52 protein-coding genes and 1 riboswitch (2 of these 53 running past the window's edge) are annotated in these 56,366 nt (G+C 61.7%); of the genes, 28 read left to right on the top strand and 24 right to left on the bottom strand.

The features are described from left to right. A protein-coding gene (locus ABGM93_RS10960; RefSeq protein ID WP_321499363.1) for a TRAP transporter small permease crosses the window boundary here: on the bottom strand, positions 1-69 show its beginning. The gene continues 576 nt to the left of window position 1, outside the view; 69 of the gene's 645 nt are visible here — the first part of the coding sequence; it begins with the start codon at positions 67-69; the stop codon falls past the left edge of the window. 394 nt (positions 70-463) lie between these two features. Further along, on the bottom strand, positions 464-1,480 hold the full coding sequence (locus ABGM93_RS10955; protein ID WP_321499361.1) for a C4-dicarboxylate TRAP transporter substrate-binding protein: 1,017 nt from the start codon (positions 1,478-1,480) through the stop codon (positions 464-466). Positions 1,481-1,988: 508 nt separating this feature from the next. Here ABGM93_RS10955 and ABGM93_RS10950 point away from each other — a divergent pair. Together ABGM93_RS10950 and ABGM93_RS10945 are read left to right on the top strand one after the other, a co-directional pair. Next, the gene (locus ABGM93_RS10950; protein ID WP_321499359.1) at positions 1,989-3,143 is read left to right on the top strand and encodes an acyl-CoA dehydrogenase family protein; all 1,155 of its coding nucleotides are present in this window, start codon (positions 1,989-1,991) and stop codon (positions 3,141-3,143) included. A 108-nt stretch (positions 3,144-3,251) separates the two neighbouring features. After that, positions 3,252-5,291: a cytochrome c3 family protein gene (locus tag ABGM93_RS10945; protein WP_321499357.1), complete on the top strand. Its 2,040-nt coding sequence runs from the start codon at positions 3,252-3,254 to the stop codon at positions 5,289-5,291. Positions 5,292-5,297: 6 nt separating this feature from the next. Here the strand turns inward: ABGM93_RS10945 and ABGM93_RS10940 are convergent, their stop codons facing one another. Beyond that, positions 5,298-6,134 (bottom strand): hypothetical protein, encoded by an 837-nt coding sequence (locus ABGM93_RS10940; protein WP_321499355.1) that lies wholly within the window; start codon positions 6,132-6,134, stop codon positions 5,298-5,300. Between the two features lie 172 nt (positions 6,135-6,306). Here ABGM93_RS10940 and ABGM93_RS10935 point away from each other — a divergent pair, with 172 nt between their 5' ends. After that, a complete protein-coding gene (locus ABGM93_RS10935) occupies positions 6,307-7,035 on the top strand; it encodes a 16S rRNA (uracil(1498)-N(3))-methyltransferase (RefSeq protein ID WP_321499353.1) in 729 nt (242 codons plus the stop codon). Positions 7,036-7,270: 235 nt separating this feature from the next. Beyond that, positions 7,271-8,644, top strand: coding sequence for a glutamate--cysteine ligase (locus ABGM93_RS10930; protein WP_321499351.1), 1,374 nt, complete (start codon positions 7,271-7,273; stop codon positions 8,642-8,644). A gap of 39 nt (positions 8,645-8,683) precedes the next feature. Here the strand turns inward: ABGM93_RS10930 and ABGM93_RS10925 are convergent, their stop codons facing one another. Further along, positions 8,684-11,485 (bottom strand): EAL domain-containing protein, encoded by a 2,802-nt coding sequence (locus ABGM93_RS10925; protein ID WP_321499349.1) that lies wholly within the window; start codon positions 11,483-11,485, stop codon positions 8,684-8,686. Positions 11,486-11,853: 368 nt separating this feature from the next. On the opposite strand from ABGM93_RS10925, the gene ABGM93_RS10920 reads away from it, so the two are divergent. Then, on the top strand, positions 11,854-12,762 hold the full coding sequence (locus ABGM93_RS10920) for a DUF937 domain-containing protein (protein WP_321499347.1): 909 nt from the start codon (positions 11,854-11,856) through the stop codon (positions 12,760-12,762). A 121-nt stretch (positions 12,763-12,883) separates the two neighbouring features. On the opposite strand, the gene ABGM93_RS10915 is transcribed toward ABGM93_RS10920, so the two are convergent. After that, positions 12,884-13,273, bottom strand: coding sequence for a DUF1127 domain-containing protein (locus tag ABGM93_RS10915; protein WP_321499345.1), 390 nt, complete (start codon positions 13,271-13,273; stop codon positions 12,884-12,886). A gap of 171 nt (positions 13,274-13,444) precedes the next feature. On the opposite strand from ABGM93_RS10915, the gene ABGM93_RS10910 reads away from it, so the two are divergent. Further along, the gene (locus ABGM93_RS10910; RefSeq protein ID WP_321499343.1) at positions 13,445-14,329 is read left to right on the top strand and encodes a LysR substrate-binding domain-containing protein; all 885 of its coding nucleotides are present in this window, start codon (positions 13,445-13,447) and stop codon (positions 14,327-14,329) included. A 224-nt stretch (positions 14,330-14,553) separates the two neighbouring features. Here ABGM93_RS10910 and ABGM93_RS10905 read toward each other — a convergent pair whose 3' ends face one another. After that, positions 14,554-14,919 (bottom strand): DUF1127 domain-containing protein, encoded by a 366-nt coding sequence (locus ABGM93_RS10905; RefSeq protein WP_321499341.1) that lies wholly within the window; start codon positions 14,917-14,919, stop codon positions 14,554-14,556. Between the two features lie 48 nt (positions 14,920-14,967). Then, the gene (locus ABGM93_RS10900; RefSeq protein WP_321499339.1) at positions 14,968-15,144 is read right to left on the bottom strand and encodes a hypothetical protein; all 177 of its coding nucleotides are present in this window, start codon (positions 15,142-15,144) and stop codon (positions 14,968-14,970) included. Between ABGM93_RS10900 and ABGM93_RS10895 the strand changes: the two genes are divergently transcribed. Beyond that, entirely contained in the window at positions 15,143-16,024 is an 882-nt protein-coding gene (locus ABGM93_RS10895) for a LysR family transcriptional regulator (protein ID WP_321499337.1), read from the top strand. The genes ABGM93_RS10900 and ABGM93_RS10895 overlap by 2 nt on opposite strands. A 5-nt stretch (positions 16,025-16,029) precedes the next feature. Here the strand turns inward: ABGM93_RS10895 and ABGM93_RS10890 are convergent, their stop codons facing one another. From ABGM93_RS10890 to ABGM93_RS10860, 7 genes are all read right to left on the bottom strand, one after another. Next, positions 16,030-16,671, bottom strand: coding sequence for a hypothetical protein (locus ABGM93_RS10890; RefSeq protein ID WP_321499336.1), 642 nt, complete (start codon positions 16,669-16,671; stop codon positions 16,030-16,032). Between the two features lie 40 nt (positions 16,672-16,711). Further along, entirely contained in the window at positions 16,712-17,092 is a 381-nt protein-coding gene (locus ABGM93_RS10885; RefSeq protein WP_321499334.1) for a response regulator, read from the bottom strand. A gap of 584 nt (positions 17,093-17,676) precedes the next feature. After that, complete coding sequence (locus ABGM93_RS10880) at positions 17,677-18,354, bottom strand: lactate utilization protein (protein WP_321499332.1); 678 nt, start codon at positions 18,352-18,354, stop codon at positions 17,677-17,679. Then, positions 18,351-19,790: a LutB/LldF family L-lactate oxidation iron-sulfur protein gene (locus ABGM93_RS10875; protein WP_321499329.1), complete on the bottom strand. Its 1,440-nt coding sequence runs from the start codon at positions 19,788-19,790 to the stop codon at positions 18,351-18,353. The genes ABGM93_RS10880 and ABGM93_RS10875 overlap by 4 nt, the downstream gene beginning before the upstream one ends. 25 nt (positions 19,791-19,815) lie before the next feature. Beyond that, a complete protein-coding gene (locus ABGM93_RS10870) occupies positions 19,816-20,346 on the bottom strand; it encodes an O-acetyl-ADP-ribose deacetylase (protein WP_321499327.1) in 531 nt (176 codons plus the stop codon). Further along, on the bottom strand, positions 20,343-21,134 hold the full coding sequence (locus ABGM93_RS10865) for a (Fe-S)-binding protein (protein WP_321499325.1): 792 nt from the start codon (positions 21,132-21,134) through the stop codon (positions 20,343-20,345). The genes ABGM93_RS10870 and ABGM93_RS10865 overlap by 4 nt, the downstream gene beginning before the upstream one ends. Positions 21,135-21,298: 164 nt before the next feature. Further along, positions 21,299-22,273 carry a zinc-binding dehydrogenase gene (locus ABGM93_RS10860; protein WP_319772790.1) on the bottom strand — a complete coding sequence of 325 codons (975 nt, stop codon included), beginning with the start codon at positions 22,271-22,273 and terminating at the stop codon, positions 21,299-21,301. Between the two features lie 490 nt (positions 22,274-22,763). Between ABGM93_RS10860 and dctP (ABGM93_RS10855) the strand changes: the two genes are divergently transcribed. From dctP (ABGM93_RS10855) to ABGM93_RS10845, 3 genes are all read left to right on the top strand, one after another. Beyond that, entirely contained in the window at positions 22,764-23,984 is a 1,221-nt protein-coding gene (gene dctP, locus ABGM93_RS10855) for a TRAP transporter substrate-binding protein DctP (protein WP_321499322.1), read from the top strand. A 273-nt stretch (positions 23,985-24,257) separates the two neighbouring features. Beyond that, the gene (locus ABGM93_RS10850; protein WP_321499320.1) at positions 24,258-25,484 is read left to right on the top strand and encodes a TRAP transporter small permease subunit; all 1,227 of its coding nucleotides are present in this window, start codon (positions 24,258-24,260) and stop codon (positions 25,482-25,484) included. Between the two features lie 3 nt (positions 25,485-25,487). Beyond that, on the top strand, positions 25,488-26,846 hold the full coding sequence (locus ABGM93_RS10845) for a TRAP transporter large permease subunit (protein WP_319772793.1): 1,359 nt from the start codon (positions 25,488-25,490) through the stop codon (positions 26,844-26,846). Between the two features lie 86 nt (positions 26,847-26,932). Here ABGM93_RS10845 and ABGM93_RS10840 read toward each other — a convergent pair whose 3' ends face one another. Then, positions 26,933-28,243, bottom strand: coding sequence for a DUF3422 domain-containing protein (locus tag ABGM93_RS10840; RefSeq protein WP_321499317.1), 1,311 nt, complete (start codon positions 28,241-28,243; stop codon positions 26,933-26,935). Between the two features lie 378 nt (positions 28,244-28,621). On the opposite strand from ABGM93_RS10840, the gene ABGM93_RS10835 reads away from it, so the two are divergent. The 5 genes from ABGM93_RS10835 (at position 28,622) to ABGM93_RS10815 (ending at position 35,196) form a co-directional block, all read left to right on the top strand. After that, entirely contained in the window at positions 28,622-29,323 is a 702-nt protein-coding gene (locus tag ABGM93_RS10835; protein WP_321499315.1) for a gluconate 2-dehydrogenase subunit 3 family protein, read from the top strand. A 3-nt stretch (positions 29,324-29,326) separates the two neighbouring features. Next, positions 29,327-31,096, top strand: coding sequence for a GMC family oxidoreductase (locus ABGM93_RS10830; protein ID WP_321335517.1), 1,770 nt, complete (start codon positions 29,327-29,329; stop codon positions 31,094-31,096). A gap of 13 nt (positions 31,097-31,109) precedes the next feature. Continuing rightward, a complete protein-coding gene (locus tag ABGM93_RS10825; RefSeq protein WP_321499313.1) occupies positions 31,110-32,480 on the top strand; it encodes a cytochrome c in 1,371 nt (456 codons plus the stop codon). 282 nt (positions 32,481-32,762) lie between these two features. Then, a complete protein-coding gene (locus tag ABGM93_RS10820; protein ID WP_321499311.1) occupies positions 32,763-33,236 on the top strand; it encodes a MarR family transcriptional regulator in 474 nt (157 codons plus the stop codon). After that, positions 33,226-35,196, top strand: a complete 1,971-nt coding sequence (locus ABGM93_RS10815; RefSeq protein ID WP_321499309.1) for an FUSC family protein — start codon at positions 33,226-33,228, stop codon at positions 35,194-35,196. Before ABGM93_RS10820 ends, ABGM93_RS10815 begins: the two co-directional genes overlap by 11 nt. A gap of 109 nt (positions 35,197-35,305) precedes the next feature. Here the strand turns inward: ABGM93_RS10815 and ABGM93_RS10810 are convergent, their stop codons facing one another. Both ABGM93_RS10810 and ABGM93_RS10805 read right to left on the bottom strand, forming a co-directional pair. Next, positions 35,306-35,704 carry a cytochrome c family protein gene (locus ABGM93_RS10810; protein WP_321499306.1) on the bottom strand — a complete coding sequence of 133 codons (399 nt, stop codon included), beginning with the start codon at positions 35,702-35,704 and terminating at the stop codon, positions 35,306-35,308. Between the two features lie 253 nt (positions 35,705-35,957). Next, positions 35,958-36,902, bottom strand: a complete 945-nt coding sequence (locus ABGM93_RS10805) for a LysR family transcriptional regulator (RefSeq protein ID WP_321499304.1) — start codon at positions 36,900-36,902, stop codon at positions 35,958-35,960. Positions 36,903-37,252: 350 nt separating this feature from the next. Between ABGM93_RS10805 and ABGM93_RS10800 the strand changes: the two genes are divergently transcribed. From ABGM93_RS10800 to glcF, 4 genes are all read left to right on the top strand, one after another. Continuing rightward, a complete protein-coding gene (locus ABGM93_RS10800; RefSeq protein ID WP_319772802.1) occupies positions 37,253-38,749 on the top strand; it encodes an FAD-linked oxidase C-terminal domain-containing protein in 1,497 nt (498 codons plus the stop codon). A 16-nt stretch (positions 38,750-38,765) separates the two neighbouring features. Further along, on the top strand, positions 38,766-40,001 hold the full coding sequence (glcE, locus tag ABGM93_RS10795; protein ID WP_321499301.1) for a glycolate oxidase subunit GlcE: 1,236 nt from the start codon (positions 38,766-38,768) through the stop codon (positions 39,999-40,001). A gap of 67 nt (positions 40,002-40,068) precedes the next feature. Then, positions 40,069-40,434: a hypothetical protein gene (locus ABGM93_RS10790; protein ID WP_319772804.1), complete on the top strand. Its 366-nt coding sequence runs from the start codon at positions 40,069-40,071 to the stop codon at positions 40,432-40,434. Positions 40,435-40,509: 75 nt separating this feature from the next. Next, entirely contained in the window at positions 40,510-41,871 is a 1,362-nt protein-coding gene (gene glcF / locus ABGM93_RS10785; protein ID WP_321499298.1) for a glycolate oxidase subunit GlcF, read from the top strand. 854 nt (positions 41,872-42,725) lie between these two features. Here the strand turns inward: glcF and ABGM93_RS10780 are convergent. The 3 genes from ABGM93_RS10780 to ABGM93_RS10770 form a co-directional block, all read right to left on the bottom strand. Beyond that, positions 42,726-43,262: a hypothetical protein gene (locus ABGM93_RS10780; protein ID WP_321499297.1), complete on the bottom strand. Its 537-nt coding sequence runs from the start codon at positions 43,260-43,262 to the stop codon at positions 42,726-42,728. Between the two features lie 217 nt (positions 43,263-43,479). Further along, positions 43,480-43,953 (bottom strand): Cys-tRNA(Pro) deacylase, encoded by a 474-nt coding sequence (gene ybaK / locus ABGM93_RS10775; RefSeq protein ID WP_321499295.1) that lies wholly within the window; start codon positions 43,951-43,953, stop codon positions 43,480-43,482. Then, on the bottom strand, positions 43,950-44,408 hold the full coding sequence (locus tag ABGM93_RS10770) for a DUF4186 domain-containing protein (RefSeq protein WP_321499293.1): 459 nt from the start codon (positions 44,406-44,408) through the stop codon (positions 43,950-43,952). Before ABGM93_RS10770 ends, ybaK begins: the two co-directional genes overlap by 4 nt. A gap of 171 nt (positions 44,409-44,579) precedes the next feature. Continuing rightward, positions 44,580-44,687, top strand: a riboswitch (TPP riboswitch). Positions 44,688-44,732: 45 nt separating this feature from the next. Between ABGM93_RS10770 and thiM the strand changes: the two genes are divergently transcribed. Both thiM and thiE read left to right on the top strand, forming a co-directional pair. Then, positions 44,733-45,587: a hydroxyethylthiazole kinase gene (thiM, locus tag ABGM93_RS10765; protein WP_321499291.1), complete on the top strand. Its 855-nt coding sequence runs from the start codon at positions 44,733-44,735 to the stop codon at positions 45,585-45,587. A 17-nt stretch (positions 45,588-45,604) separates the two neighbouring features. Beyond that, the gene (thiE, locus tag ABGM93_RS10760) at positions 45,605-46,246 is read left to right on the top strand and encodes a thiamine phosphate synthase (RefSeq protein WP_321499289.1); all 642 of its coding nucleotides are present in this window, start codon (positions 45,605-45,607) and stop codon (positions 46,244-46,246) included. An 82-nt stretch (positions 46,247-46,328) separates the two neighbouring features. Here the strand turns inward: thiE and ABGM93_RS10755 are convergent, their stop codons facing one another. The 3 genes from ABGM93_RS10755 to ABGM93_RS10745 form a co-directional block, all read right to left on the bottom strand. Beyond that, positions 46,329-47,129, bottom strand: a complete 801-nt coding sequence (locus ABGM93_RS10755) for a L,D-transpeptidase (RefSeq protein ID WP_321499287.1) — start codon at positions 47,127-47,129, stop codon at positions 46,329-46,331. Positions 47,130-47,434: 305 nt separating this feature from the next. After that, complete coding sequence (locus ABGM93_RS10750) at positions 47,435-48,178, bottom strand: phosphatase PAP2 family protein (RefSeq protein ID WP_321499285.1); 744 nt, start codon at positions 48,176-48,178, stop codon at positions 47,435-47,437. Positions 48,179-48,307: 129 nt separating this feature from the next. After that, entirely contained in the window at positions 48,308-49,060 is a 753-nt protein-coding gene (locus ABGM93_RS10745) for a DUF2927 domain-containing protein (protein WP_321499283.1), read from the bottom strand. A 300-nt stretch (positions 49,061-49,360) separates the two neighbouring features. Here ABGM93_RS10745 and ABGM93_RS10740 point away from each other — a divergent pair, with 300 nt between their 5' ends. From ABGM93_RS10740 to ABGM93_RS10715, 6 genes are all read left to right on the top strand, one after another. Beyond that, complete coding sequence (locus ABGM93_RS10740) at positions 49,361-50,083, top strand: protein phosphatase CheZ (protein WP_321499281.1); 723 nt, start codon at positions 49,361-49,363, stop codon at positions 50,081-50,083. A gap of 271 nt (positions 50,084-50,354) precedes the next feature. Further along, complete coding sequence (locus ABGM93_RS10735) at positions 50,355-51,038, top strand: DNA-3-methyladenine glycosylase I (protein ID WP_321499279.1); 684 nt, start codon at positions 50,355-50,357, stop codon at positions 51,036-51,038. Between the two features lie 148 nt (positions 51,039-51,186). Then, positions 51,187-52,197 (top strand): TRAP transporter substrate-binding protein DctP, encoded by a 1,011-nt coding sequence (gene dctP, locus ABGM93_RS10730; RefSeq protein ID WP_321499277.1) that lies wholly within the window; start codon positions 51,187-51,189, stop codon positions 52,195-52,197. Between the two features lie 215 nt (positions 52,198-52,412). Continuing rightward, the gene (locus ABGM93_RS10725; RefSeq protein ID WP_321499275.1) at positions 52,413-52,922 is read left to right on the top strand and encodes a TRAP transporter small permease; all 510 of its coding nucleotides are present in this window, start codon (positions 52,413-52,415) and stop codon (positions 52,920-52,922) included. A gap of 56 nt (positions 52,923-52,978) precedes the next feature. Beyond that, a complete protein-coding gene (locus ABGM93_RS10720; RefSeq protein WP_321499273.1) occupies positions 52,979-54,253 on the top strand; it encodes a TRAP transporter large permease in 1,275 nt (424 codons plus the stop codon). 67 nt (positions 54,254-54,320) lie between these two features. Beyond that, positions 54,321-55,193, top strand: a complete 873-nt coding sequence (locus ABGM93_RS10715) for an isocitrate lyase/PEP mutase family protein (RefSeq protein ID WP_321499271.1) — start codon at positions 54,321-54,323, stop codon at positions 55,191-55,193. A gap of 75 nt (positions 55,194-55,268) precedes the next feature. Here the strand turns inward: ABGM93_RS10715 and ABGM93_RS10710 are convergent, their stop codons facing one another. Next, positions 55,269-55,700, bottom strand: a complete 432-nt coding sequence (locus ABGM93_RS10710) for a hypothetical protein (protein WP_321505841.1) — start codon at positions 55,698-55,700, stop codon at positions 55,269-55,271. Positions 55,701-56,005: 305 nt separating this feature from the next. On the opposite strand from ABGM93_RS10710, the gene ABGM93_RS10705 reads away from it, so the two are divergent. Continuing rightward, positions 56,006-56,366, top strand: the beginning of a protein-coding gene (locus tag ABGM93_RS10705) for an HAD-IC family P-type ATPase (RefSeq protein WP_321499270.1). 2,327 nt of this gene lie beyond the right edge of the window; only the first 361 of its 2,688 coding nucleotides appear in the window; its start codon is at positions 56,006-56,008; the stop codon falls past the right edge of the window.

The following is a 56,366-nucleotide window of genomic DNA, read 5'->3' as shown; positions in this document are numbered from 1 at the left end:
GATTTTCCCGAGCGAGCCGGAAAGCACGCTGTAGACGGGAGCCTCTTGCGACGCATTCGCGTCTCTCATCGGCTTGTCTGGTGATGTCATGCTGGATGTGTGCCCGAAGAGTTGCCTGTTTTCCTGTCCGGTTTGTCAGCCGGGAGCAGCAGGCTCCCGGTGCACCGGACTTTACGGATCTGGAGGGATGCGTTGGCCGCATCTCTCAGTGTTTTGCAGTCTGCTTGTGCTGTTTTCGAACCCGTTCTCACACCATCGTCCGCGCGTCCCTGGACGCGTCACACAAATGGGCGGAGGGAAGGGGGCTACGGCGCAGCGGACGCCGGATCGCGCTAGCCTTTCGCCCGTCACTGCAGGGCAAAAAGGCAACTCGAAAGCATGCCTGACGGGAAAAGGACCCGTCCTGTAGCGGAATGCGCGGGGCCAACAATTGAGATGCTGGCTCCGCTCATTTCAACGCGACTTAGCCGGCGATCTCGCCCTGCACCATGTCGAGCAGTTCCTGGCCGGGAATGCCCTGGGCGTTGACCTTCTCGACCCAGGCTTCCCAGATCGGCTCGGCCTTCTTGCGCAGTGCTTCCAGTTCGCTTGCGGGCAGTTCGACCTGTTCGATCTCCTGCTCCTTCAGCGTCGGCCACCAGCGATCATAGACCTTGGCGTAGGTGGCCAGGTAGTGATCCACGGCCGGCTGGACAGCGTCATCGAGGATCTTCTTCAGGTCGTCGGGCAGCGCGGCATAGGCGTCGGTGTTCATGATCACCGGGCACTGAACGGTGCCGGGGTTCATGTTGTTGATCCACCAGTCCCCAACTTCCACGGTCTTGAAGGAAAGATGGGCATGAGGCGCAAAAGAGGCGGCGCGCACGGTGCCGGACTCAATGGCCTGATAGGTTTCCGAAGCGGTGACAGAAGTCGGGACCGCGCCGATGGCACGCATCAGCTCGCCGATACCGCCCAGCGCACGCACACGCATGCCGTCGAAATCCTTGAGTGAGGTCGGTGCGTCGCCCTTGCCGAGGAAGTTATACTGCGGCATGGGCGAGGGCATCAGGGCCTGCGCGTTCCAGCGCGCCAGATCCTTCTTGACCGCCGGGTGCTCGTAGAGCTTGAACGAGAGCTTGGCCTCGGTCTCCAGATCCTTCACGCCGAGGAACGGCAGTTCCAGAACGGTCAGGCTTGGGTTCTTGTCTGCGTGGTAGGATGCGCAGATCTGCGCCATTTCGAAGGCGCCGATCGCGATGCCATCGAGATTCTCGCGCGCCTTGGAAAGAGAGGCGCCATAGCCGAGCTTGATTTCGAAACGGCCATTGGATTCCTTGGCCACCCGTTCGGCCAGGTACTCCACATGTTCGGTGAAGGCCCGGCGGTTGCCCCACAACGAGACATTCCACGTGACGTCTGCGGCAAGGGCCTCTCCGGCGATGCCGAAGGTCATGGCTCCCAGAGTGGCGGCAAGCGCCAGCTTGTGGGCTTTGATCATCAGGTGTCCTCCCAGATCACAGCTGCGACCGGCCTCCCAATTGCTTTGCCGTCGTTCCCGGTCGCCCGAACGTCAGCTCAAGATGAAAGAGCATTTCTATCATGCTGCAAGGCTATTGCGACAAAAACAAAATGAATTCCATCCCTAAATTCCCAAAAAGCCGGTTGTGACGATCCGAATGCCGCGGAATGTCGGGCCAAATTGTTATTTGAACAGAGTTTTTCATGATAATTAACTTGATAATTATCATGAAAAATATGTTCACGACGCGGTCCTGCCCCACCGGCACGGGGCCTCCATGAGGGGGAGTTCGCGCGGCATTGCCTTGGGCGCCGTAGAGCGCGCGCGGTGCGTCCCGCAATCTCTGCCGGGCATGCGTCAGAGCGAGGAAAGGACCTCAGATGGCTTCTCTGCCTGAACGGAATGTGGTCTTGTGCGCGAAAGGAGACGGGACCGATACCGGATAAGCGTCGGCTCCGCGGAGGAATGCCTGAGGAGGATGTCGCCCATGGATTTTGCGCTCACCGACGAGCAGCAGATGATTGCCGAAACCGCAACCCGGTTGGCGCAGGATCGCCTTGCCCCGCTGGCAGAACGGCTTGATCGGGGCGAGGGGCGCGACGCGTTCCTCGCCAATCTGAAGGTCCTGGCCGAAAACGGCTTCATGGGATTGAGCATTTCCGCGCAATATGGCGGAACGGAAGCGGGGTCCGTCGCTTTCGCGCTGACGGTGGAGGCGCTCGCGCGCGCCTGCGCGTCCACGGCGGTCACCACCTCGGTCACCAACATGGTGGGCGAGGTGATCGAAGCGGTGGGAAGCGAAGCGCAGAAGGAAACCTACCTGCCGCGCCTGACCGGTGGGGGCTATGCGGCAGGCGGTTTTTGCCTGACGGAAACCGGGGCCGGATCAGATCCTGCCTCCATGCGGACCCGCGCGCGCAAGGACGGCGATGACTGGATCATCGACGGCTCCAAGCTCTACATTACCTCCGGCGACTATGCGGGCGTTTTCGTCGTCTGGGCGGTGACGGATCCGGATGCAAGGCCCGGCAAGGGCATCTCCTGTTTCCTTGTCGAGGCGGGCACCCCCGGGCTTGTCATCGGCAAGGCGGAAAAGAAAATGGGTCAGACGGGCTCGGCCACCAACGAGGTGCTTTTCGAGAATTGCCGGGTGCCGGGTTCGGCCTTGATGGGCAAGGAGAACGATGGCTTCCGCGTGGCAGTGGGCGAGCTTGCGGGCGGGCGCATCGGCATTGCCTCGCTGGCGCTGGGTGTTGCGCGCGCCGCGATGGATGAGGCCAAGGCCTATGTTAAGGAGCGCCGTCAGTTCGGCAAGGCGATCGCCGACATGCAGGGCATCCAGTGGATGATCGCCGACCGGGAGACCGAGCTTGAAGCGGCTCGCCTGCTCGTCCTTCAGGCCGCCTGGCTGAAAGAGCAGAAAAAGCCCTTCGCCCGCGAGGCCTCCATGGCGAAGCTCTTTGCCAGCGAAGCTGCACAAAAGGCAACCTACACCGCGCTTCAGCTTCATGGCGGAGCGGGCTACATCCAGGACTATGCGCTTGAGCGCTACGCCAGGGATGCCCGTATCACCACAATCTACGAGGGCACCAGCGAGATCCAGCGCCTGATCATCGCGCGTGAGGTGATGAAAGCGATCTGAGCTGTTGAAGAGTGTGGCGGCCTGAAACCGGACGTTGCCGCAAGGGGACCCTTCCCCTAGGCTTCCCTCTCAAACGCAGTGGTCGATCTTGAGGGGGAGGGCCGTTCGATGCGACTTGTCCTGTGCCGATCCGCCCTTGCAGCGCTCCTGCTGCTACCCGTTCTCATGGGGGGAATGGCGCAGGCCGCCGACGATCCTGTCGCCGCTCTTGACGCCGCCAACAAAACGCTTTCAGCCAGCGAAGCCCTGGCGGAATTCGATGTTCCGGTCACCACTGGAGCGGCAGCAGGATATGTGCCGGATGCGACTTGTGCGCTCTGTCATGAGGAAAAGGCGGAGAGCTTTTCCCATGTTGCCATGAGCCGCAGCTTCTATCGCCCGCTCTCCCGGCCCGTCATAGAGGATTTCTCGAAAGGCTTTTATCACGTGCCGTCCGATCGTCATTACGAAATGGCGTTGCAGGACGGAGCCTACCTCTTCCGCCGCTACAAGCTCGCCTCTGACGGCCGCCGGATCCTTGTTTTTGAGCGCAAGGTCGACTGGATTCTCGGCTCCGGCAATCACGCGCGCATCTATATCTACCAGACAGAGGACGGCGGGCTCTACCAGCTGCCGCTCGCCTGGTACACGCAAGAAGGCGGGCGCTGGGGCATGGCGCCGGGCTTCGAATTCGCGCTCCATCTGGGCGTGGGGCGGCAGGTCCGCCGCAACTGCATGTTCTGCCACAACGCCTATCCGCAGGTCGCCGAAGGATCGGATGCTCATGGCATGCCGGAGGTTTTCCCGAAGGATCTGCCGCAGGGAATTGGCTGTCAGCGTTGTCATGGACCGGGCGCGGCCCATGCGGGCAAGGCCATGGCGGGGGAGGATGAGCCGAGCGTGCGCGCGGCCATCGTGAACCCTGCAAGTCTGCCGAAGGATCGGCTCTATTCCATCTGCTACGGGTGTCATATGCAGCCGACCTTGGCGGTGACGGGTATCCGCCGGTTCGGGCGCAACGCCTATTCCTTCCGCCCCGGCGAGCTTCTTGATGACTTGCGTATCCAGCTCGACATGACCGATCCCGGCATGCCACGCGCGGAGCGTTTCGAGATCAACCACCATCCCTACCGTCTGGAACAGAGCGTCTGCTTCATCGAAAGCAAGGGAGAGCTTGGCTGCCTGACCTGTCATGACCCGCATGTGAAGCGCACACCGGAAGAAAGGCCCGCCCATTACCGCGCCGCCTGCCTCACCTGCCACACAACCGACGCGGCAGGCTTGCCGTTGCCGACAACCGCGCCCGCCGGGAAGGTCTCCACGCATCCGGGGATAGACGAGGGAGCGGATTGCACCGTCTGCCACATGCCGCAGCGCCGCACACAGGATGTCATCGAGGTCACCATGACCGATCACCGGATCACCCGCGATCCAGGTCCCGGCGATCTGACCGCGCCCCTCGAAAAGCGGGTCAATGAGGTGGCGGGCATCGAGATGCTGCGCGCCCACGCAGGGCTTTCGGAAGAAGAGGCGCTGATGGCACGGGCCATGGGTGTGCTGCAATACACCGCTGGAAAGGCCGGATACGCCGCCGATGCGCTGGCCGCTGTGCTGGATGCCGCTCCAATGCGCTATTTCGAGCCCTGGTATGTGCTAGCCGACAGTCACATGAAGCGCCGCGATTTCGCAGGGGCTCTTGAGCCCGTTGCGCAAGCCATCCTGCGTGCGCCGAAGCACCCGGGCATCAGGGCCATGGAGGCGGTGGCCCTTTATGCGACGGGCAGCCAGGCGCTGGGGCTCAAGCGCATGGAGGCGCTGGTGGCCGGGCGTGCGGATCTTCCGCTGGCCCATTACCAGCTTGCCGTCATGTACCGCGATCAGGGCCGCGCAGACGACGCGATCGCCATGGCGCGCAAGGCGATCGCTGCCCGCTTCAACATGTGGACCGCGCACCGGCTGATCGGCGAGCTGGAGATGGAACGCGGAAACTGGCTGGCCGCGGCGGAAGTATTCAGACAGGCGCTCATTATCGAGCCCGACGCCGCGCGCGCTCGAACGGGGCTGGTAAGGGCGCTGAAGAAACTCGGCCGCAACGAAGAAGCCGCGCTTTACGATGCCGGCACGGCCGATGCCAAAGGTGCGCCGGACGGGGAAGGCGATGTGCAATAGAGCTGGTCAGAAGCCACGTGCAAACGTGACGCTGATCCTGTTGTAATCGCCGAAGTCGCTCGTCACCCCGATTTCACCCTTGGCGATCAGGCGGCCGTCGGGCCTGACCGCACGCAACTCAAGAAGCCCCGTCGTGTAGATGTCGAGGGTCCCCTCTGTGTTCATTTGCATCTCACTCTCCGCCATCAGCTTGGCGCGGAAATGAAAGGGGGCGTCATCGGCAAGAGGGATGCCGCGCTCATAGGCCAGGGATGCGCCTGCCATCAAATAGGAATAGTCGGAACCCGTCGGGTCGATCCGCGAAAGCCCGCCGAGTTTCAGGCCCGGAATTAGGAAATCCTGCCGTTCATAAGGCCGATCAGGGTGGAGCGAGGCGAACTGTTCCGCGCGGACATCCGCACCGGCAATCAGCACGGTCTTGCCGCTTGCCTGAAAGGCGGTGAGGTCGGTCAGATAGTCGAAGCCGAGCCGGACTTGTGGTGTGATCCGGGTCGTGCTGTCGAGCCAGTAGGAAAAGCCCGGTGCGATCTGCAGGCCGAAGGCATCTAGGCCGGTGTGGCGCGAATACCCGGCCCACCCCTCAAAGACCAGATCGACCGAATCGGAGAAGAAACTCTCCCGGCGAAAGGGTATGGAGACTTCGGGAGCCGAATGAATGGCGCCGGGGCGATGCGCATAGCCGATGCCGATTTCAAACCGGGGGCGGTGGTCGGCGTAGGGGCGTTTTTCCGCCGCGTTGACGGTCCCCCCCTGCAGCAAGGCAGGGCCTGCCACGCATATTACCAAGGCGGCCATGGCCAGAGGCCTTGCCGCAAGACGCGCCAACACCGTCCTTCGGAGCACCTCACCTCCCGTGTTTTCGCTCCCGACAAGCGCAGATGTCCCATCTTGTCAGAATGCATCGTCATTTGTACGAGGTTTAATGAAACCTTAACAGGGGGGTATTACGCAATGCCCGTTGCCAAGAAAACCCGAGCCGCCTACCGTCCGCGCCATGCCTCGATATGATTTCCGAATGCCCCGTCTCTACCATCAGGCCGATCTCGCTGAGAGCAGCGCGATCGAGCTCGATCGGGCACAGTCTAACTATCTCCTGAATGTGATGCGTCTGAAGGATGGTGCGGGTGTTCTCGTCTTCAACGGACGCGACGGCGAATGGCGCGCCGAGATCGCGCAAAGCGGACGCAAGGCCTGCCTGTTGACGCCTCGCGAGCAGACGCGTGCGCAGACCCCATTGCCGGATCTGGTCTATTGCTTTGCTCCGCTGAAACACGCGCGGCTCGACTACATGGTCCAGAAGGCAACAGAGATGGGGGCGGGGGCGCTGCTGCCAGTCATGACGCGGTTCACCCAGTCGGGGCGGATCAATCTGGATCGGGCTCGCGCAAACGTGATCGAAGCCTGCGAGCAATGCGGCGTCATCGCCGTGCCGGACGTCCGTGAGCCGGTAACACTTGACCGTCTTGTCTCCGGCTGGCAGCAAACGGATCCTGGCCGCCGCCTCGTCTTCTGCGACGAGGGAGAGGAGAGCCAGAACCCGCTTGACGCGCTCACCGGCCTTGGACCTGGCCCTCTGGCGGTGCTGATCGGCCCGGAAGGCGGTTTTGCGGAAGAGGAACGGGATTTGTTGCGCAGGCAGGATTACGTCACGCCCATGCCTCTGGGGCCGCGGGTCCTGCGTGCAGATACGGCCGCTGTTGCCGCCCTGGCGATCATGCAGGCGAAGCTGGGCGACTGGCGCTGACAAGCCGCCAGCCATGTCTTGCCTGCGCGTACGGAAGAACCTTGCGGGAGGTGTCTCGCACCAAATGGCGACTGGCATTCGCCGCGTTGCGGCGCTATGTGAGTTTCCAACAAACGCAGGCGACCTGCGCTGCAAGACTGCCCGTCTGGGCCGGGCAACGCGGGCGAACGCATCACGAAATCGCACGGCGCGTCGGGAGGGATTGCCCTGCACCGGCCCGCCCAAGGAATTACGCATGGCTCGCGATACCGTCGATTCGACGCCGATCGGAAGCACTTCCGATCTCGTGGATACCCTGGCCGAAGGCTGCAAGACCCCGGATCAATTTCGCATTGGCACCGAGCACGAGAAGTTCGGTTTTTGCACCAGAGACCTCAAGCCGATCCCCTATGAGGGTCTGCATGGTGTGAAGGCCGTGCTGGAAGGCATGGAAGGGCTCCTGGGCTGGGAACGCATTGAGGACGCGGGCAACATCATCGGGCTTGCCGATCCTGTCGGAGGCGGGGCCATCTCGATCGAGCCGGGCGGACAGTTCGAGCTTTCCGGGGGGCCGCTGGACAACATCCACCAAACCTGCCGCGAGACCAACGCCCATCTGGCGCAGGTCCGTCAGGTTGCGGAGCCGATGGGCGTCGGCTTTCTGGGTCTCGGCATGACGCCCACATGGAGCCGCGCGGACATGCCCCGCATGCCCAAATCACGCTATGACATCATGACTGCCTACATGCCCAAGGTGGGCACCCGTGGGCTCGATATGATGTACCGCACCTCCACGGTGCAGGTGAACCTCGACTTCCGCGATGAGGCCGACATGGTGCGCAAGATGCGCGTCGGCCTCGCTCTCCAGCCCATTGCCACGGCCATATTCGCGAATTCGCCCTTCGTGGAAGGCAAACCCAATGGCTTCTTGTCCAACCGCGCCCATATCTGGCTCGATACCGACAATGACCGCGTAAGTTCGCTGCCGATCGCCTTCAAGGACGATTTCAGCTTCCGCGCCTACGTGGAGTGGGGCCTCGACGTACCGATGTATTTCGTCAAGCGTGGCGATCGGTATCACGATGTCACCGGCACCACCTTCCGCGACTTCATGAACGGCGCCTTGAAGGACGTCATTCCGGATGCCGAACCGACCATGGGCGACTGGAACAACCATCTTTCCACGCTGTTCCCGGATGTGCGCCTGAAGCGCTACATCGAGATGCGCGGAGCCGATGCCGGTCCGTGGCGGCGGATTTGCGCGCTTCCTGCCTTCTGGGTCGGTCTGCTTTACGACGACGGTATTCTTGAGCAGGCTTGGGAAATGGTGCAGGACTGGACCGAAGAGGAGCGCGCCGCCCTGCGCACGGAGGTCCCGCGTACCGCGCTCAAGACGAAGTTCCGCAATCGCACCGTTCTCGATCTTGCGCGCGAGGCGGTTGCGCTGTCGAGCGAGGGTCTTAAACGCCGCGCTCGCATGAACGAAGGGGGCGTCGATGAGCGCACCTTCCTTGAACCGGTCAAGGAAACAGTTGCCAGCGGCCTGACGCCCGCAGAGCAGATGCTCATGAAATATGAGGGCGAATGGAAGGGCGACCTCACGCACGCCTATACGGAGTACGCCTATTAGGACCTTCCTCTCCCGCCTGGAACCCGGCGACAGCGCCGCCTAGCTTGCGGCGCAGCTGACCAGTTTCGGCTTGGCGTCGCGGCTTTTCTCACGCATGCGTTCCAGAACGTCACGCAGCATCTCCGCCTGGCCGGATGCATAGGCGCGCGCCTGGACGGCGGGCAACGGGCGGCCGGTGAGGAACCCTTGCGCCTGCGAACAGCCATGTTCGCGGATATGGCGATACTGCTCTTCCGTCTCGATGCCTTCGGCCGTGGTCGTCATGCCCAATTCCTTGGACAGGCCGGCAATGGCGCGCACAATGGCGTTGGCCTCCGCCTTGTTTCCAAGGTCACTGACGAAGGAACGGTCGATCTTGACCTTGTCGAAGGGGAACGAACGCAGGTAGCTGAGCGAGGAATAGCCGGTTCCGAAATCGTCCATGGCAATGCGTACGCCGAGGGCGCGGATCTCGTGCAGGGTCTCGATCGTTGCCGCACTGTCGGCCAACAACACGCTTTCGGTGATTTCCAGTTCGAGGCGATCCGGTTCCAGCCCCGAAGCATCGAGCGCTTCGCGAACGCGATCGACCAGATTGCCCGACCTGAACTGGTAGGAGGAGACATTCACCGCGATCTTGACCCTGTTGGGCCAGTCCGCCACCTCGCGGCAAGCCGTGTTCAGCACCCATGTGCCGATCTTGTCGATCAGGCCGACTTCTTCTGCGATTGGAATGAACTCTGCCGGAGGGACACGCCCGCGCACCGGGTCGTTCCAGCGTAACAGCGCCTCGAAGCCGGAAACTGTCTGGGTCTCCATCTCGATAAGCGGCTGATAATGGATTTCGAAGCGGTCCTGTTCGAGCGCCTCGCGCAGGTCCGCCTCCAATGTCTGACGGCGGCGCAACGCCTCATCCATATAGGGTTCGAAGATCCGCACCAGCCCGCGCCCGTCGACCTTCGCCTGATGGAGCGCGAGATCCGTATGTTTCATCAGCGTACTGGCGTCTTCGCCATGAGCCGGATAATGGCCCACGCCCACCGAGCCTCCCATGGCCAGCCGCGCCCCGTCGACCGAGCAAGTCTCGCCAAGTGCATCGCGCATCCGCTCCGCCATCGCCTGAGCACGCGACGGGCCATCCGGGCCACGCACAAGAACGGCGAATTCGTCGCCGCCCAGCCGGGCGACCATGTCGTCGGCTCCCGCAAGCGCCGCCAGACGGTCCGCCACGATCCTCAGCACACTGTCACCCGCATCATGGCCCAGCGTGTCGTTCACCATCTTGAACCGATCGAGATCGAGGCAGAGCAGTGAGAAGGCATAATTGCCTGCCTTCCGCGCGCGATGGATTTCCTCGATCAGGCTTCGCTGCATCAGAACGCGGTTCGCCAGATGGGTCAGCGGATCGAAATGGGCAAGAAAGGCCAGCTGGGCTTCCGCCTGCCGGCGCGCCGTGATGTCGACGATGGAGGTCAGGATCATGCGCTTGCCCTCGAAGCGGATGTCGCGTTCGAAGGGCAGAACCTCGATGACCTCGCCATTTGCTTTGCTATGGCGCACGACCGAGCGCTGGCTGCCAGTCTCTACATCCCCCCCCGGGCAAGGGGCGACGAGATCGTGAAGGTGCAGCTGCCTGAACTCTTCATTAGTGTATCCGTAATGCTCCATGGCCGTGCTGTTGCACTTGAGGATCATCCTGGTGTTCGGATCCTGTACGAAGAGAGGCAGCGGATTGCTCTCGAAGATGAGCTCAAGATCGCGTCGCATTTCGTCCTGCTCGGCTTCCGCGACCCGTTCCGCAACCCGGTCCCGGCAATGGAGGACGGCCTGCCTTATGCGGGTGAGTTCCTCATAGGTTTCCTCTTCCCCGACCGTCGCGTCTTCCTTATCAAGCGCCTCGTCATCACCGATGGCGCGTATTCTGCTCTCCAGTGCGGCCAGGGCATTTACAATCGACCGGCTGAGCGACAAGGCGAAGGAAATTGCCAGGAGCGTGGACAGCACGACCAGCGCGGTCACGACCAGGAGTGTCCGGCGCTTGTCCGCCAATTCGCCGTCGGCGCGTACAATGAGCTCAGCCAGCGTCTTGTGGTGCAGCGCCAATGCGGTTTCCACCAGATGCGTGTAAGCCTCATCAAGTGGTTGCGTGTCAATGGCAAGGAACGGCGTGTCTGCCACCGACACATTGATCCGCTCCGCCATGCTCGCGGCAGCCTTCTGGAAGGCCCAGTTTGCTTCGGAAAAGGCTTTCTCGTCGGAGCGTGAGGTGATGGTCTGGCTCGATTGGGACGGGATGTCGAACACGACATCGATTGTGTCGGCCGAGGCCTTGAACTGTCCTGCATTGACCAGAAAGAGCATCCGGTCATCGGCGGTCAGCGCCGCTTTTGCGCGGATCGCATGAACATCGGCGCGCAACTGGGCAAGCCGCATCAGCATTTCGGGGATCTGGATCGCGACGAGATGCGCCAAGCGCGTATCCACGCCGCCGCTGGAGCCTTGGGCGCCCATTCCAGCAGTGATATGGGGGAGATCTGTCCTGATCTGCCGCAATGCAGCCGTGCTGCTTTGGACAGTTGAAAGCCGTCGCAGGGCCTCGGTCAGTTCGCCGGAGCGCGTACCCGCGGATTCCAGCGTCGTCAGGCGCATGCGGGCGCGCGATCGCACAGGGGTTGCATCGTCCGGATTGCGGGCCGCCTGTTGGGCGACGTCCCATATCTTGGATAAACGGATCAGTTGTTCGGTGCTTTTCGTCGTGCCGTCCAGTTCACGCCAGGTTTCGATCTCCAGAACCACGAGCGCAACGACAAGCGCGGAGAACAAGGTGACGACGATGATGTTCAGACGGTGACGTATCGACATGCGGCGAACTTCCGTGTTTTACGCATGTCATTAGGCGCAGAAGTCTGCGAAAGAATGGTTACTAGCGTTAGGGAAGGGGAGGGTTCGTATGCGAGAGCATAATCAGAACTTCAGGTTATGGTAAAAAATATCGATATTCCGATCCGGAAATGCGGTGTCAATTTACCTCTCGTCAAGGTGCCGAAGCGTTGAGTGCAGCCGGCCCTGTGGTGGCTGAAAACCAGCCTCTCTTCGACAAGTCATTGACCTTACGACGAATGCACCGGATCATGCACCGTGACGGTTGATCCGTCGACCCGGCAAGAACGCCTGCTGGCGGGTGTCGGAGCTCATTCAGGCGAGAGCCATTGACCACTTTTGGGGCTCACATGACCGAGAGTTATTTTCCGCTCGATCCCTTTGCGCTGATGGCGCAAACGCAGAAGCATTTCGGCCTGGATGAGGACGAGGCACGACGGGCGACGGAAGCCCTGATGCCAGCCTTTTGGGCCGGTTTGCGGCGCAATGCCGGGTCTCCAGATGGACTTGAAGCGGTGATGCGCGCATTCACGCCGCCCGCTTTTCAGTCTTCGCGATCCAAACCGGCCAATCCCTGGCAGGCCTTTGGGGCCTGGGCGCCCGGAGACATGACGAAAGTTGATTGGGGGGCTTTCGATTGGGCGTCATTCGACTGGGGCAATGCGCAAGCCGCTCCCGTCTATGGGCCGGTGGGGGCTTTTCTTGCCCGGATATTCCCCAATGACGCCATCCGCCGGGCCGTTCTCGATCAGGTTGCGGCGACCACGGGCATTCGCCCGGATGCGCTGAACGCGCTGATGCCGGTGGCAGCGACCCTGATGATGGGGCAGATCGCGCGCAATTTCGCCGTCGGTCCGGCGCGCGACCTTCTCGACGCCTTTATGGCGGGTTTCGCCCGTGGCAGGCCTGCACCGCAACCGACACCGGCCGATCTGATGGCGCCGTTTGCGGAAGCCATGTCGGCCTTCTTTACCGGCTTCATGCGCGCAGGAGCGCCGGAAGCGGCGGAAAAGCAGTCATCCTTTTATGAGGATGAGAGCGATGCGCCGGATGGCGAGGAGGTTGAGGAGGCTGACCCGAGCGAAACGACGGGAGCGGAGGGGACGGGACAGGATGCGGCCACGAAGCGTTCTGCCGGTGGCGACCAAGCACACTTCCTTGAAGGTATCCTGGCTGCCGGGCGCTCGGTTCAAGAAAACCAGATCCGCGTTTTCGAACAACTTTTCGAAACGCTGGTGCCTGGCGAACAGCCGGGATAGGCGTGTCGAAAGACTGCTGCTGGCAGGCGGGCACAAAAATGCCCGCCACTGTTGAGAAGTGGCGGGCCAGTTGCGGTGTCAGCGGGGGCTGACTGCCGGGCAAAAGGATTTAATGATCGGATCAGGCTGCGCGCCTTTTGATGCGGTCCGCGTTTCTGTTCGCTGCATCCACGACGCTGGCCGCATTGCCTGAATTGTTCGCATCATCCGTGCTTGCACGATCAAACTGCTCACGCGCGTTGCGCAGGGCGAGCCCGTGGCGTTCTACGGCAAGAACCGTGAGGCGGGAGGAAGCTTCTGTCTTTCGGTGATCGCGCAATGCACTTCGAACATCCGCCCTGTTCAGGCCGATATCATTCAGCATGTGATCGCTCCAGCCGAGAAGCTGCTGTGCCGCGATCCGGCCCCGCCTGCGGCGATTATAGCTGGAAGCCCCTGAAAACAGTGCGCGCGCGGCCCGCGCCGCAAGGGCTGCAAGTCCAACGGGGCTGATCGAGGGCTTCGTAAACATGGCAATGGTCCTTCATCGGCCGCGGCCCTCCGGCGCGCGGTCGTAGCCTTGCGTTCCCGGCTCATCCGGGGACGTCAAATCTCCTTGCTGCAAGAGAAATCTCGCTTGTATTCTACAATAAATCCAACGAATGTTTTTCATCAGACCGATCACAAAAAGTGATGAGACGCCATGTTGCCCATGCTCGACCTGGATCAGCTCCGCACCTTCCTTGCCATCGCCGAGGCGGGCAGCTTCACGCAGGCCGCAGGCGTCGTGAACAAGACCCAATCGGCGGTTTCCATGCAGATGCGTCGTCTTGAGGAGAGGATCGGGCGACCGTTGTTTTTGCGCGAAGGGCGGTCGTCACGGCTCACGGAAGACGGCGAGCGGCTGTTGCAATATGCCCGGCGCATGAAGAGGTTGAACGATGAGACCTTATCGGCTTTCGACGAGAGAGAGCTTGCCGGGCATGTGCGCCTGGGAACGCCGGACGATTATGCCGAGCGCTTCCTGCCGGAAATCATGGCGCGGTTCGCACGCTCCAATCCGCGCGCGGAAATCGAGGTGACATGCGCGCCGACACCCCTGCTGGTGCAGGACATGAAGGCCAATCGGCTGGATATCGCGATCATCAGCCAGTTGCTTGCAGGAGGCAAGCATGGCGAGGAAGTGGTCCGGCGGGAGCCGTTGTTGTGGGTGACCTCTGCGCGCCACTGTGTGCATGAGGAAATGCCGGTGCCGCTGGCCTTGGGACGGCGCACCTGTGACTGGCGAAAAAACGCAATTGCCGGGCTGGAAGGGATGGGGCGCGACTATCGCGTGCTCTATTCCAGCTGGTCGTCTGTGGGGGTGGGGGCGGCGGTTACGGCGGGGCTCGCGGTATCCGTCCTTCCGGAATCAGCCCTTCGCCCTGGCATGCGGGTCTTGTCGGAACGCGACGGCTTTCCGGTTCTGCCGATGTGCGAAATCGCGCTGTTGCGATCCTGGCACAAAAGCTCGCGCCTGATCGATGCGCTTTCGGAACATATCACGTCATCGCTCGACAACCTGTCCGTGCCCGCGGCAGCTGAATAGAATATCCCGCTCAAACGAGAATCCCCGACGCTTGGGACGCCGGGGATCAGGCTCTCGTGAGGTATGCGAGCTGAGCCGCTATGGTCTTCCGCAGAACTGCCGTCGCAGGCGGCAGACAAGGATGGCAATGGCGCTGAAGTCGCGTCTCAGACCCAGCATGGTCAGCGTGTCCGGCATCGGGCACGGATGTTTCGGCGCTTCCCGGAACCATTCAGGTTGTGGCCTCATGTCATATCCCTTCGTGATCTTTCCCGACGTTCCCGACGTTCCTGACGTGTCAGCAAATCCGCATCGCGGCGTTCATAGGCCAGATTTGCCAGCACCAGCGACGGGTCCTGCACGGAGGACGTGCCGAGGGCTGCGTGGATGTCGGTACGGGTAATGCCGATGTCGCGCAACATGCGGTCATCGTTGGCGAGCAGGCGGTTAAGCTCCCTGCGCGACGCATAGGCCTGTATGATCCGCCCAATGAGGAACGCGCCGCCGCGCAGCGCGAAAAGGGCAGCCCTCCCGACGGCGGCACCAAATGATCCGCTCCGTCCTGTGCCGTTGCAGGCCTGGTTGCTCTGTTGGTTGAAGATCAGCGTCATGGCAATACTCCATCGTTCGGCGCACGGCGGCTTTTCCGTGTCCGTTAGTCATTGTGTTTCGCGTCCCGGCAAGGGGCGTTGCATCGGTGTTGTCGTCTGACGCTCGGTAAGATGCCCGTCAGAAATCGATTGATCCAACGAATGTTTTTTATCATTATTCATCGATATTGATGATGGATTGCTGTTCTCGACGATCTCAGCGACCTGCCTGGAGAGTGAATTCATGAGCTACGGCCTTGATATTGATCAGCTTCGAACCTTTATCGCGATCGCCGAACTCGGCTCGTTCACCCGTGCTGCGGATGCGGTCAACAGGACCCAATCGGCTGTTTCCATGCAGATGCGACGGCTTGAGGAGCGGGTCGGGCAGGCTCTTTTCACCCGTGACGGTCGCCAGTCACGGCTGACGGATTCCGGCTATCGCCTGCAGGACTACGCGCGGCGCATGATCCGGCTGAATGACGAGACCCTGACGGCCTTTGCGGAACCGGAACTGCTGGGACGGGTGAGGCTGGGGCTTCCGGACGACTATGCGGAACGGTTGTTGCCTCAGGTGTTGGCGGGCTTTGCCTGCATCAATCCCACCGTGGAAGTGGTGGTGGAATGCACGGGCTCCATCGGGGTGTCGGAAAAGGTGCGCCGCGACGAACTGGACCTGGGCATCGTCACCTCCTGCGGGGATCTGAATGGCTTCGGAGATATCGTGCGCCGCGAGCGGCTGTACTGGGTGGGGCCGGAAAGTCGTTGCATTCACGATGAGGAAACGGTTCGCCTTGCGCTCGGGCACGAAACCTGCGCCTGGCGCTCGCTTGCGATCAATACGCTGAGCCGTGTCGGGCGTTCTTGCCGGGTGGCCTATACGAGCGGCTCAGCCGCCGCGATCACCAGCGCCGTGGCAGCTGGTCTTGCCATTGCGGTGGTGCCGGAAAGCGCTCTGCGGCCGGGACTGCGCATTCTCGACGCGCGCGACGGGTTTCCGGACCTGCCGCCCGCCAACATCGCCCTCATTCGTGCGCCCAACGCCGTCGATGCCACCCATGATGCGCTCCACGACCACATCGCCGCCGCCATCGGCAACCTGCCCATGCGCGCAGCCGCGGAATAGGCGGCTTATCCGGCGCTGGGATGCCAATGTGGTCGGTAACCCTGTTGCAGAGCTCCAAGAATGGATGGAGGCGTCAGCACGGTGACGGGCTGGTCCGAAGGCAGGGGAAGAGCCCGACCATACCCTTCAGCGCGCCACGGCAGGAGATGTCCTGCACGAATTAGCGCGATGCGGTCGGACAGTCGGCCTTTTGAGCGCGCGCCATCGCTTCCGGGCAGGAGCAGGGCAGTTCCGTCGGGAAGGCAGCTGAGGGGCATGACGGTGGGCGGGGCGAGCCTTTCGTCGTGCAGGATCTCGTCCATTTCGTCCGCTCGCGGCTTCTCAGGCCATGCCTTTGAAAGCTGCCAGCACCGCTGGAAATGCGTCGCTGCAGGGCGTCGGCATTCGAAGCACGGCCGGTGCCCCGCGGCAAGGGCGGTCGGCTCATCCAGAAAGAAGAGCTCGGTATACCCCTTGCCCATGACGACCCGCCGACGGTTCCTGAAACAGGTTGCGCAGCAAATCCAGCGCCGGGTCACGAAGCGGCGCTTTGTCAGTGTGCGCGTTTCGGGATCGTGAATGCGCCCTCCACGATTTCCCATGAAGAGGCCGCGATGATGCGTGGCGATGATGTCGCCTTCGGGGGTCACGCGGTTTTGCAGGGCCATGGCGCGCCTTTCGGCAAGGGCGGCTCCATCCGCCCCTTGTTCAGAGGCTCAGAATGGAGCGAACGGCGGAAACGCTAAAGGGTTTGGAAAGGGTGGCGACGACATTCAACCCGTTGCTGGCGGCGGCGGTGCGAGCGGTGTTTCCATATTGGGAATTGTAGCCGGAGATCACGATGATCTTGGCCTTGCATCCGCGCTGGGCAAGCCATTCCAGAAGCTCAATCCCGTCCATTTCTGGCATGATCATGTCGAGCACGATATGGGTGGGATTGCAGGTGTCATATTGGCGCTGAAACGCGCTCGGCTGCGTCGTCTTGCAGACGGAAAAACCGAGTTTCAAGGCTATCCGCTCAATGATCTCGCCGAATTCGACTTCGTCATCGACCAGAAGCAGGCGTCTGTCCGGTACCGGGCTGTTCATTTTGTCTCTAGATATCCGCCAAAGTGTTGCCGTCGTCGCGAGCCATGGCCTGCCAGTTTGCCGTGGTCCTGGTTCTTCCTGCTTTCAGGCGAAGAACAAAGCCTGCGTGACCAATGGTTACAGATCGTTCCTGCGCCGCGCATTTCCGCGCGCATGACGCAGTGGTCCTTGGTCCTCCTCATGGAGGCCCGACGGGGTAGAAACAAGGATTAGTGGTTGTCTGTGCCATTCGAGCCCCAGCTGAATACCAGTCGGCAAAGCAGATGAACGCCGGAAACTCAACAGCAAACCGAGGGTTCGTTATTCGGCTTGCTTCGGAAAGTCCAGCCCTCAGAAAAAAAAGAAATAGAGTTAATACAAAACGACCTGTTTCGAGTCACATTGTTCGTATGCAAACGAGTATATCGTGGGTTGTTACAAATTCCGTGCCTGCGTCTTCCGAAAAGAAATTAAGTATAATGCCGTATACGCAATAAGGCCATTGTGCGTTTCACAATTGTCAAAAACGTAGCGCGCATCGAGGTTTGCGGGTTCAAGGCGCTTGTGAATGGAAGGGGTGGCGATTGCTTGCCCGCGCCGCAGGGTTAGCCTTCGACGATGATCACATGCAAGGCGCGCGGCCCGTGGGCGCCGAGAATGAGCGTCTGCTCGATATCCGCTGACCGCGAGGGACCGGTTACCATATTCACAACTCGCGGCATTTCGGCCTTGCCGTAGGTCTCTCGCAAGCCGCGCCAGATCGTTTCCATGTCGCCGTGAATGTCCTTTTGCGACAGCACGATGATGTGCAATTCAGGCAGGAAGTTGAGCGTGGTCGGATTGTCCGTGCCCGAGGTCAGGACGAGTGTGCCGGTTTCCGCAATCGCGCCGATTGCGTGAGACACGGCCACAGCATCCTTGCCGTCGGAAGGGCCGTGACGGACCTCCAGAGCGGGATACGCTTGCCACGGCATTGCGGCCAGGTCCTGGTCTTCCCCGATACGTACCACGGCAGGCAGGTTACGACGCGCCAGAAGGCGGGCGATGGCGGCGGGCGCTTCGTCACCGGTCGTTACCCGTTCCACACTTGTCTGGACGCTTTCCGCCATTCGGGTGAAAAGCGCGACAAGCTCGTCCGCCGGCAACTGGCCCCGGGCAGGGATAATGCCCGTGGGCGCATCCTTCAGCCGTGCCGCGACCGCGTCCTTGCGGGCGGTTTCTGCTTCTCCCGTGGAGGCAAGAGATTTCTTCAGTCCGGCCAGTATTTCAGCGCGCCCGCTCATGCTGCATCCTTTCGTCCGTCCTGCCCACCTCTGCTGGCCCACAGTTGCTGGAAAGTACGGCCTTCCGGGGCCGGGAGATCCCGGTATGTCGTCCAGCCGCCCGCAAAGGGAAGAGATGCGAAACGTCCCTTTTTGCCCGCCATCGCGCCGAGTGTGCGAACGGCCATGCCGAAGAGGGCCCGGTAAAGCGCCGGTCGCCTTGCCAGAAAGGCCCATGCACCAAGACCGAAACGGGCGGAAGAGGGCTGGAGGTGGCGTTCAAATTCGCGCTCGCGCCAGTGCCGCATCATTTTCGGCAAGGGGATGCGCATCGGGCACACGCTCTCGCACCGCCCGCAGAACGTGGACGCGTTGGGCAGGTTCCCCGCCTCGTCGATGGAGGTAAGCGAAGGGGTAAGCACGGCGCCCATGGGGCCGGGATAGACCCAGCCATAGGCGTGCCCGCCAATGGCGTGATAGACCGGGCAATGGTTCATGCAGGCACCGCAACGGATGCAGCGCAGCATCTCCTGGTATTCGCTGCCCAGCATGGCGGAGCGCCCGTTGTCGAGCAGGACGACGTGGTATTCCTCCGGCCCATCCGGGTCTTCCGGGCGTCGGGGGCCGGTTGAAAAGGTTGTGTAGACGGAGCTGTCCTGGCCCGTCGCGGACCGCGCCAGAACGCGCAGGATCTGAGAGACGTCCTCAAGCGTCGGCGTGATCTTTTCAAGCGTGGCCAGCACGATATGAACGCGGGCGAGCGTCTGGGTGAGATCGCCATTGCCTTCGTTGGTCACAATCACGGAGGAGCCGGTTTCGGCGATGAGGAAATTCGCTCCCGTGATGCCCACCTCCGCATCGAAATACTTCTGTCGGAGGATCGCGCGCGCCTCGTTCAGAAGCGTCGTCGGCTCTTCCAGATTGCGGTTTGGATCAAGATGGGTGTGGGCGCGGCGGAACTCTGCCTCGACTTCCGATTTGTTCACATGCACCGCAGGCGCGATGATGTGGGAAGGCGGCTCGCCGCGAAGCTGGATGATGTACTCGCCAAGATCCGTCTCCACCGGTTGAATGCCGTTCTCGGTGAGGTGCTCGTTGAGCCCGATTTCCTCCGAGACAATGGACTTGCCCTTGGTGACGGTCTTCGCGTTCGCCTTGCGGCATATATCGAGAATGATGGCGCGGGCATCTTCCGCCGTCTGCGCCCAGTGAACATGCCCCCCTGACGCAATGACCTTCTCCTCGTAGGCCTCCAGATAGAGATCGAGATGGGCGAGGGTGTGGTCCTTGATCGCCTTGGCGTTGTCGCGCAGCGCCTCGAATTCGGGCAGAGCGTCGGCAGCTATCTGACGCTTGCCGATAAACCCGTGCTCCACGTTGGAAAGCGCGCGCTGAAGCTGTGCGTCGTCGAGCGCCTCGCGGGCGTTCTGCTTGAAGCGCGGTGATTGCATCCGCATGGCCGTCTCCCATCAGCCCGTGAATTCATGCGGCGAAGGCCGCCTCGTAGTGGACAAGCGAAGCCCGGTCGAAACAGCAGAAGGTGACCTGCTCCAGCGCGTCCAGATGCGGGCTTTCCAGAACCGCCGCCAGCGCCACCTTCGCTGCGCGCGCGGCCGGAAAGCCGAAAACTCCCGTCGAAATCGCCGGAAAGGCGACGGTTGAAACCTCCGCCTCTGCGGCCAGTTCCAGCGCGCGGGCATAGCAGCTCGCCAGAACGTCATCCTCGCCCTGCGCGCCCCCGGCCCAGCGCGGACCCACCGTGTGGATCACGCAAGGTGCAGGCAGCCTGTATCCCGCCGTAATCCTGGCGTCGCCCGGCGCGCAGCCGCCAAGTTCCCGGCATTCCACCAGAAGCTCTGGTCCCGCTGCCCTGTGGATGGCCCCGTCCACGCCGCCGCCTCCCAGAAGCGTCTCGTTTGCTGCATTGACGATGGCCCCGACCTCAAGCGTCGTGATGTCGGCGACAACACTCACCAATTCCGTAGAGCCCGCGCGACGGGTGAGCGTCTTCATCCCTTCGGCCCGTTTCGGGGCTTCTTGCCCTTGCCTTCCCCGATGGGCGGCTGGTCCGTCATGCCAGCAAGCACTTCGGCCACGTGCCGAACTTGCGTTTTGGACCCCTGACGTTTCAGCTTGCCTGCCATGTTCATCAGGCAGCCGAGGTCTCCCGCCAGAAGAACGTCAGCTTCCGCAGAGGCGACGTTGGCGGTCTTCTTGGAAACCATCTTGTTGGAGATGTCGGCGTATTTGACGGCAAACGTGCCGCCGAACCCGCAGCAGACATCGGAATCTGACATTTCCTTAAGCTCAAGCCCGTCCATGGAGGCAAGAAGGGCGCGTGGCTGAGCGGCGATACCAAGCTCGCGCAGGCCCGAGCAGCTGTCGTGATAGGTGACGGTGCCGTCAAAGCTCGCCTCAACCTTCTTCATGCCGCGGACGTCTGTGAGGAAGCTGACAAGTTCGAAGGTGCGCGCGCTCAGCTCCTGAGCACGCGGCCCCCAGACCGGATCGTCCGCGAAGAGCGCCGGATAGTGCTTCTTTACCATCGCCGCACAGGAGCCCGACGGGGCCACCACGTAGTCATATCCCTCAAAGGCGCGGATCGTCACTTCGGCGATGCCGCGTGCATCCGCCTTGTCGCCCGAATTGTAGGCGGGCTGTCCGCAGCATGTCTGGGCGCGCGGCACCTCTACGGCACAGCCGGCTTCCTCCAGAAGCTTTACCGCAGCAAACCCGACGGAGGGGCGGAAAAGATCCGCCAGACAGGTAACGAACAGGGCGACCCGGGGAGTATCGGACATGGATTGGGCATTTCCTGATAGGGGTATTGCAGTGCGCGACTTCAGTCGGTCGCGCATATCTTCTTGCAAGCACAGTAGAAGTGCGCGAATGGCCGGTCAATGCGCCTGTGACCAAATGAGACCACAGGCGCGCGACCCGGAACCGGGTGATGCCCCTGGCGGGTTTATCCCCTGATGAGCACCTTGCCGATACGCTGCCCCTGCATGGCGGCTCCTGCCGCCTTCGCGACATCGGCCAGATCGTGGATTGCATCGACCTGAAGCGACAGCTTGCCCGACGCGATCAGCCCGACCAGTTCGCCCATCAGTGCCGCCACTTTCGGTTTGGGCGCTTCCGGCAGAAGCTTCGCAAGCCAGAAGCCCTTCACCTCGATGCCGCGGAAGATGAGCTGCCCGGAGGGGATCTCCATCGGCTTGCCCGACATCAGCCCGAAGGAAACGATGGTCGCCCCGGTGCCGCAAATGGCGCAAAGATCTGCCGCCTGCGGACCGCCCACACCGTCGATCGCCGCCTTGATCGGAGCGCCTTCGGTAATGGCCTCCACCTGCTCCTTCCAGTTGGCCGCGCTTGTTGAAACGGCGTTGCCAATGCCCAGCGCGGCCAGTTCTGCGACTGCCTCGTCGCGGCGCACCAGGTTGATCACGTTGATACCGCGCGTCTTTGCAACTGTCGCCAGTACCTTCGCGACCGCGCCGGTTGCTGCGTTCTGCACGATCCAGTCGCCCGGGTGGGCGTGGACGAAATCAAGCAGGAACATCGCGCTCATCGGCATGGAGACGAGCTGGGCAGCGGTCTCGTCGTCCACCGCGTCGGGCAAAAGCACCGCGCCGGACGCCTTGGCGATGAAATACTCCGCCCAGGTTCCCCTCCCGGTGGCTGCCACCCGCTGGCCGACCTTGAGGCCTTCCACGCCTTCGCCCAGTTTGTCGATGATGCCGGTCGCTTCCGAACCGGCGACCGCGGGAAGCGGCGGCTTGTAGCCGTAGTCGCCGGACACCGTCAGCAGGTCGTGATTGTGGATGGAGGCGAGGCGCATCTTCACGCGAATCTCGCCGGGTCCGGGTTCGGGCAACGGGCGGTCTTCGACGATCAGGACCTCGGCCGGGTTGCCAAATGTCTTGTGAATGGCGCTGCGCATCTAGATGCCTCTCAAAATTCCGGTGGGAGATCCCGTTCAGTAATGTCGGGACCTTTTGGTTCTTTATTGCGCGTCACGCCAGCGCCGTCGAGCCCCGTCTTGTCGGGTGACATCGCGGACGGCAGGGCGCGAAAAGCGTCCGCCGCTTGCTTGCGAGGGGATATGGCAGCCTTGCAGTTCGTGCACACTATGCCGACAAAGTGGGCAGTGGAACGGTCTGTATTTCATGTATAGAAATATACTAACGGGCCCTTTGGGCGATTATGTGCTTCAGGAGAAAAGGTGTTAATTCAGCAAGGACGCAAGGGAAGCAATAAAAGAGCTTCAGTGTGGTTGATTGGAGGGGGTGACGGGATACACTGAAGCGAGCTCGCATCTTGTCGTGAACTGGAAAAATACGCGTTGGAAGCGCGGAACTCTCGTATGGGGTGCGAGTGTCGCAAGGTTGGGCCCGCGACGGGCCTGGCTTGCCAAGGGAGGAAAACAAGTCATGTCCAACATCAAGGGTCCGGATATCCACGACGCCCGAAGACAAGCTGCGCACCCGGAGGCCGCCGACCGCACGACGCCGTTTCGCGAGGCGGTTGAAGGCGTCGTCACGGCACGGCGCCAATTTCTGAAGAACTCCGTTCTCGCCGCTGGCGGCATCGTGGGTGGTCTGGCAGGGGCCGCTTCGCTTGGCGCGCCCTATGTCGGCACGGCGAAGGCCGCAGGCACCACCTGGAAGATCCAGACATCCTGGCCGGGTGGCGTCGGGCTTCAGATCTTCAAGGACTGGTGCGCCACCATCGAGGAAAAGACCGGCGGTGAGCTGGCCTTCCAGCCCTTCGGGGCAAACGATGTGGTGGGCGATTTCCAGCTTTTCGACGCGGTGAAGAATGGTGTTCTGGAGGCGGTGAACCCCTTCACCATCTATGTGCAGGGCATCATCCCGGCCGGTGTCTTCCTGACGTCCTATCCGCTGGGCCTCAGGAACCCGCACGAATTCGACACCTTCTATTACGGTCTCGGCGGGCTAGAGATGGCGCGTGAGCTCTATGCGGCGCAGGGCATGTATTTCGTTGGCCCCGTCCATCACGATGCCAACATCATCCACTCCAAGGTGCCGATCCGCTCGGTGGACGACTTCCGTGGGCGCAAGATGCGGCTTCCAGGCGGCATGGTGGCCGAGGTCTTCCAGGGGCTGGGTGCCAAGACCACGGTTCTGCCCGGCTCGGAGATCTTTCCCGCGCTGGAAAAGGGCACCATTGATGTGGCCGACTATACCGGCCCGGCGGTCAACTACGCCCTCGGCTTTTCACAGGTCACCAAGTACATCTCCATGGGGCCCCCGGGCTTCATGTCGCTTTACCAGCCGGTCGATATCATGGACATCACCGTCGGCATGAATGCGTGGAACGCGCTCTCGCAGCAGATGAAGCAGTTCGTGGAACTGGAGACCCGCTCCTATTCCCTGGAGCATCATGCCAAGATCCAGAAGGCCAATCAGGAAGCCTGGAAGAAGTTCGAGGCCGATGGCACCGAGGTGACACGCCTGACGCAGGACGATGTTGCCCTGATGACCGAGGTGGCGGTGCCGATCTGGTACAAATACGCCAACCGCGACAAGCCTTCGGCCCGCATCTTCAAGACCCAGCTCGATTACATGATGTCCGGCTCACTCGGCTATGTGACGCCCGATATCGTGGAAGGCATGGAACTGGATCTCTGAGCGGAAAGCGACCTCCGCGACGTCTCGGCGGCACGTTTCGCGCGACCGCCCGGCACGCGGAGGCCCTTTGTTCGCCCGCGCGGCGGTTTCGCCCCGCGGGCGTCGCTTCGATGGCCGTCATCCGCAATCGACATTTCAATCGCAACGCAAGGCCGCGTCGCCGCCCGGTGCGGCAATCCCGCCATGCCCTGCCGATGGGCCGCGAGCCCGCTTCGCGCCGCCTCCTTGGAAGCCATGCGAGCGGTCCACCCGTCGCCATTTGAGGTAACGCTCATGCCGAGCCTTACATTCGTCCTGCCACACTGGATCTACTGGTCCGGTCTGGTTCTCTTTCCACTTGCCGCCATGGTGCTGGCGCGACGCTCGCGCAAGCGTGGCGGCATGCGCGGCTATTCCCTGCCGCTTGGCTACATGATCCTTGTGACCGGCGGCATGCTGGGCCTTCACAGGTTCTATCTGAAGAGCCTGCTGGGGCTTGTCTATCTGCCGATCTTTCTGGCCATCCTTTTCGCCAATGCGCAGCAGCGTGACGCCCGCGCCATCTATTCCGACGCGGCGAACATGGTGCGCGTCTCCCAGGACACGATTTCGCGCGAAGGTCCGCGTATCGCGGAGGCGGAAAAGGAGCTGGCGGACCTCAAGGCCGCGGTTCTGGCCGCGGAGGAAGGGTCCCTTTCCCGACGTTCTGCGGAACTTAAGGTCAAGCGCTCGCAGCGTCGGCTGCAAAGCTCGCGCGACCGGCTCGATCGCGCCCACACGGACCTGAAAGCCAATGAACCGCTCGCGAGGGAAACCGGAGAAGCGCGGGCCTATTGGGGATCCGTCGCCTATTACGCCTTCCTGTGCATCGCGGCGCTTCTTCTGATCGATGCCGCCCTGTTGCCGCGGCTGAAGCGGCGGGCGGAGGAAAGAGTGCGCAACGAACGCGAGGCGGAGGCCGAAGCCGCCATTCACGCCTACGAGGAAGAGGAGATCATTGGTGACTTCCGCCACGCCTCCACCGGCTGGACGGGGGCCATAGACCGGCTCTCGCTCTATTGCGGCGAGTTCGCCTCCTACTGGGCGGTGATTGCGGTCTTCGTCTACTACTACGAGGTCATCGCGCGCTACGTCTTCAACTCGCCCACCAACTGGGCGCATGAAGGCATGTTCCTGATGTTCGGCATGCAGTACCTGATCGCCGGCGCCTACGCGATGCTGACCGAAAGCCATGTGCGGGTCGATGTCTTCTACGCTCCGCTGTCGGTGCGGGGAAAGGCGGTCGTCGATCTCCTGACCTCGGTCTTCTTTTTCATCTTTGCAGGCACGCTTCTCGCGACCTCCTGGATCTTCGCCTACCAGGCGACGCAGGTGGGTGAGATCAGCTTCACCGAATGGGCCATCGCCTACTGGCCCTTCAAGTGGGCCATGGTGCTGGGCGGGTTGCTGCTTGTTCTGCAAGGCATTTCGAAACTGGCGCAGGACCTGCGCGCGGTTGCCAATCCGGCCGGGGGGATCTGAAACATGGGGCTGGAAATACCCATCGAGTGGCTGACACTCATCATGTTTGGCAGCCTTTTGCTGCTGCTGATGGCGGGCCTGCCGCTCGCCTTCGTGACCGGCGGTCTCGCCTGTGTCTTCCTGTTCATTCTGGGCGACAGCTGGCAGGTGCTCAATATCGTGCCAAGCCGCATCTTCCCGTTGATGACCAACTACCAGCTTTCGGCGATCCCGCTCTTCATCTTCATGGCGGCGATGCTGGAACGGGCGGGCATCATCAACGAGATGTTCGACGTCATCTACAAGGTGCTGGGCGGGGTGCGCGGCGGTCTGGCGGCTGCGACCATCATCGCCTCCACCATCCTGGCGGCAATGGTCGGCGTCATCGGCGCGGCGGTCGTCACCATGGGCATCATCGCCCTGCCGGCCATGCTCAAGCGCAACTACAATCCGGAGATCGCCATGGGATCGATCATGGCGGGCGGCACGCTCGGCATCCTGATCCCGCCCTCCATACTCGCCATCATCTACGCGGTGGTCGCGGAGCAGTCGGTCGGTGAACTCTTCATCGGCGCGGTCTTTCCCGGGCTTCTGCTGTCCGGGCTCTATGTTCTTTATGTGATCACTCGCTGCACCCTCAATCCCTCGCTCGGGCCAGCAGCCCCCCTGGAGGAACGGATCTCCTTCCTGGAGAAGGTCCGTATCCTGTCGCGCATGTCCGCGCCCATCTCGCTGATCGTGGTGGTGCTGGGCGTGATCTTCTCAGGTGTCGCAACCCCGGTTGAAGCTGCCGGGATCGGCACCTTCGGCGCGTTCATCGTCGCCGCCATTCACCGCAAGCTTGACTGGGCGACCATTCAGGCCGCCTGCCTGACAACGTTGAAGGCGTCCGCCATGGTCATCTGGATCATGTTCGGCGCAACCATCTTCGTCGGTCTCTATGTTCTGGAGGGCGGGCAGCAATTCGTCTCCGACATGATGCAGGGGCTTGGGCTGGGGCCGTGGGGCATCCTGATCCTGATGCAGGTGATCCTCGTCTTCCTCGGCATGTTCCTCGATTGGGTCGGCATTTTGCTTCTGTGCGTGCCGATCTTCGTGCCGATCATCAAGGCACTCGGCGCGCAGGCCTTCGGGCTGGAGAGCCCGGACGATCTCGTGCTCTGGTTCGGCGTGCTCTATCTGGTGAACATGCAGATGAGCTTCCTGTCGCCACCCTTCGGCTATGCGCTCTTCTACCTGCGCGGTGTCGCCCCGCCGGAAATCCCGATGACCCGGATCTTTAAGGCGGCGATCCCATTCCTGATGATCCAGATCATCGGACTGGTGCTCTGCATGCTCTATCCGGAAATCATCATCTGGCTGCCGCGCCTCGTTTACGGCTAGACGGACGCCGATAGAAATGCGCGCAACGATAAAGGCGAGGGGAGCCTCGCCTTTCTTGCTTTAGGGGGCGCGGCTGCAAGCGCGGGCTAGTCGTCCGCCGAATGATGCGCACGGATGCGGCGCACCAGATACCAGATGGCCAGGACCACGAAGGGCACGGTGGCCGCGGTGACAAGCCCCGCATGGATTTCAAGACCCGCCTCGTGCGCGCCTTCAATCACATGGCCAAGAAGCCCGACCACGTAATAGGAGATCGCCGCGACCGACAGGCCTTCGACGGTCTGTTGCAGGCGAAGCTGTTGGCGCGCGCGCTTGTTCATGGTTTCAAGCAGATTGCGGTTCTGGCTTTCCAGTTCGACATCGACGCGTGTGCGCAACAAGGTGGCCGCGCGCGCCAGCTTGCGCGAAAGATGATGCTGGCGCTCCTCCGTCGTTTCGCACGTGCGCATGGCGGGCCGCAGTCGCCGGGCGAGGAAGCTCGCCCAGGTGGAGTGTCCCGGAACGGCCTGTTCGCCCAGGGCCGCGAGCCGCTGGCTGACGATCTCGTCATAGGCCCGGCTCGCGCCGAACCGGTAGGCGGAGGCCGCCGCATTTGCCTCAAGGTCGGCGGCAAGCTGCGTGAGGCGCTGTAGCAGGGCCTCGTTGGCGGCAAGGCCGGAGCTTTGGCGGATTTCGGAGGCGATTTCCGTCAGGCCGGTCTCGATGCGCCGGATCAGCGGGGCCTGTTGCTGGGCTTCCGGCAAGCCCAGAAGCGCCAGCATGCGGTAGGTCTCGATCTCCAGAAGCCGCTGGCAGGCAGCCCCCGCGCTTTGCGGCGTCGCGCCCTTGTCGATCACGAGCGTTCGCGTCATGCCATGACCATCGGCCCGGAAATCCGTCGCAGCCACCAGGTTTCCCCCCATGATCTCGGAGGCCACAAGGCTTGTCGCGTCGAAGAGGTCGGTGAGGGCCGGACATCCCGCCTGCGCCACCAGATCAAGGCGTGTTGCAACGACAAGCGGCCCCGGTGCGCGGAAGTCGCGCCCGAATGGGGAGCCTGCCGGGTCAAAGGAAAAGGGCGGGGAGACGTCCTTGGTCGTGTGCTCCTCGCTTTGCGCGACCCCGTCCCAGGTGTAGGTGGTGAACTCCGCGTGGCTCTCCCAGCGCAGCGCCCCACCCCCGAAGGCCAGGACATGGTGACGGCTGTCCGCATTGGGGCCTGCAGCCCCATAGGCTTTGCAGAAATCGGCGAACCAGTCCCGATCCGCCGCCGCAGCTTCCTCATCGGTGGTGAAGGCGTAATGGAGAAAGACCCGCGGTGTCTGTACCGGCAGGAATGGTCGTGCGTGCAACTCGCCCAAAAGCGCCCGCCGCAGGGGGTGGGGTGCAAAACCAGCGTTTTCGATACGTTCGGCCACCGTCAGCCCCTTGTCGGAAAGTCGTGCGGAAGGGGACGGATAATGATCGCTTCGCGACGATCTGTCATCCGCGTTGGGCTTCCCACGGAGAACGCTGCGATAAATACTTGCAGTCGATGGTTATAAGTAAAAATGACAATATACTTAGGTAAGTAACTGTCGACGCGAAGTAAGGGGATGGAGTTATACACAGGGCAAAAATAGATTTGAAAGGAGGGGGGTATGGGAGTAGGGCTTTAGACAAGCGGCGTCAAATTGTCGCGCATTGTGTCTCGACCTGCCCCAGAGCTACGACCCCCTCTCCGGCATCGCGCACTGCCATATGTCCCGATTTGGCGCGAACCAATCGTCATATCTTCGAAAGAGAGGAGGCTCCCCATGGCAGATCTTCCCGGGATCCCGTCCCGCCGAAGCTTTCTGAAGGCAACGGCTGCAAGTGCGGCTGTCGCAACCATTCCCTTCCGGACGGAAACCGCTAAGGCGCAGGACCTGCCTGCGCTTGAAGACTACAAGCCCACCTATTTCGACGCTGCTGAATGGACCTTTGTCCTCGCGGCCTGCGCGCGCCTCATCCCTTCGGAGGGAGATGGGCCGGGTGCGATCGAGACAAGGGTGCCGGTTTTCATTGATCTTCAGCTTGCCGGCCCCTTCGGTGCCGCTGCCGACTGGTACATGTCGGGGCCTCATGATGCGTCCGCCGACCCCAAGCTCGGTTACCAGAGCCCGCTTACGCCTGCCGAGGTCTATCGACAGGCAATCCCGCTTTTTCAGGACTGGTGCCGCGCCAATCATGGCGGGGCCTTTGAGGCGCTGGATGCGGACACGCAGGACAAGGCCCTGACTGCGCTTCAGGACGGCAATGTCGGGCTCCCCGCCGAGATGCGCGATTTCTTCTCGCTTCTTCTCCAGAACACCAAGGAAGGCTACTTCGCCGATCCGATGTATGGCGGCAACCACCAGATGCAGGCCTGGGTGCATGTGGGCTTCCCCGGTGCCCGCGGCAGCTATCTGGAGTGGGTCAACAACCACAACGTGGAATACCCGCTTGGCCCCGTTTCCATTTCCGGCGAGAGGGCCTGACCCATGGCGAGACAAGATCCGAAAAAAGACGTCGTCGTCATTGGTCTCGGCTGGACCGGGGCGATCCTCTCCATGGAAATGGCGGAGGAGGGGCTTGAGGTTCTGGCGCTGGAACGCGGCGACGATCGCGACACCGTGCCGGACTTCCAGTACCCCAATATCATCGATGAGCTGAAATACGGCATTCGCTACGAGCTGATGCAGAAGCCGCGCAAGTCCACGCTGACAGTGCGCCGCTCCACCGATGAGACGGCGCTGCCCTATCGCCATCTGGGCTCCTTCCTGCCCGGTGACGGCGTTGGCGGGGCAGGGGCGCACTGGAACGGCCAGAACTGGCGTCCGCAGGAAGTGGAATACCGCCTGCGCTCCTATGTGGAGGAAACCTTTGGCGCCGACGTTATCCCCGAAGGCATGACGATCCAGGATTGGGGCGTCACCTACGAGGAGCTGGAACCCTATTTCGACCGTTTCGAGAAGGTCGCAGGGATTTCCGGCAAGGCGGGCAACCTGAACGGCGAGATCATCGAGGGGGGCAACCCGTTCGAAGCGCCGCGTTCTTCGGAATATCCGATGCCGCCGTTGCCGCATACCTATGATGCGGAACTCTTCCGTCAGGCCGCCAAGGCCAAGGGCTTGCATCCTTTCCCCCGACCTGCCGCCAATGCCTCGCAGGCTTACACGAACCCCTATGGGATGCAGTTGGGGCCCTGCAATTTCTGTGGTTTCTGCGAGCGCTTCGGCTGCCTGAACTACTCCAAGTCCTCGCCGCAGGTCTGTGTGCTGGACGCGCTGAAGCGCAAGCCGAACTTCCAGTACAAGACCAATTCGGAAGTGCTGAAGATCGAGAAGGCCGACGACGGCAAGACCGTGACCGGCGTGACCTATTTCGACGAGAAGGCCAATGAGGAGGTCTTCCAGCCGGCCGATCTGGTGATCGTGTGCGCCTACTCGCTGCACAACGTCCACCTGTTGCTGGTTTCTGGTATCGGCCAGCCCTACGACCCGCTGACCGGCGAAGGCGTGGTGGGCAAGAACTACGCTTACCAGATGACCGGCGGCACCCGGCTCTACTTCAAGGACAAGACCTTCAATCCCTTCATCGGGACGGGCTCGAACGGCATTTCCATCGACGACTATTCGATCAGCCAGATTGATTTCGCGACCGAAGGCTTCATCGGCGGAAGCTACATCACCGCCGGTCAGACCAATGGGCGTCCGATCCAGTCCATGCCGCTTCCCCCGGGTACGCCCAAATGGGGCAAGGCCTGGAAGGAAGCGACGGCGGAATGGTATGGCCATTCCATGGCCATCGGCTCGCACGGTTCCAACATGTCCTATCGGGACTGCTATCTGGACCTCGACCCGACCTACACCGACCGCTTCGGCCGTCCGCTCATGCGCATGACCTTCAACTGGAAGGAAAACGACATCCGCATGACCCAGTTCATGAAGGCGCGCATCGAGGAGATCGGCAAGAGCCTCAACCCGGACATGATGGCGTCGGGCTTCAAGTCGGACGGTGCGCAGTATGACGTCCGGCCCTATCAGTCCACCCACAATGTGGGCGGCGCGATCATGGGCGCAGACCGCAAGACCTCGGTTCTGAACAAGTATCTGCAGAGCTGGGATTGCCACAACCTGTTCGTCATGGGCGCTTCCGCCTATCCGCAGAACACGCAGTACAACCCCACCGGCGCGCTCGGCGGGCTCGCCTACTGGTCGGCGGCGGCAATCCGCAAGGATTACCTTGCCAATCCGCGGCCATTGGTTTGAGGGGAATTGAGCGATGAAAACGTTGTTCAGAATTGTCGCCGTTCTCGTGGTCGTCGGCCTTGCGGCTCTTGCCGCCATCATCTTCGTGCCGGTCCAGCGCACCGCACCGTCGCAGGACGTGGCCGCTGACTGGCAGCCAGCAGAAGGACAGGGGCGCTATGCGGCGCTCATGGCCGACTGCGCCGCCTGCCACACAGCACCGGGTGGAAAGCCCTTCGCGGGTGGGCGCGTCATCGAAAGCCCGATGGGCGCGATCTATACGACCAACATCACACCGGACAAGGAAACCGGCATCGGCACATGGTCTCTCGACGACTTCCGCGCCGCCCTCATCGATGGCGTGGATAACAAGGGCCGCCATCTCTATCCGGCCATGCCCTATGCCAACTACCGGCACATGAACGAGACCGATATCCGTGCGCTCTATGCCTATTTCATGAACGGGGTGGAGCCGGTCTCCAACAAAGTGCAGGACACGGCGCTTCCCTTCCCCTTCAACCAGCGTTGGGGCATTCGCCTTTGGAACTGGATGGCGCTGGGCGATGCGGGCTTCAAGCCAGCGAGCGCGCCGATTGCCGAGAGCGATCACCTGGCGCGCGGCGCCTATCTGGTTCAGGTGATGGGTCATTGCGGCTCGTGTCACACGCCACGCAACGTATTTATGGCGCAGGCAGGCAAGAATGAAACCGACACAAGCTTCCTGTCGGGTGGAGAAATCGGCGGTTGGTCCGCGCCGGACCTGCGCGGGCCGAAATCCGCTCCGCAGGCCTGGGCAGCGGAAGAGCTGAAGGCCTATCTCACGACAGGGCGCAACGCCCATGCCGCTGTTGGCGGCGAAATGGCGCTGGCGGTGGAGCATTCGCTTCAGTTCATGAGCGAAGAAGACGCCAACGCAATGGTCGCCTATCTGCGCGCAATCGGGGCGGAAGGCCCCGCCAATGACGAACCGCTCACCCCGCGTGACGATCAGGCAGGCGGCACCGTCGCTCGTCTTGATGCCGCGAACGATCCGACCTCGGTGAAGCTCAAAAAGGCCGTCGATCTCAGCGAGGGCGAACGCCTCTACCTGGACAATTGCGCGGCCTGTCACTTTGTTGACGGGCGTGGTGCGCCGGAGGTCTTCCCCGAACTGAAGGGCAATGCCACGGTGGTTGCCGACCAGACCGGAGGGCTTCTGCACACGATCCTCTATGGTGCGCAGATGCCATCGACCGAAGAGCGGCCCGAGCGGTTGCACATGCCAGGCTTTGCCAGGCGCATGTCGGACGAGGAAATCGCAGCCCTTGCCACCTTCGTGCGGTCTGCCTGGGGCAACGAGGCGCCGCCCGTGACGGCGGCGGACGTGGCCGCGATGCGCAAGGCGGGGGCATCCGCGTCCCACTAGGGCGCAGCTCCTTCAGGTGTCCGCCGGAACGGACACAGCGAGAGAGGCAGCCTGACGTTTTTTTCGGCAGGCGGCATAAAGAAAGCCCGGCTCGGCAATTCGCCCGGTCGGGCTTTTTGTCCTTCGTTGTCGGCCGTGCTCTCGCGTGGAGCGAAACAAGACGCTGACTTTAAAAGTTAAAATCCACCGTGCCCTTTGGGAAAATGCGGGCGTGGACACAAAAAAGCCATTCGTTGGAATGCAAATTGCTTGCATTCCAAGTTTATGCAATACGCGGACATCATGTCAGATCAAACCATTTCACCGCGCGTCCGGTTCGGGCTCGCGCTTGTCGTGCTGGCGCGCCAGTGGCGGCGCGTCATCGATAATCGTCTTTCCGAACTGGGGCTCTCAGATGCAAGCTGGACGCCGCTTGTCCATCTGGCCGGGGCCGGAGACGGCGTGCCCCAGACGGAGCTTGCAAGACGCATCGGTCTTGACGGGTCCTCGCTTGTCCGCCTTCTCGATACGCTTTCCGAGCGCGGGCTTATCGAACGACGGGTCGATCCGCGCGACCGTCGTCTGCGCCTGATCCATCTGACCGAAGCCGGTCATGCGGCCACCGCCGACATCCGCGAGAAACTGTCCTCGGCGGAGTTCGAACTGCTTTCCGATTTTTCCGATGAGGATCTTTCGCAGCTTCTGGAGGCATTTTCGCGTCTCGGCAATCGTATCTCCGCCATGGAAACCAGGGAGGGCATTGCCGATGGCAAGTGATCCATCATCTTTGAGCGCCCGCCTGATCGCGTTCGGCTTCGATATTCCGAAACTCCGCTATGCCACGCGCGTGGCCCTTTCCGCCTGCCTTGCGTTGGTCTTGGCCTGGGCACTTGGTCTCGAACACCCGCAATGGGCGGCGATGACGGTCTTCGCCGCCTCTCAGCCGACCCGCGGCCAAATCCTCGAAAAGGGTTTCTTTCGACTCACTGGGACGTTCATCGGCGCCCTTGTCGGTCTGGCGCTTCTCTTCGCAAGTGTGGGCGAACCATGGCCGCTCGTCATCGGTCTAAGCCTGTGGATCGCCGTTTGCGTCGGTATCGGCAATCTGGTGCGTGGCTATCTTTCTTATGGCACGCTGCTGGCCGGGTTCAGCGCGGCGATGGTGGTGCTGCTCGCCCAGTCCCATACCTATACGCCGTTGATGCTCGGGCTCGATCGGGTTCTGACGGTATTGCTGGGCGTCGTCATCGCCACCGTCATCGGCTATCTCATGACCCCTGCGACAAGCGAGAGCGAGGCGCTGGGGCAGCTGCGCAGGCTGGGCGCTGACGCAATGGTTGCCGCAGCTGCCGGTCTGCGCGGAGAGCCATCGGATCCGGCAGCCCTTCTCGCGCGCGCCGCCGTCATCGAGGATGGCCTCAATGCCTATGGGTCGGGGTCCCTGCGTGCCCGCAGGAGGGCCGATATTCTTCATCGCCGACTGATCGCGCTTTCCGATCTCCTGATCGTGTGCACTTCCTCAATGGTGGTCGGCAATCCGCGCGTGGCCTCGGTTCTGGAAGAGCTTTCCAACCGATTGCATCGGGAGGCCGAGCCGGTGGACCAGTCTAGCGACTTCACGCGCGCCGCGCAGTTGACGGACGATCCGCTTCTTGCCGGGGTGTTGAAGACGATGGCGGCCGCGGTTGGGCGCGAAGTGGAAATCACCCGCCGGGAAGTGCTCGTTGAAGAGCACTGGGACTGGAGCGGCGCACGTCAGGCGGCTCTGCGCGCCCTGGTTCTGCTCATGTGTGTCGGTTCTGCATGGGCGTTGACCGGATGGCAGGCAGGGCCTTACCTCATGCTCGGCGGCGCGGTCATGATCTCCGTCTTTTCGACCTTCGACGATCCGTCCTGGGTGATGCGCCAGCTCATGCAGTGGCAGATCCTTGCCGGCATCGTTTCGCTCTTTTTGAAATTCGTCTTGTGGCCGTTTGCCGGATCTCAGCTGGAAGCGGTCCTGATGATCATGCCCTTGTTGCTGGTGGTGGCGCCGCTGATGAGCCACCGGCGAACGGGCGCGATATCGATGGACTACGCCATGGTGCTGCTGCTGATCTCACAGCCCATCTATCCATATCCGGTCAGCTTGTTGCCCGCTTTTGAGCAGACGCTCGCCGTGATCTCCGGTCCGCTTATCGCCTTTTGCGGCTATCGACTGATCTATCCCACGAACGCGCGAAAGCGCATGGCAGGGCTTGGCAAGGTGATGCGCGCGGAACTGCGCGCGATGGCGGGCGCACGGGCCGTGGAAGGCAACGTCGCGCTCTGGCAGGCGCGCTTTTCCACGAGGCTTTTGAAGCTGATCCGCTGGTCTGGCAAGGCGACGGCCGTGCGCAACGACGCGCTGGCGGAAGGTCTCGCCGTTCTGGCACTCGGGCATGCGATCTATCTGTTGCGGAGCCTGCGCCGAAAGGCGGGAGTATCGAGCGGCACGAAGCGCGCGGTTGAAACCGCGCTCGCCCGCCTCGCGCGCGATGCCGGTCGCTCTCCGCGCTCCCTTGCGGCCATCGTTCGCGTTGGACGGCGTCTGAAAGCCGAGGATCCGGCATCCGCGGAAAGGCTCTATCGCTTCATGCGACCACTGGGGGGCTGCGATGAACCGGCACCGGTCCAGGATGTCGTTGACAGGGTCGGTTCGGTCGCGAGCGTCCTGGTTGACGGCAGGGTAACGACCGGGCCGATGGCGGCCTCCTGATTGATCGCCAGGCAGCTGGTAGGACCGGAAAGCGAAACAAGAAAAAGGCCGGACCAAAAAGTCCGGCCTTTTGTTCAGATCGGCGCAAGCGGGGGTAAAGGCTTGCGGCCTATTTCATGCTGCCGTCTTCGTTGAACTGGGCGAGATAGGCGACGAGATCCGAAATATCCTCGTCCTTCTTCAGCCCGGCAAAGGCCATCTTGGTGCCTTTCACGAGATCGCGCGGCTTGGGCAGATATTCGTGCATCAGTTCCTCAGACCACACGTCGTGGGTCGTCGCGAACTCTTCCATGCCCTTGGAGTACTTGAAGCTCTCCACGGAAGCGATCTTGCGACCGATGATGCCGTTCAGCTCGGGGCCCACGCGGTTCTTGGCGCCCTCGCCAATGGCATGGCAGGCCTTGCACTTGCGGAAGACCTTCTCACCCTTTGCCGGATCGCCGTCAGCGAGCGCCGCCGTGGCCGTGGCCAGAAGCGCCGCGCCAGCGATGACCATCATTCGTTTCATATTGAATTCTCCCATTCCATTTCGGGCATGTCGCATTGCTGATGTGCCGAACAGAATACATACAAACATATGAATTAACATATGTATATATTGTATTCGAAAGGCAGGATCTGCCTGGCCGCATGATCAGAACAACGCTGCATCGCGTTACCGAGTTCCACAGGGTATCATCCTGACCGAGCGACTAAATCAGATCAGACCCCAACCGGCAATGGTACCAATGAACGTTGCCAGTGATATGACGTAGCCCAAGTCATGGTGCGTTGGAAGAAACGGGAGCCTGTGCGAGCGTTTCGTCCAGTCCTTCGTCCCAATAGGGCTCGGGCCCGTAGAGCGCGGCCAGATAGTCGATGAAGACGCGGACCTTGGCGGGCAGAAAGCGGCGCGAAGGATAGACGGCGTAGATAGCCACATGTCGCGAGGCGCGGTATTCGGGAAGCACCACCTGGAGCCTTCCCTCGCGAAGATCCGCGCCCACGTCCCATGTGGAGCGCAGCGCCACGCCGACACCCGCGCGCACCGCCTGCAGCACAACCTCGTTGGAATTGGTGGCAAGCCGCCCGTGTGCGCGAACAATGACAGGTCCGTCCGGCCCGTCGAGCCGCCACGGATCCTGATTGGCCGCGGCAAGGCAGGTGTGTCCGGCGAGATCAGCAATCGTGCGCGGCGTTCCGTGACGCTCCAGATAGGTCGGGCTGGCGCACAAGACGCGATGAATGCGCGCGAGCCGCTTCGCCACAAGGCTTGAATCGGAAAGCTCGGCAATCCTGATGGCGAGGTCGTAGCCTTCTCCAACGATATCGACGAAGTTGTCCGACAGTTCCAGGTCGACGGAAAGGTCCGGGTTGGCGTCGAGAAACGGCAACAGGTGCGGTGCAATGTGCTTTCGGCCAAACGAGGTGGGAGCCGCAACCTTGAGACGTCCCTTGGCGATGCCGGAACGCCGGGTCACGAAGGATTCTGCCTCCTCCACCTGTGTGAGGATGGCGGTCACGCGTTCGAAATAGCCCTGGCCCGCCTCGGTCAGCGCAATCTGGCGCGTGGTGCGTTGAAGTAGCCGGGTGCCGAGCCGGTCCTCAAGACGTCGCAGCCGTTTTGAGACGACGGCGGGCGAAAGCCCCATCTCACGCCCTGCAGCCGACATGCTGCCTGCGGTGACCACCCTTGCAAAGATCTCCATATCCGCGAAATCGTTCATGCGGCTCCGTCTGCTCCCGAAAGAAGGCCGGTTCGCGACAGCGCCTCACCAACGCCACCGCCCGGCATTTTCAATTTGGCGGCAAGAATAAGCGCAAGGCTCTCCGCTTGTCGCGCGCCTTCGACCGGTTTCACCGACGACATTGCCGAGAGGTTTTTGCCTGCAGACGCTGTCGCTTTACGCTCGTTTGCGGGGCGGCAGGGGCGGCGCGGTCACTTTCAACGCTGGGGAATATATGAAAGTGCGGATTATCCGCTCAACGCGGCAAGCGAAAGATAGTATGTGTGAGGAAAGTGGGAGGCTGGTTCGCGCCATATGCGAGCCGGTGACGACGAGGCAGGGAGGATGCCATGTCGGGGCTAGTAATGCCCGAGGCCGACAAGGCCGTTCTTGCGCGCCGCGCGGAAATCGTGTCGGCGTTGCGAAAGATCGTGCCGGGGGAGGGCGTGATCGCCCGCGAGGAGGAGATGCGCGCCTATGAAACGGACGCGCTGACCGCCTATCGGCAGATGCCGATGGTGGTGGTTCTGCCCTCCACGGTGGAGCAGGTCTCCGCCGTTTTGAAATATTGCCATGACAACGACGTCAAGGTCGTGCCGCGCGGGGCGGGCACGTCGCTGTCCGGCGGCGCGCTGCCGCTGGAAGACGGCGTTCTGCTGTCGATGATGAAGTTCAACCGCATCCTCGATATCGATTACCCCAACCGCGCCGTCGTCACGCAGCCTGGCGTCACCAATCTGGGCATTACCCGCGCAGTGGAGCATGAGGGGTTTTATTACGCGCCGGATCCGTCCTCCCAGATCGCCTGTTCCATCGGCGGAAACATCGCGGAAAATTCCGGCGGCGTTCACTCGTTGAAATACGGCCTCACCACCAACAACGTGCTGGGGATCGAAATGGTGCTGATCACCGGCGAGGTGATCCGGCTCGGCGGCAAGCATCTGGATAGCGAGGCTTACGACCTTCTCGGCATCATGACCGGATCGGAGGGCCTTCTGGCCGTCGTCACCGAGGTGACGGTACGCATCCTGCAAAAGCCGGAAACCGCGCGCGCCGTGCTGGTGGGCTTTTCCTCCTCGCAAAGCGCTGGACAATGCGTTGCCGACATCATCGGCGCGGGCATCATCCCGGCAGGCATGGAGATGATGGACAAGCCCGCCATCCACGCGGCGGAGGATTTCGTCCACGCCGACTATCCGCTCGATGCCGAGGCGCTGCTGATTGTGGAACTGGACGGCCCGGAGGCGGAAGTCGATCACCTTTTGGAAGAGGTCGCCGCGATTGCCGGGCGCAATGGCTGCACCTCGTCTCGGGTGTCGCGTTCGGAAGAGGAACGCGCCACCTTCTGGGCGGGGCGCAAGGCGGCCTTTCCCGCTGTGGGGCGCATCTCGCCCGACTATCTCTGCATGGATGGCACCATTCCGCGCAAAGCACTGCCGGAAGTGCTGGAGCGCATGCAGGAGCTTTCGAAAAAGCACGGCTTGCGCGTCGCCAATGTCTTCCACGCGGGGGACGGCAACATGCACCCTCTCATTCTCTATGATGCGAACAACCCGGGCGAACTGGAGCGCGCGGAGGAATTCGGCGCGGATATCCTGCGTCTCTGCGTGGCGGTGGGCGGTGTGCTGACCGGCGAACACGGCGTGGGCGTGGAAAAGCGCGATCTCATGGGCGAGATGTTCAACGAGGTCGATCTCGCGCATCAGCAGCGCGTGAAATGCGCCTTCGACGACAAGCAGCTGCTCAATCCGGGCAAGGTGTTCCCCCAGCTCCACCGCTGCGCCGAGCTTGGCCGCATGCATGTTCATGGTGGCCAGCTGCCATTCCCGGATATTCCAAGGTTCTAGATGCCAGAGGTTCTGGATGACTGACCGCCATTTCCACCCCACCGATGCAGACGAGGTGCGTGAGGTCGTCGCCTGGGCGGCGGCCGAAAGCCAGCCGCTGGAAATCCTGGGCGGCGGCTCCAAGCGCAAGCTGGGCCGCCCCGTGCAGGCGGCGCAGGTGCTTGATGTTTCGGGTCTTTCCGGCGTCGAGACTTACGAGCCGGAAGAGCTGGTGATCACCGCCAGGGCCGCAACGCCGCTTGCCGAGGTGGAGAAACTGCTTGCCGAAAGCGGGCAGGAATTCGCCTTCGAGCCGATGGATTATGGCCCGCTGTTAGGCGGTGAGCCCGGCAAGGCGACGCTGGGGGGCATGCTGGCGGCGAACCTTTCCGGCCCCAAACGGCTGAAGCATGGCGCGGCGCGCGATCATGTGCTGGGCATTCACGCGGTCTCGGGGCGCGGCGAGGTCTTCAAGTCCGGCGGCACGGTGGTGAAAAACGTCACCGGCTACGATCTTTCGCGCGGTCTTGCAGGCTCATGGGGCACGCTTGCCGTCACCACCGCCCTGTCCCTGAAAGTGCTGCCCGCCCCACCGACGGAGACGAGCGTCCTCATCGAGGGGCTTGCCGATGACGCCGCCATCGACATGCTCTGCCGCGCGATGGGAACCTCTGCGGAAGCGGCCTCCGCCGCGCATCTGCCCGTGGGGCTTGCGAAAGGCTTCGCCGATCCCGCTATTTCCGAGGCCGGCGTAACCGGACAGACGCCCGTAACGCTGGTGCGGCTTGAGGGCTTTGCGCCGTCGGTCGACTATCGGTTCGAAAAGCTCGCCAAACTCGCCCGCGAGACCGGCCCCGTACAGCGCATCGACGGCGACGCCTCACGCGCCCTGTGGCGGGCGATCCGCGATGTGGAACCCTTCTGGGGCGATGAGACGCCGGTGTGGCGGGTCTCGGTCGCGCCCGCCTCCGGGGCCTGTTTCGTGGCCGCGCTGCGCCGCTCCGCCGATTTCAGTGCCTATTACGACTGGTCGGGCGGGCTGATCTGGCTGCGCTTTGCCGATGGCGAGGCGCATGCCGAGGAGGTGCGCGCAGCGGTGACAGAGACGGGCGGCGGTCACGCCACGCTCATCCGCGCTGATGCGGCGACACGGGCGGGCGTGGATGTCTTCCAGCCGCAGGACCCTGCGCTTTCCGCTCTTTCGCGGCGGCTCAAGGCGCAGTTCGATCCCTCCGGCATCCTGAACCCGGGTCGCATGGTAGCCGGGGTCTGACGGAATTTTACCGGCGCGGGCCCGCAAGGGCTCATGATTTCAGTTGCGAAGACGGGAGATATTGCAAATGAGCATGCAGAGCAGTGGTGGCGCGGACAGCTACATCGAGCCGGGCGCAAACAACGTCAAGCTCATCTACATCCTTTATCTGGTCGCCTTCTTCGTCGGCCTGACGGGGCTGGTGGGGCTTGTCTTCGCCTATATCAACCGGGGCAAGGGCGGGGCACTTGCCGACACCCACTACACCTTTCAGATCCGCACCTTCTGGATCGGCCTGCTCTACACCGCCGTCTCCACATTGCTGACCTTTGTCGGCATCGGCTTCCTGCTGTTCATCGTGGTTGCGGTGTGGCTGATCATCCGCTCGGTGAAGGGCCTTCAGTCCATCAGCCGGGGCGAACCGATCCCCGATCCCCAAACCTGGCTGTTCTAGCCGTCCCCGTTCAACGTGCAGGGCGGCTGCCATGCCGCCCCTGCCGGGAATGCTGAAAAAAGACCGGACACTTCCATGCAGACGAATTTCTCCCTTGCCCAACTCGCAGACGCAGCCACGGCGGAATCCGAAGCGATCCTGCGCAAATGCGTTCATTGTGGCTTCTGCACGGCGACCTGTCCGACCTTCCAGATGCTGGGCGACGAACTCGACAGCCCGCGCGGGCGCATCTACCTGATCAAGGACATGCTGGAAAACGACCGGCCCGCCGATCCCCGCACCATCAAACATATCGACCGTTGCCTCTCCTGCCTCTCCTGCATGACGACCTGCCCCTCCGGCGTGAACTACATGCATCTGGTCGATCACGCGCGCACCTATATCGAACAGACCGCAAAGCGCCCGCTGGCCGACCGTTGGCTCCGGCGCATTCTGGCGATGATCCTGCCCTATCCGGCGCGCTTTCGCGCAAGCCTCATGGCCGCCTTCTGGGCAAAGCCGCTGGCCCCGGTCCTCAAACGCTTCGGCCCGCACGGGCGCAGGCTTTCAGCCCTTCTGGAACTCGCGCCCGCCAAAGCCCCGGCGCGCGCGCTGCATGTCGCCCCCGGCACTTATCCGCCGCCGCAACCGGCAGGGGAGGCGGAAGCGCCCGTCCGCCGTGGCCGCGTGGCGCTTCTTTCCGGCTGCGCGCAATCGGTTATGGGCGCGAACATCAACGACGCCACCATCCGCCTCCTGAACCGGGCGGGCATCGAGGTCGTGCTGCCCAAGGGCGAGGGCTGCTGCGGCGCGCTGGTCCACCACATGGGCCGCGAGCACAACGCGATGGATGCCGCGCGGGCCAATGTGGATGCCTGGTGGGCGGAACTGCAAGGAGAGGGGCTGGACGCCATCGTCATCACCGCGTCCGGCTGCGGCACGACCATCAAGGACTACGGCTTCCTGCTGCGCGAGGATGAGGCTTACGCAGAAAAGGCCAAGGCCGTGGCGGCCCTGGCCAAGGATGTGACCGAATATCTGACCGGCCTTGCCCCGGAAATCCTGCCCGCCCCGGTGCCCGCTTCCGCGAAGGAAGGCGTTTCGCCCGCATCCCTGAAGGTGGCCTATCACTCCGCCTGTTCCATGCAGCACGGCCAGAAGATCAAACAGGAACCGAAGACGCTTCTCACCAACGCGGGCTTTTCGGTGCATGACGTCCCCGAAGGCCACATGTGCTGCGGCTCCGCGGGCACCTACAACATCCTCCAGCCGGAGCTGGCGACCCGCCTGAAAGAGCGCAAGCTTGCGAACATCGCGAAGGTTTCCCCGGACATCATCGCCACCGGCAACATCGGCTGCATGACCCAACTCGCCTCAGGCTCGGACGTGCCCGTCATCCACACGGCGGAACTGCTGGATTGGGCCACGGGCGGGCCTGTGCCGGAGGGGGTGAGGTAATCACTTTGTTCTATTCTCTGAAATTAATTGTGCCGAAATCCTAAGAGTCAAAATTGTTTGATTCTATGTGTTCTAGGTGCTCGAAATCTAGTTTGGTTTTAAAGCTTATATGCATTGCAAGCATTGTTGTAATGGATATAAATATTAGTAAAATACAAAATGCGTAGACGATCCAGCCAGCAAAAGAATCTGATAGGCCTACATGGCAAAGATACAGAATGCAAAATATAGAAAGGAACCATGAAATAGATATGACAATAGAAGCTGATGATACCAGAAAGTAGTTATACGCAGAGCCGAGTTTTGATATCACATATCCGGGGGATCTTCCGTTTACCGGAGAGTTGCGTGCGTATTTTATGAATAGCCACATTGGTTCTCTTGAGGCGACGAAAATGTCAGTATCAAGCTTATCCTCCGCCATCACAGTTTGCGCAGTGGCGGAAATCATGGCGCTATATAGGTGAATAGAGAGAAATAAATATGAAATAAACAATACACTAAAGGAAGAAATTATAAGGCTAATTTCTAGAAATGCAGGAATATCCTCAATTGTAGCTCCGGTACCTGGAATTTTAAAGTTCCCTCCCTTCCAAGAGACAAATGACAAAAAGAGGAATATTATAAGTGTGCGAGCTGTTGAGGTTTGCTGAGACTCGAGGGTTGACTTCTGTTTAATCAAACCATCAAGAACGTCTTTATCTATTTTATTCAGGCCAAGGCGCTTTTGTCGTCGAAGTTCGTCGGAAGTGAACATTGAACAACGGACGTATAAGTTTTGTCTGATGTGGTATTCTTCTTTCATAGCTAATATATGATCTTTGTGGTGGTGACGATAATTATCTCGGTATGGTCTATGCGATAATTTTACCTAACGCATGGCCTTCGAAACGGGATCCGAAGCTTTCGGACACTTTTTTCCATCGATTAATCCAACTCAGCGTTAGTGAAAAAGCGGCCCCATCGATAGCAATTACACTACCGTGAGCAATGCAATTTCTCACTTGATTCATTTTATCTAGATTTTTCTTCAACGTTGGCGTTGATTGTCCCTGCCAAGAGAGCCCATCAAAAACATCGTTTATACCTAGTCTCCTAAAGAGGTTTATAATGTTTTTGTCGCTTGGATTTCCCCATCTTGACCAAGTGCTATCGTAATTCTTCCGTTCATCAGGGGTCAAAACTCGACCGAAGGCTTTCTCAGAGCAGGCAACAAATACTTCACCCACGTATGCTTGCATTGCGGATGTCAACATCACCACACATGCCCGATTCAATGCACGGCCTTCGTGATTGCCATCTTCGAGGCGTCTTGGCGCCCCCCTATCGCCTCCATGTAGATTGCGGCGCGCTGAGATCAATTCCTCAACTAGAGCAAGGGATAATGCCAAACCCAAATCCTCCGTAAATTAGTGAGTTATTAATTTGAGAAATATGGCATGAATAAAATAAAACTGTCAAATATATATAATCTGCGTTGTTGTTGCAGAACAAATAGTAATATATTTATATTGTGGATAAAGAAAAGTGGTTGTAAAAATTTCAATAATAATAGAAATTCAGAATAATAAATTCGCCTCGACACAGATACAGTTCGAATGCATCCTATCACGCACAAACCCCCGCCGTCGTCGCGCCGATCACGCATACCGCATCAGCCGGGGCCAGGATCACCATCAGCCCGCGCTTGCCGCCGTTGATGACGACTTCCTCAAAACCCTCGATGCTGGCGTCCATCACCGTCGGGCATTTGCGGCGCTGGCCGAAGGGGCTGATGCCGCCCTTGTGGTAGCCCGTCAGCTTTTCCGCCTTGGCCGTGTCCATCATCGAGGCCGACTTTCCGCCAAGTGCTGCGGCCACCTTTTTCATGGAAAGGCTGTGGTCGGAGGGGATGACCGCGCAGGCAGGCTTGCCATCCACCTCGATCATCAGCGTCTTGAACACCTGATCGGGCGGAAGGCCGACGGCCTCTGCCGCGTGAAGGCCAATCTGATGCTGGCCCGCGACGAAGTCATATTCATGCGTGCGAAAGGCGATCTTCGCCTTTTTCAGCATCTGGGTTGCGGGGGTGCCGGTGCTCAACGTTGTGTCTCCAGATCGCGCGTAATCCAGGCCATTACCACCTCCACCACATAAAGCTGTTCGGCTTCGCTTAAAGAGCGGCCCGGTTCCATTCCGTGCCACTTGGCAAGGCAGCCCCGGCAACAGGTGGCCGTGGCGTGCTGGGCGACGAAAACCGGGTGCCCGCGCATCGGCGTCTGCTTGCCGTCATTGGCGGGTTGCGCAGGCGCAAGCCGCTTGGCGATGAAGTCGCCCGCATGACGGCGCAGCGCATCGCGGCCCTTGGTGAGCGCATAGGCGCGCTCCTTCGCATCGAGCGTGAAGCGCGCGCGAAAGGCCGAGCGCGACAACCGTCCGAACAGGGCGTCCAGCGCGCCTGTGTCGCCTTCCTGAAGATCGCTTCCGCGGGCGGGCTCTTGCGGGAAGAGATCTGCTTGTTCGCCGGGAAGAACGGGGGCGCGGTGGGGGTGAGTCATGGAAGAATTTTCGCGCGCCGCCGCGCCCCTGTCCAGTCGATTGGGCAGCGCTGGCGGCAGCGCGGGGCGCGGGGGCGCGCGCTTTCCCCATACCAAAAGCGCGAAAACGCTGCGTGAGGTTTTGTTCGGCTCACAAACCTTGCCCTGCGGCGGCTTTGCCCTAAACTCCGGAACGACTCAACGGGGTGCCTGTCCGACTTGGGCGGGCTGAGAGGCATCCGCCAACCCGTATAACCTGATCCGGATCATGCCGGCGGAGGGATTGAGCGCCGGGCGTATTTTGCCCTTTGCCGCGCATCCTCCGTCTGGTTCCAGGAGAATGCAGTGACCGACAAGACCCCCGATTTTTCCAGCGCCGCAGACCTTGCACCCGTCCTGCCAAGCCTTGATGACGCGAGCATCATGCTCGAAGAGGTGCGCCGTCAGGGCCCGTTGGTCCAGAACATCACCAATTACGTGGCGATGACGATTTCCGCCAACGTGCTGCTGGCCGCAGGCGCCTCCCCCGCCATGGTGCACTCGGAAGAAGAAGTGGCCGATTTCGTCGCCATCGCCTCCGCGCTCGTCGTCAATATCGGAACGCTCTCGCCCTCATGGGTGGCGGGCATGGAAATCGCGGCCACGGCAGCGGGGAAGGCGGGCAAGCCCTGGGTGCTCGATCCGGTGGGCTGCGGCGCAACCCCTTATCGCACCGACGTGGCCCGTCGTCTGACGGCCTTGAAGCCCACGCTCATTCGCGGCAATGCGTCTGAAATCATGGCGCTTGCGGGCGCTGCCGGGGCTGCGCCCAAGGGCGTGGACAGCGCCGCGGGCTCGCACGAGGCGATTGAATCCGCGCGCGGCCTTGCGCGTGAGACCGGCGGCATCGTCGCGGTGACGGGCGAGACCGATTACGTGGTCAGCGCCAGCCGCACGGCGGCAATCGTGGGCGGCGACGTGTTGATGACGGCCTCCACCGGCGTCGGCTGTGCGCTCAGCGCGCTGTGCGGCGCATTCCTTGCGGCCTTGCCCAGTGCATTTGGCGCGACCGTCGGCGCGATGGCCGTTTATGCCTCCGCAGGCAGCATCGCCGCGCGCGGGGCTGGTGGGCCGGGGGATATTCCCGCCCGCCTGTGCAACGCGCTCTACCGCCTCGACCGGGAGGAACTGCGCGCCAATTCCGCCATCCGCGCACTCTGATCGCTCACGGAGACATCATGACCAGACCCGCCTTTGACCTGTCGCTCTATCTTGTCACCGACACCGCCCTTTGCGGCGCGCGCGGGGTGGCGGAAACGGCGGCGGCTGCCGCGCGCGGCGGGGCGACGCTCGTCCAGCTTCGCGATCCCCTCGCCAAGACACGCGAGCTGGTGGAGCTTGCCCGCGCCTTGAAGGCGGCGCTTGAACCTTTCCGCTTGCCGCTCATCGTCAATGATCGCATCGACGTGGCGCTGGCGTCAGGGGCTGAGGGCGTCCATATCGGCCAGAAGGACATGGCACCCGCTGACGCCCGCGCGCTTCTGGGGGCAGATGCGGTTCTGGGCCTGTCGGTCGGGTCGCTGGAGGAACTCGCTGTCTCCGATCTCGCCCCCGTCGATTATGTGGGCATCGGGCCCTATCGCGGCACCGCGACCAAGCAGGACGCGGGCGAAGCGATCGGGCTTTCCGGGTTCCGGACTGTGCGGGAAAAGATCGATCTCCCCGCCGTTGCCATTGGCGGTATCAAGGCCGAACATGCGGGCGAACTGATCGCAGGCGGGGCCGACGGCGTGGCGGTGGTCTCCGCCATTTGCGCAGCCCCCGATCCGGAAGCTGCCGCCCGCGATCTCATGGCGCGCATCAACGCAGCGCGCGGCTGACGGCCTCCATCGAGCGAACATGAAAAGGGGAGCCCGCATGTAAAACGCGGGCTCCCCTTTTGCGTGTTCAGATGCGCCTTTTTCAGTTCACGATGACGCGGGTTCCCACATCGACGCGGGCGTAAAGATCCTGCACGTCCTCGTTGCGCATGCGGATGCAGCCGGAAGATACGGCGCGTCCGATGGACCACGGTTCGTTGGAGCCGTGGATGCGATAGAGCGTGGAGCCCAGATAGAGAGCGCGCGCGCCCAGCGGATTGCGCGGGCCGCCCGGCATATGCGCGGGCAGGTTCGGCTGGCGCTTGCGCATTTCGGCAGGCGGACGCCAGTCCGGCCATTCCGCCTTGCGGGTCACCTTGTGGACGCCGGCCCACTGGAAACCGGGGCGACCGACGCCGACACCGTAGCGCCGGGCCTTGCCGCCTGCTTCCACCAGGTAGAGATAGCGAGACGGCGTATCGATGATGATGGTGCCGGGCGTTTCTGCGCCGTCATAATCCACGACGGTGGGCAGGAAGGCCGGATCCATTCTGCGCTGTTTGCGCGGGGCCGGATGCACGGCGGCCTGACGGCGGCGTGGCGCGGTTGTGGTCCGGCGCGCGGTGGAAGGTGCGGCATAGCTCCGTCGTGCGCTCATGTCCGGCGCGGTGGCGCGGCTTGAGCTGCCGAAGAGCCCACGATTGCGCCAGATCGGGGCGGTATCCCCTTGTGATCCCGGCGCGGCTGCGCGCGCGCCTGGCAGGTTGTTGTAACGCCAGCCATCGGGAAGGTTCGGGCTGCTGACATAGGGCGGCGGAGCCGCGCGCGAGCCTGCGGAAACGGGAGAAATGGCGGCGGCGATCACGCCTGCCGCAAGTGCGAGATAGATCGGAAAACGGGTCATCGACATCCTCACTGCCCTTTGTGAAGTTGGCATTCGTGCCGTCCTGCGCCGTTCGTCGGCGTTCTGCGGTAGCCCCGGTCCGGCCCTGTTATCCGTCCGGGGCTGTTGCTTCCAAACGTCCTTTGCGGATCATTTGCGTCGAATTTGCCGAAAATGGATCGTGAATTGGTGAATCCGCACCCTTGCGGACCGTAAAACCGCGAAAGCTGGTTAGCAGCCGGTTGGCAAGGCTGGTTAGCAGAGCGTTATCGCCTCGCGAATGAGGGGATCAGAACGGCGAAATCCGGCTGTTCTGCGCGCCCCCCTCATTGGTGCGGGCGCTCTCGGCGCGCGCGCTCACGGGCAGTGTCGCGTTGACGGCGAATCTGGAGAATGGACAGGACAAGGAAGGACAGCGCGGCCCAGGCGGTGCCCAGCGACCATCCGGCCAGAACGTCGCTTGGCCAGTGAACACCAAGATAGATCCGGCTAATCCCTATGAGAACCGCAAGCCCCACCGCGCAGCCGACAATGTAGGCGCGCACACGCTTGCGCACGACCACGCGCGCGACGAGTGCGGCAAGCGTCAGATAGGTGAGCGTGGAGATCGTGGCGTGGCCGGAGGGAAAGCTCGCCGTGTGAATGACATCGAGATGCGGCACGAGATCCGGTCTCGCGCGCCCGAAAAGCAGCTTCAGTGTTGTCGAAAGCGCCGCTCCGCTGCTGATGGAAAGAACGACAAAGAGCGCGGTTCCGGGAAGGCGCGCGGCGAGTAGCCCGCCTGTCACCATCACGATCAGCAGCCCGATCACGGGAAAGCCGCCAAGCGCGGTGATCTCCACCGCCGCCTCCTCAAGCCAAGCCGGCCCCAGGAGCCGGTCCGGGGCGCCCGCTTCGCGCAAGGACAGGAACACGTCGCGGTCGAACTGTTGAAGCTCTCCCTCGCTCATTTCCGCAGCAATGGCCACGAAGGCCCATATGGACAAAGCCAGCACACCGATCAGAACGACGGTGAGCAGCGACTGCTTGTCGTCGCGGAGACCCTTGGCGAGATCGAGCAGGCGGTTCATGGGCACTCCGTTTCCACGGGCAGGGCGCGGCAAAGGCCAGATGCAGGGCAGCCGGCCCGCGCGGTCATGGTAGAAGAACGGCCCCAGTCGGAGAATGTTCCGCAAACGTGGCGTTATGCCGATCCTGTCTTATTGGACGATGCGGCGCGCTTCGCGGATCGCCTTCGGCAATAGCGCTTTCACATCGCGCGCTGTCATGCCCGGCTTGATGTCCGGGTGATAAAGCATGTTGAGAATCAACTGGTCAAAGCGCGTGAATGTGTCGTGTTGCGACCGGTCGTTGAAGACAGAATCATCGAGGCGGTCATCGTCATTCATCGGGCCGAGGCCCTGCAAAATCTCTTCCACCAGGCAGCGGCGAAAGAGATGATCGCCCTCGTCGGAAACGATCACGGCGGTGGAGGCGCTGATGCCGTGCCTGTCTGCCTCCACTCGTACCAGACAACGCCCAGGCACCTTGGCTGTCTCGCGGTGATAGATCTCACGGGATACCGTCTCGCGATATTGCGCCCGGTCGACGATGAAGAGGCGGAAATTGGGTTTCTCGCCGCCGGTCGCCAGGCGCGCCTTCAGGCCGGGGATTCGTTTGGGTAGCCTGTTTATGAAATCGCCGGCCTCGCCGGAGCGGTCGCGTTGGGCGTGGTTCGTCACCTTGAACAGCACCGGTTGGACGAATTTTTTCACCTGATAGGGCTTCCAGGACCACATCCGGTATTCCAGCCCGAAAACGGTCTTCATGAAGCCGCTCGCGAGCTCTGCATCGGAATAGTCGGGTTTCGCCGCGCGGGCAGGAGCGGCGTCGGCTGTGGGTGCGAAGGAGACTTGAGAGAGAACGAACAGACAACTGGAAATGGCGAGAACCTGCACTACATGCGCAATCACACGGGATCCGATTCCCGATTGAGTGGCCCGGGACGCGGATGGTGTCAGGTGCCGCGGCCGGGAGCGGCGGTATCTGAGTCTGTTTCTGGTCTGGGGTGAGACGTGTGTGGATAGCTTCAATGGCCTACCATGGTGTGAACTGGTGCTTTTCGCAGGATGTTGAGGCTGCGTTAACTGTAAATAACAGTCAACATTATGATTTATCGCTTGAATATGGCCCCATTTCGGGGCTTGAAAACATTTCCTTAATTGGCCGTCGGTAGGTTGCTGACGATCTACACCAGATAACCGGACTGATACATGAGCCGTCTGAAAAAGCCCTTTCGTGTGGAAGCAGCGCTGATCACGAACAAAGCCGAAGGTCAAACTGCCGTGGACCCGCTGGCTGGCGCGCGTCACCGCGAATTGCTAGATGAATTGGCAGCTCTTCGCCAGCTCGTTCAGCCGACTCAGCAAGTCAGCGAAACGGTTCTGGAAGAGTACAAGAAAGAACATGCCGCCGCGCTGAGCCTCAAATCCGAGCTCGACGAGATCTATGAGGCAATCAACCGGACGAAGCACGAGATCGCCACGCTCCACCACTCTGGGTTCGAGGGCGAGGAGATGAAGCGCGTCACCAACGAACTGGACGCCATCGTCGTCGGCACGGAAGGGGCGACGGATCAGATCCTCGCGGCCGCGGAAATCATCGACGAGAACGCCGGTTTTCTGACACGCAGCCTGACTGGTGACGATGAAGTCCACGCCCAGGAAATCCAGGAACGGGTCCTCACCATCTTCGAAGCCTGCAACTTTCAGGATCTCACCGGCCAGCGCATCACCAAGGTCGTCAAGACCTTGTCCTTCATCGAGGATCGCATTGTCCGCATGATGGATATCTGGGGCGGTGTGGAGTCGTTCAAGGATATGGAAGTCGAGGAGCGCATGCGGCGTGAAGGCGATGCGGCGTTGCTCAACGGACCGGCGCTTGAAACCGACGATGGCGTTGCCTCGCAGGACGACATCGACGCGCTGTTTGCCTGATACCGGCGGATCTCGCTTGAAACGATCGCAGGCTTCCAGGCTCCGCCCGGTGGCCTGCGCATCTGTTGGGCCTTTGCGTTTCTCCCCGAGATGAGTGACGTCCTCTGGTCGTCAAAAAGCCCTTCCCCCGACGACCTTCGCCACCTGGCTTCGCCTCTTTCGATCCCATCCACGCGCATCCCGGCTCGCCGATTGCCGCTCGTACTGGTCTTGCGGTGCGGGAGGTGCTAGGAACAAAACAGAAACAATATTCTGTGCGGAGAGATCGGCAATGGCGCAGTCGGGGGAAGGTGACGGGGCATTGGCTCCGGGACTGGTGCGGGGTGAGGATGGACTGGTGCGTTGCGCCTGGCATGGCGGATTGCCGGATTATGTCGCCTATCACGACAATGAGTGGGGGTGGCCGGTCGATGACGATCGCAGGCTTTTTGAAAAGATCTGTCTGGAAGGCTTTCAGTCAGGGCTTTCCTGGCTGACCATATTGCGCAAGCGCGAGGCGTTTCGCGCGGGGTTCGCCGGTTTTGATTTCGCCAGGGTCGCCGCCTTTGATGAGCGCGATGTTGAGCGGCTCGTCAATGACGCGGGCATCGTGCGTCACCGGGGAAAGATCGTCTCCACCATCAACAACGCGGCACGGGCCTTGGAAATGGTGGAGGAATTCGGGTCTCTTGCCGCCTATTTCTGGTCTTTTGAGCCCTGTGCAGCAGACCGACCCGCCTGCGTCACACGACATGAGATTGCCGCCAATCCGACGACGCCTGTCTCTGTGAGGCTGTCGAAGGATCTCAAGAAGCGGGGATGGAGTTTTGTCGGCCCGACCACGGTCTACGCCTTCATGCAGGCGATGGGGTTGGTGAACGATCATCTGGAAGGATGCTGCTGCCGCCCACGGATTGAAGCCGCCCGTGGCGTCTTCCAGCGCCCGAAGTCTGGCCAAGGGGGACGTTCGACATAACGCCGCACTTTGCACCGGTGTGGGTGAATTTGGTCCAAAAGTCAGAATCGGAATGTTTTGGTCTGTTGACGGGGAAGAATATTTCCGGTTAGGGAGTGTCCACGCTATAAAATGATCCGAACGATTGTTTGATCTAGGGAGACCTCCGATGACTTTTGCTCGCATGGCGCTTGCCGGCGCAGTGGCATTCGCATTGTCCATGCCGCTGGCCACGACTGGCGCGCAGGCGGAACAGACCACCTTGCGCATTACCCTGCAGCTGCCGATCAAGTCCCATATCGGTCAGAATCTCCTGGACTTCAAAAAGGATGTGGAAGCGCGTTCGGGTGGCGAGATCTCCGTGGAGATTTATGATTCCGCGCAGCTCTACAAGGACAGCGAGATCCCGAAGGCCGTCGCCTCCGGCGCCATCGAGATGGGGACTGCCTCTTCAAGCCGTTTTGTCGGCGATGTGCCCGCGATCGACATCTTCTACGTGCCCTTCATGTTCAACACCGAGGAACTCGTTCGCAAGGCGACCGAGCCCGGCAGCCCCGTGCGCGCACCGCTGGATGAGGCGGTGTTGGAAACCGGTGCCCGTGTCCTGTGGTGGCAGGCCTATGGCGGCAGCGTGATGCTGTCCAACGGAGGCCCGATCAAGAGCCCGGCAGATCTGAAGAACAAGAAGGTGCGTGTTTACGGCAAGACGCTCGGCAAGTGGATCGAGGCAGCCGGCGGTGCGCCGACGCTGATCTCCGGTTCGGAGCAGTACATGGCCTATCAGCGCGGCACGGTCGATATCGGTATGTCGGGCGCTTCTGGCGTCAAGTCTCGTCGTCTGTGGGACGTCATGGATACCATGACCATGACCAACAACGCCGACACCGAATTCGTGGTCATTATCAACGAGAAGTTCTGGCAGGCGCTGCCGGAGCAGCATCGTGAATGGATTGCCGAGGCGGGCCGCAAGGCCGAGAAGCAGGTGCGTGACGCGATGTCCTCCATCGAGGAGGCTGCGGTTGCCGAAGCCGAGAAAGCGGGCATGACCGTCTACTATCCGACGGATGAAGAAATCGCTGCCTGGGGCGCCTCCGTTCAGCCGGTGATCGACGATTACCTGCAGAATTCCGGCGAACTCGGCAAGAAGGTCTATGAAGGGGCGATGGCCCTGCGCGACTGAGCGCGTAAGACCCAGCCGAAAAGGACAATTGCCCCCAGGCGGAAACGCGTGGGGGCATCGCGCTTGTAACGGGGTGCCTCCGGGACACATGCAGCCCCGCCCCTCACATTCCCTTCATCTGAAAAGACCGGGCATCTGCCTCTGGTGTTGCGGCATTGTCGGAACACCGACCGGGGTGTGACAAACGACTTTCAAGGCTTATCGGGAGCCAGGAAATGCTGATCTGGATTGACCGTCTGTCGACCGTGTTGGGACGGGTGGCGGGGCTCGCCTACTTCGCGACCGGGCTCATGCTCGCCTACGAAGTCTTCATGCGCTACGTCTTCATCGCACCCACAATCTGGGCTGCGGAGCTGTCGCAGCTGTGCATGATCTGGGGCACATGGCTGGCCGCAGCCCTGTTGCTGCACACCCGCCAGCACATTCGCATCACGATTCTCACCGATCGGCTCCCGCGCAGTGTCCGGCGCATTCAGGAAACGCTCGTTCTGCTGTTCGTCGCCGGATATGCAGGCCTCGTTGCGTGGTATGGCGCCCCTCTCGCCTATGAAAGCCTGATGCGCGGTCGCACCACCGGGAGCATGCTGGATCTTCCCATGGTCTGGACCGAGGCCGCCGTGCCGCTCGGCTGTGCCCTGCTTTGTATTCAGGCTCTGGTAGAGGCGACCCGGACGATCCTGAAGGGCCCGCCATTGCCTGGCTCGCCCGCCGAAGCCGCCCACTGACCGGCCCCGGGATCTCCAATCAAGAGATCCCCAGAGCTTCTCACCAAGAGATCCAAATGACGACGCTTTTCATTCTCCTGGGGCTTTTCGCGCTCCTGCTGGCCGGTGTCCCGATTGCCTTTGCCCTTGGCGGCATGGGACTGACGCTTCTGATGGTGGGTGGGTTCTCGCCGCTCATGGTGCCGCAGGGCCTGCTGTCTTCCGTCGACAGCTTCATCATGTTGTCCGTGCCGCTCTTCATCTTGATGTCGAACGTTTTGCTGAAAGGCGGTGTGGGCAAGGATCTGTTCAGTGCGGTTCAGGCCTGGGTCGGCCACTGGCCGGGTGGTCTGGCGATTGCCACGATCCTGTCCTGTGGCATGTTCGCAGCCATTTCCGGCTCCTCGGTCGCAACCGCTGCAACCATCGGCACCGTGGCCATTCCGGAAATGACGGAACGTGGCTATCCGCGTAAATTCGTGCTGGGCCTGCTGGCCGCAGGCGGTACGCTTGGCATTCTGATCCCACCCTCAATCCCGATGATCGTCTATGGCGTCATCACCGAGGAATCGATCACCTCGCTGTTTCTCGCCGGTGTCATGCCGGGTCTCATGCTGATGGGGCTCTTCATCCTTTTCGCGGTTCTCTATTCCACGTTTTCCGCTTCCTACCAGCGCAGCCCTCGGGCCGACTGGGGGACCCGACGCCGCACGGCCATCCGGGCGCTGCCGACAGTGCTCCTCGCGTCCTACATCATCCTGGGCATCTATCGAGGCTACTTCACCCCGACCGAGGCCTCCGCCATCGGCCTGCTGGGCGCACTCGTCGTCACTGGCGTGGTGCTTCGCACGATGACGATCAGGAAGCTGTGGGACGCGCTCAAGCAATCCATGGTGACCTCGGTCTCCATTCTGGTGATCGTCGCTGGCGCGAAAGTGTTCGGCAAGGCGATCACGCTTTACCGAATCCCTCAGGACATCTCCATGGCGATCTCCCATGCGGTGGATACGCCGGGCCTCTTCATATTGCTGGTAGCCGGTGTTCTGCTGCTGATGGGGCTCTTCCTGGAATCCCTGTCGATGATGCTGATCATGGTGCCGGTGCTCTCCGGCTCGGTGATGATGCTGGGCCTTGATCCGGTCTGGTTCGGCGTCTTCTTTGTCCTGATGGTGGAATGTGCGCTGATCACGCCGCCGGTCGGCATGAATATCTACGTTATCCAGGCGGTCGGTAAGGCGGATTTGGGAGAGGTGACCATAGGCGTGCTGCCCTTCCTCTTCCTGATGCTGCTTTCGGTGGCCGCGGTCTATTTCTGGCCCGACATCGTGCTCTGGATTCCGTTCAAGATGTAACCGGCATTCGCTTGAAGGCAGCCTGAAAAATCAAGAAATACAGTCTCACTGCACAGGTCTCGACGCCATGTCCCAATCCCCCGCCTCCCGTCTGCGTGCGCTGCTTGCCGAGCCGCGCATCCACATGATGCCCTGCTGCTTTGACGGCCTGTCCGCAAAGCTCGTCGGCGATGCCGGTTTCGACATTACCTTCATGTCGGGCTTTTCCACCGCCGCCGCCCGCATCGGTGCGCCGGATACGGGCCTGATCTCCTATGGCGAAATGCTCGACAGCGCCCGCGACGTGGCCGCCGCCACCCCCATCCCCGTGATTGGTGACGGCGATACCGGCTATGGCAACGCGCTGAACGTCAAGCGGACCGTGAAGGGTTATGCGCAGGCCGGAATGGCCGCGATCATGATCGAGGATCAGGTCGCGCCCAAGCGTTGCGGTCATACCAAGGGCAAGCTGGTCGTCGATCGTTCGGAAGCCGTGGAGCGCATTCACGCCGCCGTCGATGCGCGCAAGGAAGGGGCCGACATTCTCATTCTGGCGCGCACCGACGCCCGCCACACCCACGGTCTCGACGAAGCGATCGAACGCGCCGCCGCCTTCAAGGAAGCGGGGGCGGATATTCTCTTCGTTGAGGCGCCGAAGTCGCGTGAGGAGATGGAACGCATCTGCAAGGACGTGCCGGGGTGCCACATGGCCAACCTTCTGGAAGGCGGCGAGACGCCGATGTTGTCTCCCGCCGAGTTGCAGGAAATTGGCTTTTCCATTGTGGCCTATCCGCTGACGCTTCTGTCGGTGGCCACACGCGCCATGGTGGAGGCTCTGGCCGATCTGAAGGCCGGGCGTCATCCGGACGGCAAGCTGCTGTCCTTCCCCGAGCTGCGCCGCCATGTCGGTTTCGACGCTTACTATGAGGAAGAAGCCCGCTATTCCGATACGCGGGACTGAGCCTGAGATCTTCCAGACGAGACCCCGCGCAGCCGGTCTGGCCGATTGCGCGGGGTCTTTTTGTTCTTGAGGGTCTCAGCCGCCCTCGCGCCAACGCACCACGGCCGCGCAGACGAGCCCGAAGATCAGGTGCCCGATCAGAGAGGCCCAGGTCAGCGGAATGAAGCCGAGAAACGGCGGCTGACCTGCGAAGAAATGGGCCATCACGTAAAGCGCGAAGATCCAGAGCCCCACGCCGAAACCGAGCCCGACGATCCACCACGGCAGGAAGGGCGTGATCACGCGGGCGATGGGACGTGCGATAAAGAGGAAGCCCAGCGGATAGAAGACCACGCCGACAATCGCGTGGATGGCTTCCGCGATCGGGCGGCTTGAGAGCCCGAAGACGCCTTGCACGAGGGCTGCCGGTTCCAGCGGGCCACCAATCCACAAGGGCGTGATGGCGCGCGCCCACACCTCCCAGGCAAGGTCGGCTGCGATGCCCGCAAGGATCGCGGTTACGAACATGAAAAGAGTAAGGGGCGGAAACAGCTGTTGCGCGCCGGCGCGCGCCTGAAGGGTCGTCATGGCAATTTCTCCAAATGGCCTCGCACTGGCAATACGCGGGACACCAAGAGCCCGGGTGCGCGGCATGGCCGCAAGAATTGCGGCTGGTGACAGGTTGTCTGCGACATGCCGACGAAACGGCCCTAGCGTCAAATAACAAGGTGATGAGCCGCAAGTGAACGGCGGAAATAGTTCGCGCGCCCACCTGAGAATTTGGCATAGTGCAGCGTGACTTGATGCGCATTCCAGGGCCGGTTCCGGATCCGATGACCGACGAAAATCACGCAAATGATGATCTTTGGCACGCCTTGCCTTTGGGGGAGGTGCAGGACCGTCTCGGTTCGTCGATCTCTGACGGCCTGAGGGCTGCCGAGGCGGCGACACGGTTGGAAAAGGCCGGGCCGAACCGGTTGGCCGAGGTCGGGCGCCCCTCGGCATGGATGCTGCTCATCCGCCAATTTCGCTCAGCCCTGATCGGCGTTCTGGTGGCCGCCGCACTTCTCTCCGCGGTGGTCGGCGAGGTCGCCGACATGGTGGTGATCCTCGCCATTGTCGTGATCAACGGCGCGCTCGGGTTCTTGCAGGAAGCGCGCGCAGAACGCGCTCTTGAGGCCCTGACGCGCATGC

Source organism: Breoghania sp. (assembly GCF_963674635.1).
GTDB lineage: Bacteria > Pseudomonadota > Alphaproteobacteria > Rhizobiales > Stappiaceae > Breoghania.
This window is presented reverse-complemented; position numbering and strand designations above follow the sequence as displayed.

What these genes read in the sequence shown, in the direction of transcription:
- ABGM93_RS10900 (WP_321499339.1), bottom strand. Translation starts at nt 15,144, where the DNA reads ATGAATTCACTCTCCAGGCAGGTCGCTGAGATCGTCGAGAACAGCAAT.
- ABGM93_RS10930 (WP_321499351.1), top strand. Translation starts at nt 7,271, where the DNA reads ATGGCTCGCGATACCGTCGATTCGACGCCGATCGGAAGCACTTCCGAT.
- ABGM93_RS10860 (WP_319772790.1), bottom strand. Translation starts at nt 22,273, where the DNA reads ATGCGCAGCGCCATTCACAAGACATTTGGCAACCCGGCCGAGGTCCTG.
- ABGM93_RS10750 (WP_321499285.1), bottom strand. Translation starts at nt 48,178, where the DNA reads ATGAACCGCCTGCTCGATCTCGCCAAGGGTCTCCGCGACGACAAGCAG.
- ABGM93_RS10925 (WP_321499349.1), bottom strand. Translation starts at nt 11,485, where the DNA reads ATGTCGATACGTCACCGTCTGAACATCATCGTCGTCACCTTGTTCTCC.
- ABGM93_RS10735 (WP_321499279.1), top strand. Translation starts at nt 50,355, where the DNA reads ATGGCGCAGTCGGGGGAAGGTGACGGGGCATTGGCTCCGGGACTGGTG.
- ABGM93_RS10945 (WP_321499357.1), top strand. Translation starts at nt 3,252, where the DNA reads ATGCGACTTGTCCTGTGCCGATCCGCCCTTGCAGCGCTCCTGCTGCTA.
- ABGM93_RS10885 (WP_321499334.1), bottom strand. Translation starts at nt 17,092, where the DNA reads ATGAACAGCCCGGTACCGGACAGACGCCTGCTTCTGGTCGATGACGAA.
- ABGM93_RS10800 (WP_319772802.1), top strand. Translation starts at nt 37,253, where the DNA reads ATGTCGGGGCTAGTAATGCCCGAGGCCGACAAGGCCGTTCTTGCGCGC.
- dctP (WP_321499322.1), top strand. Translation starts at nt 22,764, where the DNA reads ATGTCCAACATCAAGGGTCCGGATATCCACGACGCCCGAAGACAAGCT.
- ABGM93_RS10830 (WP_321335517.1), top strand. Translation starts at nt 29,327, where the DNA reads ATGGCGAGACAAGATCCGAAAAAAGACGTCGTCGTCATTGGTCTCGGC.
- glcF (WP_321499298.1), top strand. Translation starts at nt 40,510, where the DNA reads ATGCAGACGAATTTCTCCCTTGCCCAACTCGCAGACGCAGCCACGGCG.
- ABGM93_RS10865 (WP_321499325.1), bottom strand. Translation starts at nt 21,134, where the DNA reads ATGTCCGATACTCCCCGGGTCGCCCTGTTCGTTACCTGTCTGGCGGAT.
- ABGM93_RS10755 (WP_321499287.1), bottom strand. Translation starts at nt 47,129, where the DNA reads ATGACCCGTTTTCCGATCTATCTCGCACTTGCGGCAGGCGTGATCGCC.
- ABGM93_RS10890 (WP_321499336.1), bottom strand. Translation starts at nt 16,671, where the DNA reads ATGGCCCTGCAAAACCGCGTGACCCCCGAAGGCGACATCATCGCCACG.
- ABGM93_RS10790 (WP_319772804.1), top strand. Translation starts at nt 40,069, where the DNA reads ATGAGCATGCAGAGCAGTGGTGGCGCGGACAGCTACATCGAGCCGGGC.
- ABGM93_RS10950 (WP_321499359.1), top strand. Translation starts at nt 1,989, where the DNA reads ATGGATTTTGCGCTCACCGACGAGCAGCAGATGATTGCCGAAACCGCA.
- ABGM93_RS10825 (WP_321499313.1), top strand. Translation starts at nt 31,110, where the DNA reads ATGAAAACGTTGTTCAGAATTGTCGCCGTTCTCGTGGTCGTCGGCCTT.
- ABGM93_RS10725 (WP_321499275.1), top strand. Translation starts at nt 52,413, where the DNA reads ATGCTGATCTGGATTGACCGTCTGTCGACCGTGTTGGGACGGGTGGCG.
- ABGM93_RS10905 (WP_321499341.1), bottom strand. Translation starts at nt 14,919, where the DNA reads ATGACGCTGATCTTCAACCAACAGAGCAACCAGGCCTGCAACGGCACA.
- ABGM93_RS10720 (WP_321499273.1), top strand. Translation starts at nt 52,979, where the DNA reads ATGACGACGCTTTTCATTCTCCTGGGGCTTTTCGCGCTCCTGCTGGCC.
- ABGM93_RS10710 (WP_321505841.1), bottom strand. Translation starts at nt 55,700, where the DNA reads ATGTTCGTAACCGCGATCCTTGCGGGCATCGCAGCCGACCTTGCCTGG.
- ABGM93_RS10835 (WP_321499315.1), top strand. Translation starts at nt 28,622, where the DNA reads ATGGCAGATCTTCCCGGGATCCCGTCCCGCCGAAGCTTTCTGAAGGCA.
- ABGM93_RS10895 (WP_321499337.1), top strand. Translation starts at nt 15,143, where the DNA reads ATGAGCTACGGCCTTGATATTGATCAGCTTCGAACCTTTATCGCGATC.
- ABGM93_RS10880 (WP_321499332.1), bottom strand. Translation starts at nt 18,354, where the DNA reads ATGAGCGGGCGCGCTGAAATACTGGCCGGACTGAAGAAATCTCTTGCC.
- dctP (WP_321499277.1), top strand. Translation starts at nt 51,187, where the DNA reads ATGACTTTTGCTCGCATGGCGCTTGCCGGCGCAGTGGCATTCGCATTG.
- ABGM93_RS10820 (WP_321499311.1), top strand. Translation starts at nt 32,763, where the DNA reads ATGTCAGATCAAACCATTTCACCGCGCGTCCGGTTCGGGCTCGCGCTT.
- ABGM93_RS10770 (WP_321499293.1), bottom strand. Translation starts at nt 44,408, where the DNA reads ATGACTCACCCCCACCGCGCCCCCGTTCTTCCCGGCGAACAAGCAGAT.
- ABGM93_RS10850 (WP_321499320.1), top strand. Translation starts at nt 24,258, where the DNA reads ATGCCGAGCCTTACATTCGTCCTGCCACACTGGATCTACTGGTCCGGT.
- glcE (WP_321499301.1), top strand. Translation starts at nt 38,766, where the DNA reads ATGACTGACCGCCATTTCCACCCCACCGATGCAGACGAGGTGCGTGAG.
- ABGM93_RS10920 (WP_321499347.1), top strand. Translation starts at nt 11,854, where the DNA reads ATGACCGAGAGTTATTTTCCGCTCGATCCCTTTGCGCTGATGGCGCAA.
- ABGM93_RS10740 (WP_321499281.1), top strand. Translation starts at nt 49,361, where the DNA reads ATGAGCCGTCTGAAAAAGCCCTTTCGTGTGGAAGCAGCGCTGATCACG.
- ABGM93_RS10810 (WP_321499306.1), bottom strand. Translation starts at nt 35,704, where the DNA reads ATGAAACGAATGATGGTCATCGCTGGCGCGGCGCTTCTGGCCACGGCC.
- ABGM93_RS10875 (WP_321499329.1), bottom strand. Translation starts at nt 19,790, where the DNA reads ATGCGGATGCAATCACCGCGCTTCAAGCAGAACGCCCGCGAGGCGCTC.
- ABGM93_RS10805 (WP_321499304.1), bottom strand. Translation starts at nt 36,902, where the DNA reads ATGAACGATTTCGCGGATATGGAGATCTTTGCAAGGGTGGTCACCGCA.
- ABGM93_RS10915 (WP_321499345.1), bottom strand. Translation starts at nt 13,273, where the DNA reads ATGTTTACGAAGCCCTCGATCAGCCCCGTTGGACTTGCAGCCCTTGCG.
- ABGM93_RS10955 (WP_321499361.1), bottom strand. Translation starts at nt 1,480, where the DNA reads ATGATCAAAGCCCACAAGCTGGCGCTTGCCGCCACTCTGGGAGCCATG.
- ABGM93_RS10715 (WP_321499271.1), top strand. Translation starts at nt 54,321, where the DNA reads ATGTCCCAATCCCCCGCCTCCCGTCTGCGTGCGCTGCTTGCCGAGCCG.
- ABGM93_RS10815 (WP_321499309.1), top strand. Translation starts at nt 33,226, where the DNA reads ATGGCAAGTGATCCATCATCTTTGAGCGCCCGCCTGATCGCGTTCGGC.
- ABGM93_RS10910 (WP_321499343.1), top strand. Translation starts at nt 13,445, where the DNA reads ATGTTGCCCATGCTCGACCTGGATCAGCTCCGCACCTTCCTTGCCATC.
- ABGM93_RS10870 (WP_321499327.1), bottom strand. Translation starts at nt 20,346, where the DNA reads ATGAAGACGCTCACCCGTCGCGCGGGCTCTACGGAATTGGTGAGTGTT.
- ABGM93_RS10845 (WP_319772793.1), top strand. Translation starts at nt 25,488, where the DNA reads ATGGGGCTGGAAATACCCATCGAGTGGCTGACACTCATCATGTTTGGC.
- ABGM93_RS10935 (WP_321499353.1), top strand. Translation starts at nt 6,307, where the DNA reads ATGCCCCGTCTCTACCATCAGGCCGATCTCGCTGAGAGCAGCGCGATC.
- thiE (WP_321499289.1), top strand. Translation starts at nt 45,605, where the DNA reads ATGACCAGACCCGCCTTTGACCTGTCGCTCTATCTTGTCACCGACACC.